Genomic DNA, 57501 nt, shown 5'->3' on the forward strand with positions numbered 1-57501 from the left:
GTCTATTAATACTGTGAGTATGGATCCGGACACCTTCCGTGGTGAGGTAGTCGAGGGCCCGGACGTCTACTGGCGGCGCCGAGTGCTGGTGCTGACCGGCGTGCTCGTCGTGGGGGCCGTCATCGCCTGGGCCTTTACGAACGGCCCCGACACGCCGCTGGCCGGCACCGCCCCCGCCAAGGGCGCGTCCGACGCGTTGATCGTCTCGCTGCCCTCACCATCCGCCCCGAGCCCTTCTTCCTCCGGTACGCCCACACCTTCGGCCACCCCGTCACCGACACGCGCACCGGCCAAACGCGACAGCGACACCTGCGACCCGAAGGACCTGGTCGTCAACCTGACCGCCGGCCGCGAGGTCTACACGGGCGCCGACCGCCCCGGCTTCATGCTGACCGTCGTCAACACGGCCAAGAACCCGTGCAAGGTGGATGTCGGCCCCCGGGCCCTGGAGATGCGCATCACCTCGGGCCCGGCCCGCATCTGGTCGACCGCCGACTGCGTCAGCGGCTCAGGCGTCGACCGCCAGATCTTGAAACGCGGCATCCCCTACGTCCGCTCGATCGAATGGGACCGCAACCGCTCAGGCGACTCCTGCACAGCAAGGTCAAGCGTCGCAGGCAAAGGCACCTACGTGGCAACAGCCAGGTCAGGCAGCCTGCGCAGCAAAAGGAACGTCTTCCACCTGAGATAGGTCGTATGGCCCCGCGAGGGCGCGCCCCCGTCTGGACTGAGGAGCGCAGGAGAGCGAAGCGAACCGGAGCGACGAGGGAAGACGGGGGCTGAAAGCGCCCGAGCCGCCGCGCCGAAGGCGCGGCAATTTCACACGTAACGTTCCAAGATCGAAGACTCCGCCAGCCGGGACAGACCCTCCCGCACGCTGCGTGCCCTCGTCTCGCCGACCCCGCCGACCATCTGCAGGTCGACGATGCTGGCGGCGAGGAGTTTCTGCAGGCCGCCGAAGTGGTCGACCAGCCGGTTGACGATCGACGCCGGCAGGCGGGGCACCCGGGCCAGCAGCCGGAACCCCCGGGGGCTCACCGGCGAGTCGAGGGCCTCGGGGCCGGTGCTGCCGAGGATGCCGGCCACCCTTGACAGGTCGAGCAGGTCGGTCGAGCTGAGGTCGTCGAGCTCCCGCAGGGCGTCGCTGAAGCCGCGCTGCTTGGGGCCGAGGGCGTCGGGCAGGTAGTCGCGGACGATGAACGCGCGGTCGTCTTCGACCCCGGCCACCAGTTCGTCGAGCTGCAGGGAGATCAGGCGGCCGTCGGTGCCGAGTTCGACGACGTAGCCCTCGATCTCGCGGGCGATGCGCCGGACCATCTCCATGCGCTGCACGGCCGCGACCATGTCGCGCACGGTCACCAGGTCTTCGATCTCCAGTGCCGAGAGGGTGCCGGAGACCTCGTCGAGGCGCTGCTTGTAGCGCTCGAGGGTGGCCAGCGCCTGGTTGGCCTTCGACAGGATCGCGGCCGACTCTTCGAGCACGTGTCTGACACCGTCGAGGTAGACGGCGATGATGCGCATGGATTTGCTGATCGCGACGACCGGGTAGCCGGTCTGGCGGGCGACCCGCTGGGCGGTGCGGTGGCGGGTGCCCGACTCGTCGGTGGGCACGCCGGGATCGGGAACCAGGTGGACGGCGGCCCGCAGGATGCGGTGATCGCCCTCGCCGAGCACGATCGCCCCGTCCATCTTGGCGAGTTCGCGCAGGCCCGTCGCGGTGAACTCGACGTCGAGCTGGAAACCTCCGGTGCACAGCTCTTCGACGGTCGGGTCGTATCCCAGCACGATCAGACCGCCGGTATGGCCCCGGAGGATGCGTTCGAGCCCGTCGCGCAACATGGTTCCCGGGGCGAGCGTCGCCAGGACGGCGCGCCTGCGCTCGTCGGCTTGTTTGTCGTTTTGCACGTAAGTGACCCCCGCTGGTTCACACGGCTACTACGCAGTTTACCGACGTAACGGCCTCCTCACCGGATGTGTGTCAGAGCGTCCCAGACGTTCTCGGCCTCGGTGACGGTGAATCCGGGGGCGAAGGTCGAGGTTCGCAGCGGTTCGCGGACGGCGACGACCTCGCCCCGGCGGCTTCTCGTCGGCGGATCGATGCGGGGCGGGGTGACGGTCTCCATCGAGCCGGCCGGGACCAGCGCGCGGGTGAAGCCCAGGCGGGCGGCCTCGGCGAGGCGGCGACGGACCTCCCGGACCGGCCGCAGCTCTCCGGCCAGGCCGACCTCGCCCATCGCGATCAGGCCCTGGGGGAGCGGGTTGTCTCCGGCGGCGCTGACGACCGAGAGCATGAGGGCCAGGTCGACGGCCGGGTCGGTGAGGCGGATGCCGCCGACGGTGGCGGTGAAGACGTCACACCGGCCGATCTTGGCGTTGAGGCGGCGCTCCATGACGGCCAGGACCATCGCGACGCGGTAGGAGTCGAGGCCCGATGACGTGCGCCGGGGCTGGGGAGCCTCGGTGGGGCCGACGAGCGCCTGGAGCTCTGCGGGGATGGGTCGGGTGCCCTCGATCGTCACGGTCACGCAGGTGCCCGGCACGGGCTCGGGGTGGCGGGAGACGAACAGGCCGCTCGGGTCGGTGATGCCGGTGATGCCCTTCTCGTGCAGGTCGAAGCAGCCGACCTCCTCGATCGGGCCGAACCTGTTCTTGATCGCGCGGACCATGCGCAACCGCGAGTTGCGGTCGCCCTCGAAGTGGAGGACGACGTCGACGAGGTGTTCCAGCACCCGCGGCCCGGCGATCGAGCCGTCTTTGGTGACGTGGCCGACCAGGACGGTCGCCATGCCGCGCTCCTTGGCCAGCCGGACCAGGTTCCCGGCGACCTCGCGGACCTGGGTGACCCCGCCCGGCACCCCGGTCGCGTCGGCGGAGCCGATCGTCTGGACGGAGTCGACGATCAGGAGCCGAGGGTTGACCTTCTCGACGTGGGTGACCAGAGCGCCCAGATCGGTCTCGGCGGCCAGGTAGAGGTTGTCGACCACGGCGCCGATGCGGTCGGCCCGCATGCGCACCTGCGACGCGGACTCCTCACCGGTCACGTAGAGCACGGTCTCGCGCCGTCCCGCGTGGGCGGCCGCCTCCAGCAGCAGCGTCGACTTCCCGATGCCCGGCTCCCCGGCCAGCAGCACCACGGCCCCCGGCACCAGCCCGCCCCCGAGCACCCGGTCGAGCTCGCTCACCCCGGTTGGCCTGGCGTGTGCCACCTCGGCCTTGACCTGCCCGATCGGGATGGCCGGCGAGGTGATCGCCCCCGCCTTGACCTCGGTCACCCCGGCCCGGACCCCGGCCTCCTCGACCGTGCCCCACGCCTGGCACTCCCCGCACCGGCCGACCCACTTGACGGTCACCCAGCCGCACTCGCCACACCGATAGGACACCTTGGTCGCTTTAGCCACGAGCCGCAGGCTACCGGCGCCCCCCGACAGATTCCGCCTAGAAGAGCCGCCATCTCAGGATGTTCGGGTAGGCGAGCTCCAGGCCTTCCGTCTCGCGGATGGCCGCTTTGGCGACCGTGTGGGTGAACTCGATCTTCAGGACCGCTTCCAGATCGGCTCGCCGTTCGAAGAGCATCCGCAGGTCGAGTTCCTGCCGGGACCACCCCTGGCGGGCCCAGAAGGCCTCCACGGCCTCCGGGGAGTAGGTGGGCACCGTCGCCTGGAACCAGCGGCCGAAGGACCCCCGGGTCGCGTCGAGGTCGACGACGAAGGCCGCGCCGCCCTTGCGCACCACCCGTGACAACTCGGCCAGGCCGGGTTCGCAGCCGGGGCCGAAGAAGTAGGCCCAGCGGGCCATCGCGACGTCCACGGAGTGGTCGGGGAGGGGGATCTCCTGGGCGGTCGCCGTGTGAACCGTCACATTCGGCACCCGAGCGCAGCGCCGGCGGGCCAGGGCGGCCAGGTCGCCGTGGGGTTCGACGCCGATCACCGACGACGCCTCCAGGGCCAGGGCGGGCAGGTGGTAGCCCGTGCCGCAGCCGATGTCCAGGACCGTCGCGCCGGTCCAGGGGCGGAGGGCGCGCATCGCCGATTCGACCCGCCGGTCGGGGTCGACCGCGTGGTTCTCCAGTTCGTAGACGGCGGGGGCGTTCCAGATGTTGGGGCTGGGCACGGCGCCCTTGACGATGCTGGCCATGACGCAACCCTAGGTTCGCCTCGACCGGACACACGCCCGCTTAGGCTGGCAGGGTGAGCAAGAGTCGTGGCGAGCGTACATATATCGGAAGGAGCGAGGTCGTCCGGGTGCCCAATGCGAAGATCGCGTTGTCGACCGCATCGGTCTATCCCGAGCGAACCCCCGACGCCTTCGAGCTCGCGGCACGCCTGGGTTACGACGGCGTCGAGATCATGGTCGGGCAGGATCCGGTCAGTCAGGACGTCGACGTGCTCCAGCGTCTCCGCGACCACTACGAGCTGCCCATCGTGGCGATCCACGCGCCCTGTCTGCTGGTCACCCAGCGCGTGTGGGGCAAGGACCCGTGGCTCAAGCTGCGCAAGGCCCAGGCCGCCGCCGAGCGGCTGGGCGCCGGCACCGTCGTGGTGCATCCCCCTTTCCGCTGGCAGCGTGACTACGCCCGGGACTTCGAGATCGGGCTGGCCCGCATGCGCGACGAGACCGACGTGGTCTTCGCGGTCGAGAACATGTTCCCCCTCCGGGCCCGGGGCAACGAGGTCGTGCCCTACTCGCCCGACTGGAACCCCCTCGACTACGACTTCCCCCACGTCACCCTCGACCTGTCCCACACGGCGGTGTCCGGGTCGGACGCCATGGAGATGGCCACCAAGCTGGGCGACCGGCTGGCCCACCTCCACCTGGCCGACGGCATCGGCACCACGAACAAGGACGAACATCTCGTACCGGGACGAGGCAACCAGCCCTGCGCTCCCATGCTGGAGCGCCTCGCCAACGCGGGCTATGGTGGGCTGATCGTGCTGGAGATCAACACGCGGAGGGCGGCGACCCGCACCGAGCGGATCGACGACCTGGCCGAGGCGCTGGCCTTCGCCCGGCTCAACTTCGCCGCCTCGTCCGCGAGGAAATGAGCGCTACAACCCCATGAGTCACCTGGTCTTCGACGCGCCCAGGGTGGCCGAGGCGTACGACGCGGCCCGACCGGAATATCCCGCCGCGCTCTACGACGCCCTGTCCGAACTGTCCGGCACGACGCTCGACGGCGCCACCGTGGTCGACGTCGGCGCCGGGACCGGCATCTCCTCCCGTGGCATGCAGCGGCGGGGCGCCCGGGTGGTGGCCGCCGATCTGGCCGGGCACATGCTGGCCTATCACGACGGCGCCTCCGTCCTGGCCGACGGCAACGTGCTGCCCTTCCGCGACGGCTCGGCCGACCTGGTGACCTACGCCCAGGCGTGGCACTGGCTCGACCCGGTGCGGTCGATCAAGGAGGCGAGGAGGGTCAGCCGGAGGGCGGTCGCCGGATGGTGGAACTCCGTCGACACCGGCAAGGCCGCCTGGCTGGCCGAATGCCAGATCAGGCTGTCCGACGTGCCGGGTTACACCGGGCCCGAGGGCCGGGACCTGCCGGCCATCGCGCGGGCGATGACCGAGGGCGGGCTCGACGTCCGCGACCGGTGGGTCCACTGGACCCGCCACGTGGGGCTCGACGTGTTCCTGACCAACCTGCGCTCCCACTCCTACATGGCCCGGCTCGACCCGGCCAGGGCCGACGAGCTGATCGAGCGCGAGCGGGCGGAACTCCTGCGGGTCTGCCCTGGTGGTGATCTTGTCGTGCCGATGCGCGTTTACCTCGCGGTCGGCCGGAAAGAGCCCGCCGGATGACGGAACAGCGGCGGCGCAGGCCCGGCAGGAGGCCCGGATCCCTCGACACCCGGGGTGAGATCATCACCGCGGCCCGGGGGGTCTTCGCGGAGAAGGGGTTCGACAAGGCGACGGTCCGGGGCATCGCCCGTGAGGCGAACGTCGACCCGGCCCTGGTCCACCACTACTTCGACACGAAGGAGGGCCTGTTCGTCGCGGCCATGCGGTTCCCGGTCGAGCCGAGCGTGGCGGTGCCGATGATCCTGGCCGGGCCCCGCGAGGAGCTGGGGGAGCGGCTGATCCGGTTCATCCTGACGGTCGCCTCCGACGAGGACCGGCGGGCGCCGATCATCGCGATGATCCGGTCGGCGATGTCGAACGAGCAGGCGGCCACGATGGTGCGCGAGTTCCTCGGGGAGGCGGTGCTTCAGCGGCTCGCCCAGGGGCTGGGCGTCGATCCGATCAGGATCGAGGCGGCGTTCGGGCAGATGATCGGCGTGGTGATGCTGCGGTATATCGTCAAGATCGAGCCGATCGCGTCGGCGACGCCCGATGAGCTGGTCGCCCTGCTCGCGCCCACGTTGCAGCGATATGTCGACCCCTGACGGAGCGCCTTCTAGAGGTTTGTTCTAGGGTCTGATTATGGTGACCACGATGGCGATGAGGAGGCCCCAGTGTTGCTGGTCTGCATAATCGGGCTGCTGATGACGGCGCTGACGATCGCGGTGGTGGCCAGGCGGGTGGGCTTCCTCTATCGGCTCGCCACCGTCGGCGAACCGGCGCCCGAACGTATCGAATACGCCCGCGCGAACATCGGGGCCGAGCTGAAGGCCCAGCTCGTCGAGGTGTTCGGGCAGAAGAAGCTGCTCAAGTGGACGCCCTCGGGCATTGCCCACTTCTTTGTCATGTGGGCGTTTTTCATTCTTTTGACCGTTTATGTGGAAGCCTATGGCGCGATGATCCAGGGCGCCATCACCGGGCGGCCCGACTTCCACATCCCGCTGATCGGCCGCTGGCCGGTGCTGGGCTTCCTGCAGGACTTCATCGCCCTGGCGGCGCTGCTCGGCCTGGTCGCCTTCGCCGTGATCCGGATCAGGAACGCCCCCTCGAAGCTCGGCCGCGACTCCCGCTTCTCCGGGTCTCACCTGGGCGGCGCGTGGCTGATCCTCTTCATGATCTTCAACATCATCTGGTCGTTGTTCCTGTTCCGGGCCGCCGCGATCAACACCGGCAACTTCCCCTACGAGTCAGGGGCCTTCGTCTCCGAACTCGTGGCGCGGATCCTGCCGACCTCGTCACTGCTGGAAGAGATCGCGCTGCTGCTGCACATCGGCCTGATGCTGGTCTTCGCGGTGATCGTGGTCAACTCCAAGCACCTGCACATCTTCACCGCCCCGCTGAACGTGTTGTTCTCGCGGCGTCCCGACGGGCTGGGCGCGGCCCAGGAGATGCGCAGCGGCGGCAAGGTGCTCGACTTCGAGGAGGCCGACCCCGAGACCGACGTCTTCGGCCGCGGCAAGATCGAGGAGACCAGCTGGAAGGGCTTCCTCGACTTCTACACGTGCACCGAGTGCGGCCGCTGCCAGTCGCAGTGCCCGGCGTGGAACACCGACAAGCCGCTGTCGCCCAAGATGCTCATCCTCGACCAGCGTGACCACGCCTTCGCGGTCGCGCCCTACCTGCTGATGAGCGAGGAGCAGCGCGCCCACGCCGGTCAGGACGTGCTGGCCCTGCTGGAGAAGCCGCTCGTCGGCGAGCAGGGCGTCATCCACCCCGACGTGCTCTGGTCGTGCACCAACTGCGGCGCCTGCGTCGAGCAGTGCCCGGTCGACATCGAGCACATCGACCACATCCTCGACATGCGCCGTTACCAGGTCATGATCGAGTCGGCCTTCCCGTCGGAGGCCGGCGTGATGCTGAAGAACCTCGAGAACAAGGGCAACCCGTGGGGCATGCCCGAGATGAAGCGGGCCGAGTGGATCGAGGAGCTCGACTTCGAGGTCGAGATCGTCGACGAGAAGATGCCCGAAGACACCGAATACCTGTTCTGGGTCGGCTGCGCGGGCGCTCTTGAGGACCGGGCGAAGAAGACCACCAAGGCGGTCGCCGAACTGCTGCACATCGCGGGCGTCAAGTTCGCGGTGCTCGGCCCGATGGAGGCCTGCACCGGCGACCCGGCCCGCCGCCTGGGCATGGAGTTCCTGTTCAACATGCTGGCCCAGCAGAACATCGAGACGCTCAACGAGGCCGGGGTCAAGAAGATCGTGGCCACCTGCCCTCACTGCTTCAACACCCTGGCCAACGAGTATCCGCAGCTCGGCGGGCACTTCGAGGTCGTACACCACACGCAGTTGCTCTCTCATCTGGTCGACACCGGGAAGCTGACCCCGATCACGCCGATCGAGGAGAAGATCACCTACCACGACCCGTGCTTCCTCGGGCGGCACAACAAGGTCTACTCGCAGCCGCGCGACATCATGGCCAAGGTGCCCGGCGTCACGACGCAGGAGATGCACCGCCACAAGGACCGCGGCTTCTGCTGCGGCGCCGGCGGCGCGCGGATGTGGATGGAGGAGCGCATCGGCAAGCGCATCAACACCGAGCGGGTCGACGAGGCGCTCACCACCGATCCCGACACGGTTTCCACCGCCTGCCCGTTCTGTCTGGTGATGCTCGGCGACGCGATCAACGAGAAGAAGACCACCGGCAAGGCGAAGGAGACTTTGGAGGTCGTCGACGTGGCCCAGCTCTTGATCAAATCCATCAAGGGCTGACTCTTCTGTTGATCGGTTGTCGAATCCGCTGGTCAGGGCCACATGCGCGCCATGCTCTTCTCCACATAACGGGAGAATCACGGTAACCTCAACGTTGGCTCAATCAACGGGGAGGGGGCTGAACGGTGGGTGTGGTCGTCACAGACGCGGAAGTAACTCTTGCCGACGTGCTCTCCCTGCGGATGGCGATCGATCATCCGCTGGAGGCGGGCACGCATCTGGTGCTCCGGCACCGCGGCACCGGCTCGGAACGGAAGGTGCGGCTCGGGACCCCGGGCCGCCCCGCCAACGACGCCACCGTCGCCGTCTCGCTGGCCGGGTTGAAGCTCACCCCCGGCCGCTGGGACGCCTACCTCCAGCAGAGCGGCCCGCGCACCCGCATGCAGAGCGTCGACCCGGGCTTCTCGCTCGACCGCCTCGACGCCTACGCGCTCGGCCGTCGGACCATGTCCTACCGCGCCTACCGCACCCGCAACGGCTTCCTGGCCATCAAGATCGCCGATGCCGAGCCGGTCGCCGACGTGCGGGCGGTCTGGTTCCGCGAGGGCCGGTTCGAGGTGACGGGGCTGCTGGCGTACACGGGGCTGGGAGACGACGACCAGCACCACCGCGCCCGGCTCTCCCTGAAGCACAGTGACGCCACCGTGACCGCGACGGCCACAGTCCAGGGTGTACGGTTCCACGCCGCGCTCTCCCTGTGCGACGTCCTGGCCGCCACCCCCGACTCAGAGGGGGTGTGGGAGCCCTCCCTCGAAGTAGACGGGGTCGACGGCCCGATGGCTTTGGGAGCGCTCCTCGACGACGTGGAGGGCAAACGCCGCCGCGTCCACTACCCGGCGACGAAGATCGACGGTGTCCCGATCAAGCCGAGCTTCTCGCCCGCCGACCATCTCCGGCTCGAGGTGGGCGCGGCGTGAAGATCACCTTCCTGGTGCCGTCCGCGTACGGTATGCGCGGTGACATACGGGCGATGCTGAACCTCGCGGCCGCCCTGACGAGCGGGCACCAGGTCGAGGTGGTCAGCGTCAAGCGCACCAGGGACGCCCCGTTCTTCCCCGTCGACCCCGCGATCAGGCTGCGCTGGCTGGTCGACGCCCGGCCCGGCCGCCACCTGCTGCCGCGCGGCCAGGTGCGCACCGAGGTGGCCCTCTGGCGGGCGCTGCGCGCGATCCGCTCCGACGTGCTGGTCACCGCCCGGCCCAGCCTGAGCGTGCAGTCGGCCCGTTACGCCCCCCGCGAGGTGGTCAGGATCGCCCGCGAGTGGACGCGGCCGGCCGTGCCGACCCCCGTCCAGCGTTTCTACCCGCGCCTCGACGCCGTGGTGACCAGCACCGACGCCGGCCGAGGCGAGTGGACCCGGCTGCTCGACGACGAGCTCAGCGTGCACACCATCCCCGACCCGCTGCCCAAGGGCCCGTGGCCGAGATCGCGCATGGACAACCGGATCATCAGCGCCGGGGGCCGGTGGGTGTCCGACAAGGCGTTCGACCGGCTGATCAGGGCGTTCGCGATGGTCGCCGACAAGCGGCCCGACTGGCGGTTGCGTCTCTACGGCGCCGGCTCGGAGGAGAAGCGGCTGCGCGCCCTCGTCGCCGAGCTCAGCCTGCACAACCACGTCTACTTCATGGGCACCACCCCTGACCTGCCCGGCGAGTTCGCCAAGGCGTCGATCGTGGCGGTTCCGTCGCGCCACGAGGTGCTCGGCATGACCGTGAACGAGGCGCTCAGCACGGGGGTGCCCATCGTGGGCTTCGACGGGCCGAAAGGGCTGGCCCAGTTCGTGCGGCCCGGGGTCGACAGCGTGCTGGTCAGCGAGGGGGCCGGGGAGGTCGAGGCCTACGCGGGGGCGCTGCTCTCGCTGGTCGACGACGAGCGCAAACGGATGACGCTGGCCGCCGGGGCGCTCGAATCGGCCACGCAGCGCGCCGCCACCGCCATCGCCGCCCGCTGGCAGGATCTGATGTATGGTTTGCGCTCCAGGGCCTGACCCCCGGGGAATAACAGATCCCGAGCCCCCAAATCCGGAAGCCCGGGATCGTGATCTTCAGCTTCAGCGACTCGCCGAAGTCCGCAACCCGAGCGCGTTGTCGAGCTCCTCCAAGGTCAGTCGGTCATCCGTGAAGTTGACGGCCTCCAGAACCTCGGCGTAAAGCGCGATTTCGTCCAACGCGACACGGTCATGGACCCGGGAGTCCAAGTCGTCGTGCCCCACCGCGTCGTCCTTCCTTCCGCAGCCCACACCCTCTTCGAGGTTACGTCCGCGTCGGTTTCGGCGACATGGCCCATCGGGACCATTCCCGCCGCCGGACCCCCCTCGACTAACCATTTCCCGCTAAGCGCGATCACAATTCGGTCAATTTCCCAAGGTGGGTGGGACCTGATTGCTAAAGGATGATTTGTCGGTCTTTCCGGGGTAAGGGGGATCTGGCGGTCAGGAGTGGTACAACCACTCCGAGGTGATCTCCGAGACGGGCCTTCCGGGCATCCGCAACGGTGAAGGAACCGTGTCGTCGCGCTCGTGAATCAACTTCCCAGAGACGGCCGAAGCAGACGGGAATCCTCTTTCCGGCACCGCCCTGCCGATCATGGCAGACCATGCCAGACCTGTGGCGTAGGCCGCGCCGAGCAGTGTCGAGGCGGCCTCGCGGCCCGGCGGGGCGAGGACGTCGGGCAGCGCGCCCTCCACGGGCCACAGGGCCCTCAGCGGATGGGCCGAATCGTCAAGGGCCTCTCGCACGGCCCGGCGCACCTCGTCGTCGAGCAGGGGGAAGACATCTGTCACCTGAGCGTCAGCCACCGTTGACAGGTCACAGGCGAGGAGGCTCCCGGCGGCCAGGCGCGGGTCGACGCCCCGCCCGGCCAGGTAGCCCAGTGCCTCGGTCAGGTCGTAGAAGGTGTGCTGGAAGTGGTCCTTCGGGGCGGTCTCGTGGATGGTCGTACTGGTCAGATGGGGTGGCAACCGGTGCAGCCAGTGTCTGGCCAGGTCTGACCCCCGGTCGGCGTGGCCGTGGTCGAGCCAGGGCTGGCGCAGCAGGGGCTCGATCATGACCGTGAGGGCCTGGGCCCGCGGCCGGAAGCGCGGGTCGTCGCTCAGCACGGTCGCCACCTCCGCCGCCAGCCCGGCCAGGCGCAGCGCCGTCTCGTGGGCTCCGGCGGCCAGCCTCTCTCTGTACGGCTCCAGCACCGCCTCCAGCCGCACCCCCGGCAACCACCTGACCCAGTCGTCGCCCGGCAGCGGCCTGCCCAGGAACTCGCCGAACATGGTCAGCAGCTGCTCGTTGCCGTCGAAGGCCGGCGCGTAGGCGCACCACATGACGACGCCCCACACCACCGCGACGGGCGAGGTCACCTCGGGGGCGAACAGGTCTTTGAGGGGGCCGGGGACGAGCGGGAAGTCCTCCTGGCTCAGCCCCCGGTGGGCCGCCAGGATCGCCCTGATCCGCTCGGCGACCTCCGGCAGCACGTCGGGCCCCACGAACCCCTGCGTCGACCCCCGGTCGGCCGCGAAGTCGGGCCCCTGCGGCACCAGCCACCACGGGATGGCGGGATTGACGCGTACACACGTGTTGCGCACCCCGTGCTCGGCCGGGGGCGGCGCGAGCATCCACTGGCCGTCGGCGTCGCGCCGGTACCAGCGTGCGCCCAGCCCGAAGATCCAGCAGGAGCCGTCGTGGGCCGACAGCCCACGGCGGGCGAGCGCCTCGGCGCGTGCCTCCATCGGGCGAAGCGACCACCGCGGGTCGGCCACCATCGCCCGGACGTCCTGCTCCACGGCCGCGAAACCGTCAAACTGCACGAGCCACATGCTAGAACATGTGAAACTTTCACCCACCTGAGCTGGATAAATGGCTCTGAGCTGGGGGACTCGCGGCACAACCTCTTGGCATGTCCGCTGTTGTTCCACTTCGATGGTCTTCGTGACGGAGACCCAGCAGGCCAAAACCGACGCGGACCAGCCGGAGAACGCTCCCACCGCGAGGCGGAGATGGCTCGGGCAACCGGGCGACCTGACCGCCCTGGGCATCTGGTTCTTCTGGCACGTCGCGACGTACATCTACATGGTCCTGGCCGCCCCCGGCCGGACCGAGGCGCCTCTTCTCGACCGGCTGACGCCCTGGGACGCCGAGAACTTCATCACGATCGCCCAATACGGCTACGACGGCGCGCCCGGGATGACCGACGCGCCCAAACTGGTGGCGTTCTTCCCCGGGTTGCCGCTGCTGCTGCGCGACCTGAACTGGCTGGTGCCCAACTACGACCTGCTGATCGTGCTCGTGTCGGTCGTGGGGAGCGCGGTGGTCGCCGTGTTCCTGTCGCGGCTGAGCGAGTCGTACAAGGAGGGGACCGGCACCTGGACGGTGCTGGCGTTCTTCCTGTCGCCGTTCGCGGTGTTCATGTGGGCGGGCTACTCCGAGGCCCCGTTCCTGGCGCTGGCGATCCCGGCCTGGCTGCTGGCGCGGCAGGGCCGCTGGGAGTGGGCGGCCGTCTGCGCGGCGTTCGCCTCGTCGATCCGGATCACCGGGTTGTTCCTCGCGCTCGGCCTGGCGGTCATGTTCCTGGTCTCCGAGAACGGGCTGCGCGCCGACTGGCGGAAGATCTTCTGGCTCGTGGTGCCGGGGTTGCCGGTGCTGGCGTACATGATCTTCCTGAAGATGCGGGTCGGCGACTGGATGGCCTGGAACGCCGCCCAGGCCCAGTACTGGGGGCGCTACCCCGTGAGCCCCCAGGAGGTGCTGGTCAACACCTGGAACCGGTCGCTGGAGGAGCCGGTGCTCGCGACGTCGTATCGTGAGGAGATAATCGCGGCGTTCGTGCTGGTCATCCTGATCGTCTGGCAGCTGGTGCGGCGGAAATGGGCGGAGTTGGCCTACCTGGCGCCCCAGGCCGTCGCGTTGCTGGCGATGTCCTCGTTCTACATGTCGGTCGGGCGGGCATCGTTGTTGTGGTGGCCGCTCTACATCGGGGTCGGCATCGCCGCGGCGCGCAACAAATGGGCGTTCATGGCGTATGTCGCGGTGGCGGCGCCGGTCATGGCGATCAATATAGGAAACTTCACCACGGGGGCCTGGGTTGGCTGAGGTGTTCGCTCTGGACGACGACCTGCCGTCGATCGATCCGACGGCCTGGATCGCGCCGGGCGCGGTCGTGGCCGGCCGCGTCCGCGTCGGCACGCACGCGAACGTCTGGTACGGCAGCGTGCTACGGGGAGACGACGAGTCCATCGAGGTCGGCGCGCAGTGCAACGTCCAGGACCTGTGCTGCATCCACGCCGACCCCGGCTTCCCGGCGGTCCTCGAACCGAGGGTCAGCGTGGGCCACAAGGCGGTCGTCCACGGCGCATACGTGGAGACCGGCGCCCTGATCGGCATCGGCGCCATCCTCCTGAACGGCGCCTACATCGGCGCCGGCACGCTGGTGGCCGCGGGAGCGCTCGTGACGCCGGGCAAGAAGTTCCCCGGAGGAGTGCTGCTGGCGGGATCCCCAGCGAAGATCATCCGGGATCTCGACGAAGACGACGTCGCGACCTTCGCCGAGACCCCCGACCGCTACATGGACAAGGCCCGCCGCCACGCACGTGCCCGGCGCTGGTGAGCTGACTACCTGGTGGCGCGGTCGGCCGCGGTGACGAGGTCGGCGGCGGCGTCCGCGTGCGAGACCAGGACCAGGTGCGAGGCGCCCTTGATCTCGCTGGTGTGCGCTCCGGCGCGCTTGGCCATGAACTTCTGGGCCGCGGTCGGGATGGCCTGGTCGGCGCCCGCCACGAGGTACCACGAGGGGATCTTCTTCCACGCCGACACCGTGGCCTTGGCGTCGAGCGCGGCGTAGGAGACCGGACGCTGGGTCGCGGCGATCAGTGCGGTGTCACGGGCGGGCAGGTCGGCGGCCACGGCGGCGCGGAACTTGGCCGGGTCGACGTAGACGTCGGTGCCGCCCGGGTAGTCGCGGGTGAGGAGGCTGGTGGGCAGCTGGCTGCCCGGGAACCTGCCGGTCAGGTCGAGCGCCGACTCGCCCACCTCGGGGACGTACCCGGCGACGTACACCAGCGCCTTGACGTTGGCGTGGCCGTCGGCCGCGCTGCTGATGACCGAGCCGCCATAGGAGTGGCCGACCAGGATCACCGGCCCCGGGACGGTGGAGATGACGCTCGACACGTAGTCGGAGTCCCCCTGGAGGTCGCGGAGGGGGTTGGCGGGCGCGATCACCGGATAGCCGGCCGCCTGAAGCCGGGCGACGACCTTGGTCCAGCTCGACGCGTCGGCGAACGCGCCGTGGACCAGGATGACGGTGGGTTTGGCGGCATGGTGGCCGGTCGTGGCCGAGGCGGGCGTGGTCATGGCGGGGACCATCGCGGCGAGCGCGACGGCGGCCAGCAGGAGCCTTTTTGGCATGACGTTCTCCAAGCGGAAGACGGGTAACTGCGGCCTAAGCTAGGAACGGGCCCGTTTGGGCGGCATGCGTCACCTGACTGCGTCACCGACTGTGGTCGGTTGGACAGGGCCCTCTATTCGAAGCGAAAATGTTCACATATGCCACCAGAGCTGTCGCAAGAGGTACTTTTCGGGCGTGAGTTCGAGCAGGGACGTCTCGCCAATCTTGTGGACGGTGTCCGCGAAAGCGGTGCGGCGCTCCTGGTCCGAGGCGACGCCGGGATCGGCAAGTCGGCCCTCCTGCTCGACATGGCCGGGACAGCCGCCGCGCGGGGCCTGCGGATCCTGCGCACGTCCGGGGCGCAGGCCGAGACGCACATGCCGTTCGCCGGTCTGCACCAGCTCCTGCTGCCGCTCCGGGCCGGGATCGCGGCGCTGCCCGCTCCGCAGCGCGACGCCCTGGGAGCGGCGTTCGGGCTGGTCGACGCCCCGACGCCCGACGTCTTCCCCGTCGCCCTGGGCACGCTGAACCTCCTGATTGAGGCGCCCGTGCTCGTGCTGGTCGAGGACGCGCACTGGCTCGACCGGCCGAGCGCCGAAGTGCTCGCGTTCGTCGCCCGCCGGCTGGAATCCGAGCCGATCGTGCTGGTGGCCGCGCTCCGCGACGGGTCGCAGAGCCCGCTGGAGGCCGCCGGGCTGCCGGAGCTGGTCCTCGACCGGCTCGACGACGACGCCGCCACCGCCTTGCTGGAGGCCCGCAGCCCCACCCTGACGCCGGAGACACGCGCGCGGGTGCTCCGGGAGGCGGCGGGCAACCCGCTGGCCCTCGTCGAGCTGCCGATCGCCATGGAGACGCTGCGGCCGCAGCCGGGACGGCTTCCGCTGACGGCCCGGCTGGAACAGACCTTCACCGCCCGGATGTCGGGGCTGCCGCCCGCCACCCGGACCCTGCTGCTGGTCGCCGCGGTCAACGACGGGACCGCGTTGTGCGAGGCGCTGGACGCCACCACGCTGATCCTGGGCACGGAGGTGACGGCCGACGACCTCGCGCCCGCGGTGGCCGCCCGGCTGGTCGACGTCCACGAGACCGTGGTCTGGTTCCGCCACCCGCTCATGCGCTCGGCTATCCAGCAGGAGGCCAGCCGGTCCCGGCGGCACGCGGCGCACGCCGCCCTGGCCGACGTCCTGGCCGATCAGCCCGACCGCAACCGCTGGCACCGGGCGGCCTCGACCAACCGTCCCGACGAGGAGATGGCGGCCGAGCTGGAGACGGCGGCCCGCCGGGCGCGGCGGCGGGGAGACCTGCTGTCGGGCGTCGAGGGCCTCGAACGCGCCGCCCGCCTCAGCGAGGATCCCGGGCAACGGCGGGAACGCCTGGTCCGGGCGGCCGAATGGGGCGCGGAGGCGGGCCGCCGCGACCTGGCCACCCGGCTGGTCACCGAGGCCGAGCCCTGGACGTTGTCGCTGCGGCAGCGCGCCCGGGTCGTGTGGATACGGGAGAGCTTCGAAGAGGACGTCCGCGACGACGACGCGGCGGTGCGGTCCCTGGTCGAGCTCGCCCAGGCCGTGGCGAAGGAGGGCGAGCTCGACCTGGCGCTGAAGCTGCTGTCGAGCGCGTCCCTGCGGTGTTTCTGGGCCCACACCGACGCGGAGTCGCGGGACCTCGTCGTCGCCGCGGCCGAGAGCCTGCCCGTCGACGAGCACGACGGGTGGTTGTTGTCGATCCTGGCGTTCGCGGCCCCGATCGAGCGCGGCCGGGTGGTGATCGAGCGGCTCGGCCGGTTGGCGGCCGACCGGCCCGGCGGCTGGCGGGCGGCCCGGCTGCTCGGCAGTTCGGCGCTGATGGTGGGGGCCTTCGACCTGTCGGAGGAGTTCTGCGCCCTGTCACTGCCGCGGCTGCGCGTGCAGGGTCGGCTCAGCCATCTGTGCCGCGACCTCGGGGCGCAGGCCTGGAGCGCCTCCCGGCTGGCCGATCTCGGCGTGGCGATGTCCGCCGCCGAGGAGGCCGCCCGGCTCGCCCAGGAGGCGTCCCTGCCGCTGATGTACGCCATGGCGCACGCCTCCGGTGCCGTTGTCGCCGCGTTGCGCGGAAACCAGGACCGGATGGAGGGCCTCGCCGCGGTGGCCGAGCAGGCGGCCCTGCCCATCGGGGCGCGTCCGGTGCTGGCCACCGTGCAGCACGCGCGCGGGCTCGCCGCCCTCGGCGAGGGGCGCTACGCCGACGCGTACGACCAGCTGCGCCGGATCCACGACCCCGCCGATCCCGCCTTCCACCCGGCCCTGCGCTGCTTCAGCGTGGCCGAGCTCGCGGACGCCGCGACCCACTGCGGCCAGGGCCACACGATCGCCGGAATCGTGGCGGAAATGGAGGAGGTGGCCCGCGTCACCCCGTCGCCCGCCCTGCACGCCGACCTGCGCTACACCCGGGCCGTGCTGGCGGACGAGGCCGTCGCCGAGTCCTTGTTCGCCGCAGCGCTCGATGCGGACCTGCGCCGGCTGCCCTTCGTCCGGGCGCGGGTGCAGCTGGCCTACGGCGAATGGTTGCGCCGGAGGCGGCGGATGGCCGAGTCGCGGGCGCCGCTGCGCACGGCCAGGGAGACCTTCGACGCGCTCGGTGTCATTCCGTGGAGCGAGCGGGCCTGGCAGGAGCTGCGCGCCTCCGGCGAGAGCGGACGCCGCCGCACCGGCGACGCCCGCGACGTCCTCACCGCCCAGGAGCTCCAGATCGCCCGGATGGCGGCCGACGGCCTGACCAACCGGGAGATCGGCGAGAAGCTCTTCATGTCCCACCGGACCGTCGGCTCACACCTCTACCGGATCTTCCCCAAGCTGGAGATCACCTCGCGATCGGCGCTGGCCGCGGCCCTGCGCGAACGTGGGGAGGACTGACGAAACCGTCTGTTCAATGGCGACACATATGTCGCCTTGGTCATGGCGCGGGCGCGCCCGCGTCTGGACTGAGGAGCGCAGGAGAGCGAAGCGAACCGTAGTGACGAGGGAAGACGCGGGCTGAAGGCGCCCGCGCCCGCCGAGCCGGAGGCTCGGCCGAATAACAGGGTTCGGGTTGCGCCCCGCCGCCGATAGCAGGAAAGTCGTGTCTTGATACGTCTTCCCGCCATCTCCCCCAAGGCTCTTCATGACGAACCAGACTGACAGTTTCCCCGACCTCATGAGCGACGACTCGTTCGAAGTCGTCATGCGTGGATACAGCCGCCGCCAGGTGCACGACTACATGATCCGCACCCGGAACCAGATTCGTGATCTTGAGGAGCGTCTGGCACGTACCATCGACCAAGCCGAGCAGAGCCGGCTGGAGCTCGCCGAGGCTCGCCGGAAGCTGACCGAGGCTCCGCAGAGCCCCGACGAGCTGGGTGAGCGGCTGAGCCAGATCCTCAAGCTGGCCCACGAAGAGGCCCGTGCCAACAAGGAGGCCTCGGAGAGCGCGGCCTCGCAGATGCGCGACCAGGCGGCGACCGAGGCCGAGCGCGTGGTGTCGACGGCGCGGGAGCAGGCCGACTCCATAAGGGCGGCGGCGCAGGAGGAGGCCGAGCGGCGCATCCACGACGCGACGGCGTCGGCCGAGCGGCTGCTGGCGCAGGCCGGGGCCGAGGCGGAGGAGAAGGTGGCGACGGCCAACGCCGAGGCCGAGGAGACGTTGCGGGACGCGCGGGCCGAGGCAGACCGGCGGGTGACCGCCGCGACGCTGGAGGCCGAGAAGCTGGTGGCCGACGCCAACGCGGTGGCGGAGCGGACCTTGACTTCGGCCAAGCAGCGTGCGGGTCACCTTGACGAGCACACCGGCCGGCGTGTGGTCTATCTGACCGACACCCACACCGAGGTGATGCGCCGCCTGAACGAGATCGGCGCCGTGCTGGGCGACCTGCTGCACCGTGAGCAGGCCGCCGGTCCGCTGATCGATGAGGCGTCGGTGTTGCCGCCGGCTCCGTCGATCGACGAGGAGCTCCCGGTCGAGCGGGCCGAGGAGGAGGAAGAGGACGAGGTTCCGGCGTCGGCCGCGCAGCCGGCAGCCGCGCCTTCCCCGGCCGCCGCCGGTCCCGCTGTGCTGGTCGATCAGGCCGCCGAGGAGGATGACTCCGAAGACGAGCACGTGATCGTCGATCACGACCCGGCCGTCGCGGCCGCGCCGGTGGACCTGCGACGCGGGCTGCCTCCGATGGATGCCCGCGGCGCGTGAATGTGGAGATGGGCCCGCCAATGGGGTGGCGGCGGGCCCACCGCCGATCGAGAGCGGGGACGGCTGCCGGCCGTTCCCGCTGTTCAGCTCCGGCCGGCGTCGTCGGCGGCCGGTGTGGTGCCCCGTGAGAGCGCCTCGTCGTTGGCTGGCACCAGTGGAAAGCGCCCCCACGGGGGTCTGTGGTTATCGGTGTATGAGAAAGCGGAAGCCTCCGCCCCCGATAGGGTCGGAGGCTTCCGCGCTTCGGTGGGCATCAAGGATCCGCCGTGTTGGCACGTTCCTCCTGGTCGCGTAACAACTGGCGTAATCCTTCCGGCTCGTCCGCGTCGATGGTCATCGCGCAGCCGGCCTCCCGCTGAGCGGAACTCAGGGGATGGTGGCGGGTTGCCCACCACCGTCCCGCATCGCTCCGCCAGATAGTCCATTCCGGATACTCGCGGGCAATTTCGGCAAGATGCCGGTCAAAGGACATCTGCCCACCTTTCCCTCGCCGAGCCGCCCCGGGTGTACCCCGATCTCCTTGACGTCTCCCTATCAAGGTGCGGGACATCTCTAGAGAAGACAAGATCCTGGGAGGACAGGTCCACCTATCGTCCGATTTTTCAAGTTGAACTACGCATCGAAGTCGTACTGGAGTACATACGACGCGGCGTCGAGTGTCATCTCGTTCAGCTCAACCGGTATGCCTCCCGAGGTGTACGCCGTGCGCACCACGACGATGATCGGGTTCCCCGGCGGCAGATGGAGGAGTTCGGCCTCCTGGGGCTGCGGCATCCGGGCGCGTAACTCCTCGGTGAAGTGGGCCGGAAGGTAGCCGAGGTCGCCCAGGCGGGCGTAGACGCCGCCGGGGCCGGTGTCGGGCAGGGTGATGGCGGTTCCCTCCACCAGGTCGGCGGGGAAGTGGGAGACGGCCAGCTGGACGGGCCTGCCGTCCACGTTGTAGCGCCTCCGGCGGATCCAGACCTCGTCGACGTCGAGGACGCGCCCGATGTCCTCGCTCGCCGGCAACCGTTCGATGTGGACCTCGTCCACCGTGTAGGCACGCCCCCGGGTGTCGGAATCCCAGATCGCCCGCCCCTGCCCCCACTGTTCACGGGACAGACGTCGTGACCCATGCCGTCTGATGGGCCGAAAGAGTCTCACGTATACCCCCGAACCTCGCCGCGGAACAGCCAGGCCCTCATTGATGAGTACGGCCAGCGCCTGCCGTGCGGTGGCGCGCGCGATGCCGTACTCGGTCATGAGGGCGTTTTCGCCCGGTAGCCGCTCCCCATCGCGGAGTTCGCCGGACAGGATCTGCGTGCGCAGCCGGTCGGCGATACGCCGGTAAATGGGGGGCTCGTGATGCACCGGGGACTCGGTCACGTTTGATCACCCTCTGTCACCAACGGGGGGTTAGCGTCTCCAGAGAACTTGCCCCGTCTTGTCCACGATCGCACAGAGAGAATGGTTGGTCCCGAGCCTAATTTGAGCGGATCGTGCCCCTGTGGCGATCTTCAGCGGTTAGTGCAGCCCGTTACCCTGGAACGGTCCTAGCCGCTATTCACCCGGCCCACCAACGCTGCGTCATGACCGCAGCCAGGACCGCGCCCGTCGTGTTCAGCAGGATGTCATCGACTGACGACACACGGTGGAGCTCCAGGCCGTATTGAAGTAACTCGACGGTAAGAGATCCGGCCGCCGCGACGGCCGCGACGATCTTCAAACGAGCCAACTTTTGAGACCTGAGGGGCAAAAGCGCGCCCAGTGCGGCGAACACCAGCAGATTGCCTCCGACCTGCACGAACGCCGTCCCGGCCGGTCCCGTCACTACCTGTGCAAGATCGTGAAACGGGACCAGACCGACCGCCCGGTCAGGAGCCGAGGGGTCACCGGGAGTGAGGATCATCCAGAGCCAGGGCGCCGTGCCGATGACGATGAAGACGTCCGCGTACGCCGTCCGCGCAGGTTCCGGGTGGTTGGAACGCTCCCGGAACCGAGTGAGCAGGTGAGCGACACCCCATCCGACGGGAATGGTCAAGAGGGTGGCGATGACGACATGTCCCCATAGATCCCACGCCAGCAACATGACTGTGTCCTTTTTGGCATCCATCGGGCCGGTTGTTCCGGACACCCCATGGCACTTGCGGTCAGGGCTAAATGCGACAAAAACCTTAGCCGTAAACGGTCACCAGAAGGTGGCCCCTTGGGAAGCCGACCCTTGGTGACGCATTGGGCTGCCGAGTCAGGATATTTCTGGAGATGATGTCTGGCATGAGCATCACCCGCGCCGGCTGTGCCGCGCTCGACTCCGCCGACCCCCTTCGCGGTTTCCGTGCGGAGTTCGTCCTGCCGGAGAACGTGGTCTACATGCTCGGCAACTCGCTCGGCGCGTTGCCGCGGCGCACGATCGAGGCCGTCTCCCACACGGTCACCGCCGAATGGGGACGTGACCTGGGGCAGAGCTGGAACACCGCCGGATGGTGGGACCTGCCGGAGGTGATCGGCGACCGGATCGGGAACCTGATCGGCGCCGGGCCCGGCACGGTGCTCACGGGCGAGTCGACCTCGATCTCGATCTTCAAAGTGATGTCGGCCGCCGTCCGGCTGCGTCCGGGCCGCCGGACCGTCGTCGTGGAGTCGGAGGGCTTTCCGACCGATCGGTACGCCGTCCAGGGGCTCGTGGCGGGCTTCGACCTGAACGTGCGAGATTTCGGTCCCGACGATTCGCTCGCCGACGTCCTCGACGACGACGTCGCCGTGGTGCTGCTGTCCCACGTCGACTACCGGACCGGCGCGCTGCGCGACCTGGCCGCCGACACCGCGTCGGTGCACGCCTCTGGGGCGCTGGCTATTTGGGACCTCTGCCACAGCGCCGGGGCGCTGCCCGTCGAGGTGGGCGCGGCCGACTTCGCGGTCGGGTGCACGTACAAATATCTGAACGGCGGGCCCGGAGCGCCGGCCTATCTCTACTGCGCGCCCGCGCACCTGGCGGAGGCCGAGCCGGTGCTGCGCGGCTGGCACGGGCACGCCGCGCCCTTCGCCTTCGAGGCCGACTACCGGCCCGCCGACGGTGTCCGCCGCTTCGCCGCCGGAACTCCGCCGATCCTGTCGATGAGCGCGCTCGCCGCGTCGCTGGACCTGTGGGAGAAGGTCGACATCAGGTCGGTGCGGGCCAAGAGCGTCGCGCTGACCGAATTGTTCATCGCGCTGACCGAGCCCCTCGGGCTCGACCTGGCGACCCCGCGCGACCCGGCCGGACGCGGCAGCCAGATCAGCTTCCGGCACGAGCACGGCTATCCGATCATGCGGGCCCTGCTCGACCACGGGGTGCACGGCGACTTCCGCGCCCCCGACATCATGCGGTTCGGGTTCACCCCGCTCTACCTGCGCTACGTCGACGTGTACGACGCCGCCGACACCCTCGCCGAGATCATCGGCAAGGGCATCTGGCGGGACGAGCGTTATCAGCGCCGGGTGACGGTCACCTAACGCGTCTTGGCCTTGTCGGCGACGATCTCGGCGGCCAGGGCGACGCACTCGGCGCAGATCCGGCCGCCTTCGCCGTAGACCATGTGCAGGTGTGGGTTCGGCGGCTTGCGGCAGAACGAGCAGGCCGCCGCGCGCCGCGTCTTGCGGGCCGAGAACGGGTGGGTGAAGTTGCGGGTGAAGCGCTTACGCGCGGCCTGCTTCGACACGCCGAGGCGGTCGCCGATGGCCGTCCAGGAGGTGCCCGCGGCGCGGGCGTCGCGGACCGCCAGATCGATCAGGGCGTCGGCGTCGCGGGTCATCTCCTGGCTCAGCTCGTTGGCTGCGGCCAGGGTGTCCAGCGGGTCAGAGGGGTTGGCCGCGCGTTTGCGTGCGCGGGCGAGTAACTCTGATGGCTCCATATCGACAACATTAGGTTGTCATCTGGGTCAGAGCAACTTGCCGAGCCGTTTCGGCGCGACGAGCCGGTAGCTCTCCTCGACCCAGTCCTGGAGCACGTCGAACTCGGGCAGATCGCTCGCGTAGGGGACGGTCACCCAGCCGGCCCGGCCCAGGCCGTAACGGCTCGGGATGGCGCCCGGCACGCTCAGCGCGTGTCCGTGGGCGACGACCAGCTTCACGCCGAAGCCGGTCCCATGCTCCGGAGAGCCGAGGAACAGGAAGATCTTCTTGTTCACCTTGACGACGGCGTCGTCCTCCCAGGGGAAGTCCTCGAACGCCTCGGGCAGGGTGAGGGCGTACGCGCGGAGTTCGGCTCGGATACTCATGGGCTACTCACCGGTAACTTGGGATGTGGGGCTCAGGCCCGGCCCCGGGCTGGGCCTCCAGCATTGCCCCATGAGCAAATCCGTGCCAAGTAAGACCACATCCGCGTATTTCGCGCAGTCCGTCATCTCGTTCGGGCTGGCGCTCGGCGCCCTCACGCTGGGGGTCGCCTACCTGCCCGTCGACCCCTGGATCAGGTCGTTCTTCGCCGTCGGCGTCTTCTATCTGGTGACCGCGTCGTTCACGCTGGCCAAGGTGATCCGCGACCGGCAGGAGGAGTCGGCCGTGGTGGCCCGGGTCGACCAGGCGAGACTCGACCGGCTCCTCGCTGAGCACGATCCTTATCAGAGCTGACGGGCTCAGGTGTACTTGCTCTGCGCGCCACGGACGTAGACCGGCTCGCCCGACTGGACCATGGCGTAGATGATCTTCGAGGTGTGGATCGGAATCCGGATGCATCCATGTGAGGCCGGATATTTGGGAACCTCCGAGGATCCGTGCATGGCGATGCCGCCGTTGAAGTAGATCGAGTTGAACATCGTGCCGAGCGGGCTCGTCGTCCAGCCCGGCGCCCGCGTCCCCGCCCGGAAGTCGCCGACGGGAGTGCGGGCGAAGCCGCAGTGACCGTTGTCGCAGTACGACCGGTTCGCGCCCGTCGAGATGTGGGTGGTCAGATCGGGCTTGCCGTCCCGCCAGACGGTGAGCAGCTGCCGCCGGACGTCGATCTCGACCCGGTCGGTGGCCCTGGGGCGGACCAGCGGCTTGACGCGCCGCGGGTGGCGCAGCGCCCACATGGTGTCCCGGTCGATGCGGTTGGTCATGCGCAGGCCGTTGACCTTCTGGAAGGCCCAGACGGCGTAACGGGTGGTCTCGCCGTAACGGCCGTCGTCGACGCCGGAGTCGAAGCCGAGTTCGCGCAGGCGCTGCTTCATGGCGCGGATCTGGTGACTCTTGTCGCCGAACTTCATGACCTCGATACGACGCGGTCGTTGACGCTCGTGCCGCTGGTGGCCGACCTGGTGGGCGTGGTGCGTGCCGGCGTGGTGCCCGTGGTGGGCGTTCGGGTGCCCGTGGTGGCGGGCGTGGGCGTCGTGGTGGCGGCCATGCGTTTCGTGGCGGCGGCCGTGGGCGTCGTGATGCCTGCCATGCGTGTCGTGGTGGCGGCCGTCGAGCATGTCGTGGCGACCGTGCATGTCGTGGTGGCGGGCCTCCATGTCGTGATGGCGAATGTCCAGGTCGTGATGGCGGGTGTCCACGTCGTGACGTCTGTCGTCCATGTTGTGATGCCTGCCATGCGTGTCGCGGTGGCGGCCGTCATGCATGTCGTGGTGGCGGCCGTGTGCGCGGTCGCCGTGCATGTCGTGATGTCGCGGGTGCCCGTCATGGTGGCGGTCGTGCGCGTCCGGGCGGTCGGTGTAGTGGAAACGCATGTGCCGGCGGCCGTCAGGGTCTCTGCGGGGCGACATCGAGCGCCGGTGATTCGCCTCGGAGTGGTGGTGGCCGAGGACCGTGCGCCCGTTCGTGGTGCCGTGGGCCGCGCGCTGGACGGCCGCGCCGGTGAGCGCGCGCCCGGCCGTCGTGGTCGCGGCCACGCGTCGTTGCGCCACGCCGTTGGCCGCGCGCCGTTGTGCCGCCGTCAGAGCGGCGTGCTGGGCGGCCGTGTGGCGGGTGGCGGTGTACCGGGCCGCGTGCCGCTGGAGTGCGGCGGAGGCCGCGCGCTGCTGGGCCGTGCTCAGGGCCGCGAGCTGCTGGAGTGCGGCGTGGGCCGCGCGTTGCTGGGCCGTGCCCAGGGCCGCGCGCCGCGGCACGACGGCGGAGGCCGCGCGCTGGTTGTGCGTGCTCTGGGCCGCGTGGCGGTGGGCCGCCGCCCAGGCGGCGTGCTGGTTGGTCGTGCCGGTGACCGTGTGCCGGGCGGCTGTGCCGAGGGCCGGCTGCCGGTTGGCCGTGCCGTGCGCGCGGGTCGCAACAGGGCGCCGGTCCCGTGTGTGGTCACGGTGCACGGTCGGGCGCCCGTGCTGCTTGTTCTCCTGTACGTGCTTGTGCTGCCTGTCTTTCACGGCTTGGTTGCCGTGCTTTCTATCCGCCGAGTCGGCGAAGGCCGCCGACCCGGTGATCAGCGCCAGCCCGAATCCGAGGCCGACGACCATATATGTCCGCATGGGGGCGAAATTCCCACGGAGATCCCCGGACAGACCGGACTTAGGCGATCTTGATGGAAAGATGATCTTTTAATAGGCGAGTGCCTTTGTCTTGGCGCTCGGCGCCAGCATCGTCTCCTGGAACTTCGGGAACGCCACTGTGCGCGGGTCGCCGTCACTGGTGTAGCGCTCGCCCGGGTTCTCCTTCAGCCAGTCGAGCCACCCCGTCGAGCAGAACTTCGCGCAGTCGCCCTTCTTGTCCATCGACCGGATCCGCGGGATGCCCAGCGGGTCGAACGCTCCGCTGAACGGTGACTGGGCCGGCATGTAGCCCGCCAGGAACACGCCGGAGTAGTTGTACTTCACCCCCTTGTCGGAGCCCTTGAGCGCCCACTCCTTGGTCTTCGGCTGGTTGCCGTAGGGGAGGGCGAAGGTGACGACCTCGCCGCCGTTGAGGTCGGTGATCAGCTTGTGCCCGGCGGTGACCTCGTCGAGCACGACCTGCTTGGGCTTGCCCATCAGGTTGGTGTGGTCTTTCGTGTGGTTGCCCAGTTCCATGCCGTGCTGCTTCAGCCAGGAGACGATCTGCGCCTGCTCGGCCGGGCTGCTCTTGCCGAACATGTCGCGCGTCACATAGAACGTCGCCACCGGGCGGAAGCCCGGGTACTTCGCGCCCGCCTCCAGCAGGATCGCCACCGCGGTGTCCTTGGCCGGGGTGCCGGTCCCGTCCAGGGTGACCTGCGACGGCGACGAGTCGTCGAAGGTCAGCACGACCGGGTGCTTCCCGGCCGGAATGTCGATCTTCCCGGTCACGTACTCGGCGGCGGTGATCGGCACGTAGCCTTCCTTGGCCAGCCGTTCGAGTTCGGTGCGGAACTGCTTCGGCGTGCGGTCGTCCTGCGTGGTCGGGTTCTCGATGATGCGGTGGTACATCAGGACCGGGATCTGACCCAGTTCGTTGGCCTTGACCGCCTTCGCGTTGGCCGCGCTCACCGGCTTGATGGCCGCCGGTTTGACCTCAACCGCCGTAGCGGGCTTCTGGCCTTGGTTGGCGCCACATGCCACACACCCGGCCAGCACGATCAATCCGACAGTCGCCGCGGCTCTCATCTCTGGTGCCCCTCCGATAAGTCATGTCATTGACACGGAGAGTGATCCCCTTTGGTGAGGGCGAAGACGGCTAAGAGATTTTAAAGTTCACGTACAGGGCGAAATGTGGCATTCGGGATGCCGGTGGCGAGGGGGGCGAAGTGTCACCGCCGGCATCCCGTCCGCCATCGTGAAGACGCCACCGGCCATGCCCCTGACCTCGGGCGGCGAATCACGATGACGCGCTGATCCGCTCCTCTCCGGAGTAGACGTTCATGGAGCGGCCACGCACGAACCCGAGCAGGGTCAACCCGGACTCGGCGGCCAGTTCCACCGCCAAGCTTGACGGCGCCGACACCGCGGCCAGCACCGGAACGCCCGCCATGACGGCCTTCTGGACGAGTTCGAACGAGGCCCTGCCCGACACCATGAGCGCCGTTTGCCGAAGGGGCAGCCGGTCGTCTCGCAGCGCCCATCCGACCAGCTTGTCGACCGCGTTGTGGCGGCCGACGTCCTCCCTGACAGCCAGCGCCCGGCCGGTCGGCGTGAACAACCCGGCGGCGTGCAGGCCGCCGGTCCGGTCGAACACCTTCTGGGCGGTACGCAGCCTCTCGGGCAACTCGGCGATGACCTCTTCGGAGAACGTGACGTCGTCGGGGGCGACGTCCCAGCGGGCGACCGTCCGGACCGCGTCGAGCGAGGCCTTGCCGCAGACCCCGCACGACGAGGTCGTGTAGAAGTTGCGCTCCAGGGAGGTGGCCGGCGGCCTCACGCCGGTCGTGAGCCGCACGTCGAGCACGTTGTAGGTGTTCTGGCCGTTCTCCAGGGCCCCCGCGCAGTAGCGGATGGCCTCGATGTCGCTCGCCTTGCCGATGACGCCCTCGCTGACGAGGAACCCGGCGGCGAGGTCGAAGTCGTCGCCGGGGGTGCGCATCGTGATGGTGAGCGGCTTGCCGTTGAGCCGGATCTCCAGCGGCTCCTCGGCGGCCAGGACGTCGACCCGGTGGGCGTGCCCGGTCTCCCGCAGTCGCAGGATGCGCCGCTGGACGGTGACCCTACCCATCGGAGGCCACGTTCTGGACGTGCTGGAAGCCGAACCGCCCCTTGATGCACAGGTTGCCGTGGGTCACCGGGTTGTCGTGGGGAGAGGTGACCTTCACGATCGTGTTGTCCTGCACGTGGAGGGTCAGGTTGCAGCCCACACCGCAGTAGCTGCAGATCGTGGTGGTCTGGGTCTGGCGCTCCTCGTCCCAGGTGCCGGCCTCGCGCATGTCGAACTCGTTCTTGAACGACAACGCGCCCGTCGGGCAGACCTCGACGCAGTTGCCGCAGAACACGCAGGCCGAGTCGGTCAGCGGGGCGTCGAACTCGGTGGAGATCGTGGCGTCGAAGCCGCGCCCGGCCACCGAGATGGCGAAGGAGTTCTGCCACTGCTCGCCGCACGCGTCGACGCACTTGTAGCACAGGATGCACTTGGCGTAGTCGCGCACGTAGAGGTCGTTGTCGACCTTCGGGGGCTCGGCCACCGTCGCGGCGTCTTCGCCGAAGCGGGCCGGGTCGGCGCCGTATTCGGCCATCCACTCCTTGGCGTTCGGGGTGGTCGACAGGTCGACGGAGGAGCCGAGCAGCTCCAGCACCACCTTGCGGCTGTGGCGGGCGCGGTCGGAGTCGGTCTTCACGACCATGCCGGGCTCGGCCTTGCGTGAGCACGCCGGGGCGAGGGTGCGGGCGCCCTCGACCTCGACGACGCAGACCCGGCAGGCGTTCTTCGGGTTGAGGGTGTCGCCGTAACAGAGGGTCGGGATGTCCTTTCCGGCCGACTGGCAGGCGTCGAGCAGGGTGTCGCCTTCGGGGACGCGCATCGCCTCGCCGTCGACGGTGATCTCGATGAGCCGCCGTGGCGGACGCAGGGGGACGCTCATGAGCTCTCCTTAGCCGTGAACACTCCAAGCCGGTCGATGGCTGATTCGACGGCGTTCCAGGCGGTCTGGCCCAGGCCGCAGATCGAGGCGTCGCGCATGGCCTGGCCCACCTCCCGCAATAGCAGCAGGTCGCCCTCGCTGCGCCGCTTGGAGAGCCGGTGGAGGGCCTCCTCCTGGCGGACGGTGCCGACCCGGCAGGGCACGCACTGACCGCACGACTCGTCGCGGAAGAACTCGGCGATGCGCAGCAGCACGCCGGGCAGCTCGACCGTGTCGTTCAGCACCAGCACGACCCCGGAGCCGAGCGTGGCCCCGGCCGCGCGGGTGCCCTCGAAGGTCAGCGGGATGTCGAGCTCGTCGGCCCGCACGAACGCCCCGGCCGCGCCGCCGAGCAGCACCGCCCGCAGCTCACCGGTCGCACCCCCGGCGAGGTCGAGCAGGTCGCGCAGGCTGGCGCCGAACGGGACCTCGTAGATGCCCGGCCGCTCGACCGTGCCCGAGACGCAGAACAACTTGGTGCCGGTGGACGACGAGGTGCCGACGGCCGCGTAGGCGGCGGCGCCCATCTCCAGGATGTGCGGCACGTTGACCAGGGTCTCGACGTTGTTGACCACCGTGGGCTTGCCGAACAGGCCCTTCTCCACCGGGAACGGGGGCTTGGTGCGGGGCTCCCCCCGGAAGCCCTCGATCGAGTTGAAGATCGCGGTTTCCTCGCCGCAGATGTAGGCCCCCGCGCCGCGCCGGATCTCGATGTCGAACGAGAACCCCTGGCCGAGGATGTCGTCGCCCAGCAACCCCCGCGACCGCGCGACCGTGATCGCGTTCTCCAGCCGCTTGAGCGCGCGCGGGTATTCGCCCCGGATGTAGAGGTAGCCGAGGGTGCAGCCGTTGGCGTAACCCGCGATCGTCATGGCCTCGATCAGGGCGAACGGGTCGCCCTCCATCAGCACCCGGTCTTTGAAGGTGCCCGGCTCGCTCTCGTCGGCGTTGCAGACGAGGTAGTGGGGACGGTCGAGCTGCCGCGCGGTCGCCTCCCACTTGCGGCCCGTCGGGAAGGCCGCGCCGCCCCGCCCGACGAGCCCCGACTCCAGCACCTCGCGGATGACCCCGGTGGGGCCGAGCTCGAAGGCCCGGCGCAGGCCGGTGTAGCCGCCGGTCGCCCGGTAGTCGTCGAGGCTCAGGGGGTCGACGACACCGATGCGCCTGAGCAGGACCAGCTCGCCGGACCCAGGCGACCGGCCGCCGTCACCCGGAAGGACATCCGGGCCCGTCTGCGAAATCGTCCCGGAACCCAAACTCGAACCCTCAGCGGGACCCAAATCCGAACCCAGAGTCGAGCCTGGAGCCGGAGCCGAACCTGAACCCGGAGCGGGAGACGAAACCGCAGCCGGGACCGGCCGTGGGGTCGCCGGTCCGTGCGGCTGGGCTTGTGGCACTGCGGCTTCGACCGGAGGTTCCTCTGTCGTGGCCGGCCATTCCTGCCCGACGGCGCACGGCCCGTAGACCGCGTTCGTCGGGGGATCGCCCGCCTCGATCGCCAACGCGGCGGGAGCACGTTCGCACAGACCCAGGCACGGGCTCGGCTGCCAGGACACTCCGGGCGGGCCGAAGCGCTCCTCGACGTCGCGGCGGACCGCCTCGGCGCCCTTGGCGGCGCACGCGAGGTCGGTGCAGACGTGGAGCACCCGCGCCTGGCGGGGCTTGACGGAGAACAGCGAGTAGAAGGTCGCCACCGAATAGGCCTCGGCGGGCGGGATCGTCAGACGGCGGCAGATGTAGTCGAGCGCGCCCTCGCTGATCCAGCCCACCCGGTCGTTGACCGCGTGGAGGGCGGGCAGCAGCAGGTCGCGGCGGTCGCGTGCCACCCGGGGGGCCTGCGTGGCGAAGCGCAGGTCGAACTCGGTGCGGTCGCCGCCGTCCCAGGCGGACGAGGGCGCTCCGAGGAGCGCGTCGACGGCGGCGCGCTCCTCGGCGGTCGGTTCGGCGTCGCGGAACCGAAGATCCATGCGTCGGTCACCCGGCCTTCGCGGGAACGAGGCGGTCGATGCGCACCGCCGCGGCCTTGAACTCCGCCGTCCCGGCGATCGGGCAGGTCGCCTCGATCGTCAGGGCGTTGGTGTCGACCTCGTCGGGGAAGTGCATCGTCATGAACACCAGGCCCGGACGCAGCGCCGGGTCGATGTAGACCGGGGCCACGACGGTGCCCCGCCGCGAGGAGATGCGGACCTCCTCGCCCGCGGTGACGCCCAGCGTGGCGGCGTCTTCGGGGGACAGTTCGATGTTCTCGCCGCGCCGCAGCGGCGAGGCGAAGCCGGAGCTCTGCACCCCCGTGTTGTAGGAGTCGAGGCGGCGGCCGGTGGTCAGCCGGAACGGGTATTCGTCGTCGAGCAGGTCGACCGGTGGCGAGTGGCGCAGGATCGCGAACGGCGCCGGTCTCCCGCGTCTGTCGGGGTCGGTCTCCCACAGGCGGCCGTGGAGGAACGGGGGTTCGAGCTCCTCGGTCGAGGGGCACGGCCACTGGATGCCCTGGTGTTCGGCCAGCCGCTCGTAGGTCATGCCGTAGTGGGCGGGCGAGACCGAACGCAGTTCGTCCCAGACCTCTTCGGCGCCGGAGTAGTTCCAGTCGTGGCCGAGCCGGCGGGCCAGCTCGCACAGGATCCAGATGTCGTCGCGGGCCTCGCCCGGCGGCACCAGCGCGGCACGCACCCGCTGGACGCGGCGCTCGCTGTTGGTGAAGGTGCCGTCGGACTCGCACCAGGCCGCCCCGGCGGGCAGCACCACGTCGGCCATCTGGGCCGTCTTGGTCAGGAAGATGTCCTGGACGACGAGGTGGTCAAGCATGCTGAGCCGCTTGACGCAGCTCAGCGAGTCGGCCTCGGACTGGACCGGGTTCTCGCCGATGAGGTAGCAGGTGGTGACCTCGCCCTCGGCCATGGCCTCGAGCATCTCGGTCAGGTTGAGGCCGTAGCGGGGCTGGATGGGCGCCTGCCAGGCCGCTTCGAAGCGGGCCCGGATCGCGGGGTCGAGGATGTCCTGGAAGCCGGGGAGACGGTTGGGGATGGCGCCCATGTCCCCGCCGCCCTGCACGTTGTTCTGGCCGCGCAGCGGCGACAGCCCCGAGCCGTAGCGGCCGACGTGGCCGGTCAGCAGGGACAGGTTGATGAGGGCGCGCACGTTGTCGGTGGCGTTGTGGTGTTCGGTGATGCCGAGGGTCCACACCAGCTGCGCGCGGTCGGCGCGGGCGTAGGCGTGGGCCATCTCGCGGATCGCCTCGGCGGGCACGCCGGTGACCTGCTCGGCCGCCGACAACGTCCACGGTTCGACGCTGGCGGCGTATTCGGCGAAGCCCTCGGTGGCGCGCTCGATGAACGTCGTGTTGTGGAGACCGGCGTGGATGATCTCGCGGGCGACGGCGTGGGCGAGCGGGATGTCGGTGCCGACGTTGAGGCCCAGCCAGCGGTCGGCCCACTGGGCGGTGCCGGTCCGGCGGGGGTCGACGGCGAACATCCTGGCGCCCTTGCGGATGCCCTTGAGGACGTGCTGGAAGAAGATGGGGTGGGCGTTGCGGGCCGCCGAACCCCACATGAGGATCACGTCGGCGTCTTCGACCTCCTGGTAGGAGGAGGTGCCGCCGCCGCTGCCGAAGACGGCCGACAGGCCCGCCACGCTCGGGGCGTGGCAGGTGCGGTTGCACGAGTCGACGTTGTTGGTGCCGATGACCACGCGGGTGAACTTCTGGCCGATGTAGTTCATCTCGTTGGTCGACCGGGCGCACGACAACATGGCGAAGGCGTTGGGCCCGTGGGCCGCCACGTTGCGCCGGAAGCCCTCGGCCGCACGATCGAGCGCCTCTTCCCACGTGGCCCGCCGCAGCACACCGTTCTCGCGCACCAGGGGATGGGTCAGCCGGTCGTAGTGCTCGGTCTTCTTCCGCTTCATCGACCTCATCCTTTCGTATTCTGTATGCAGACTACGGTATGTTGGCTCATGCTGCGCCGACAAGCCGGGTCTGGGTGTCGAGCAGATCGGTGACGGCGTGGATGGCCCGCAGCGTGGGCACCGGCGTCTCGGTCAGGTCGGCCAGCTCGACCACGGCCGAGAGCAGCACGTCGAGTTCGAGGGGCTTGCCCTTCTCCAGGTCCTGGAGCGTGGAGGTCTTGTGCTCGCCGGCCTTCTCGGCCCCGGCGAGCCGCCGCTCGATCGAGATGTGGGGGTTGCAGCCGACCGCCTGGGCGACCGCGACCGTCTCTTCCATCATGGTTCTGACCAGCTCGCGGGCGCCCGTGTGGCGGCAGATGCCCGCCATCGTCGCGCGGGCGAGCGCGCTGATCGGGTTGAACGCGACGTTGCCCATCAGCTTGACCCAGATGTCTTTGCGCAGATCGGCTTCTACCGGGCATTTGAGGTCGCCGGCGACCATGGCGTTGCTGAACTCGACGCACCGGGGGGACAACTCCCCGCTGGGCTCGCCGATGGAGAAGCGGGTTCCTTCGAGGTGGCGGATCACGCCGGGGGCCTCGATCTCGGTGGCGGCGTAGACGACGCAGCCGATGGCGCGCTCCAGCGGGAGCGCCTCGGTCACTGAGCCGCCGGGGTCGACGCTCTCGATGCGGTAGCCGTCGTAGGGGCCGCCGAGCCGGTGGAAGTACCACCACGGGATGCCGTTCTGGGCGGCGATGAGGCTGGTGGACTCGTGGAGCATGGGCGCGATCATCTGACCGGCCGCGGCGTAGGAGTTGGCCTTCAGGCCGAGGAAGACGTGGTCGACGGGGCCGACCTCGTGGGGATCGTCGGTGGTGTGCGGGTGGGCGGTGAAGTCGCCGCGCGGGCTGAGCACGCGCACGCCTGACTTCCGCATGGCCGCGAGATGCTCCCCGCGGGCTATCAGATGCACCTCGACGCCGGCGCGATGCAGGGCGGCCCCCACATACGCGCCGATGGCGCCGGCGCCAAGAACAGCGACCTTCACACTAGCTCCGTTCTCGCGTCGACAGTGCATTCGGTATACGGTATGGCAACGGCGTCGTCAAGGAGGTCGACCGATGACCGTGCTGTCGCATACCCGGCCCGAATCCGCCGCCGGGCACGCCGATCTGCCGTGGGATCGAGCCCGCCGGCTCGCCGCCGCGGCGACGTTGCCGCTGGTCGCGGCCGAGGTCCCGCTGTCCTCCGCCCACGGCCGCCGGTTGGCCGCCGCGCTGCGCGCGCTCGTGGCCCTGCCGGGCGCCGACGTGTCGGCGATGGACGGCTACGCGGTCGGCGGCCCCGGCCCGTGGCACGTCGTCGGCGGCGTGCTGGCCGGGGGCTCGCCCTTCCCTCGGGAGCTCGGTCCCGGCGAGGCCGTGGAGATCGCCACGGGGGCGGCCGTGCCCGCCGGGGCCGTGTGCGTGGTGCCGTACGAAAAGACGGAACAGGCCGGGCTGCTGGTCAGCGGGCACTGTGAGCCGGGCAGGCACATCAGGCGGCGGGGGGAGAACGTCTCCGAGGGAGAGGTCGTGCTGACCTCGGGGGCGCTCGTCACGCCCGCCGTGCTCGGGCTGGCCGCCGGGCTCGGCCACGACACCCTGTGGGTGCGGCCACGGCCGATCGTGTCGGTGCTGGTCACCGGCGACGAGGTGGTGGGCTCGGGGGTGCCGGGAGCGGGGTTCGTGCGCGACGCCGTGGGGCCGATGTTGTCGCCGTTGATCGCCGCGGCCGACGGCGAGGCGCTGCCGCCGCGTCGCCTGCCCGACGGGGCCGAGGTGTTGGAGGCCGCTCTGGGGGAACCGGGGGCCGACGTCGTTGTGGTCTGCGGCGCGTCGTCGAAGGGGCCGGCCGATCACCTGCGCGGAGTGCTCGGCCGGCTCGGCGCGGCGGTCCTGGTCGACGGCGTCGCGGTGCGGCCCGGCCATCCGCAGGCCCTCGCCCGGTTGCCGGGAGGGCGGCTGGTGGTCGGGCTGCCCGGCAATCCGTTCGCGGCTCTGGCGGCAGCGCTGACGCTGCTGCTGCCGGTGCTGCGCGCGCTCGACGGGCGGCCCGAGCCCGAAGGCGAGCTCAGCACCCTCGCCGGGCCGGTGCGCGCCCATCCGCGCGACACCCGCCTGGTGCCGGTCTGGAGATCGGCGCGCGGCGCGATCCCAGTGGGCCACGACCAGCCCGGGTCGCTGCGAGGGGCGGCGATGGCCGACGCCCTGGCCGTGGTCCCGCCCGGCTGGGAGGGCGGCCCGGTGGAGCTCCTCGCGCTGCCCGCCCGGTAACCGGTTCGAAATCTTGTAACCCGCCGGAAAGGTATGGACATCCTCGGAAGCCGGGGGTAACCATGTTCCTCATACGGTATGCAGTATGGCGTAGACGCAAAGCAGAAACGTCTTTGAGAGGACGGCCCTGATGACGGAACCAGCCCCGGACCAGATCTCCGGTGGTCACCTGGTCGCTAAGGCGCTCAAGGCGGAGGGGATCGACGTGATCTTCACCCTCTGCGGCGGCCACATCATCGACATCTACGACGGCTGTGTCGACGAGGGCATCGACGTGATCGACGTGCGCCACGAGCAGGTCGCCGCCCACGCGGCCGACGGCTACGCGCGCATCACCGGCAAACCCGGTTGCGCCGTGGTCACCGCGGGTCCCGGCACCACCGACGCGGTGACGGGGGTGGCCAACGCCTTCCGCGCCGAGAGCCCGATGTTGCTCATCGGCGGCCAGGGCGCCCTGAGCCAGCACAAGATGGGCTCGCTGCAGGACCTGCCCCACGTCGACATGATGACCCCGATCACCAAGTTCGCCGCGACGGTGCCCTCGACCGAGCGGGTGGCCGACATCGTGTCGATGGCGTTCCGCGAGTGCTACAACGGCGCGCCGGGCCCGTCGTTCCTCGAGATCCCGCGCGACGTGCTCGACGCCAGCGTCCCGGTGGCCAAGGCCCGCATCCCCCAGGCCGGCCGTTACCGCGCCTCCACCCGCCAGGCCGGCGACCCCGAGGCGATCGAGCGCCTGGCCGACCTGCTCGTCCACTCAGAGAAGCCCTGCGTGCTGCTCGGCAGCCAGGTCTGGACGACGCGCGGCACCGACGCCGCGATCGACTTCGTCCGCGCCCTCAACGTGCCCGCCTACATGAACGGCAGCGGCCGGGGCACCCTCCCGCCCGGCGACCCCCACCACTTCCAGCTCTCGCGGCGCTACGCCTTCAACGAGGCCGACCTCATCATCATCGTCGGCACCCCGTTCGACTTCCGCATGGGCTACGGCAAGCGGCTGTCCAGCACGGCCAACGTCGTGCAGATCGACCTCGACTACCGCACCGTCGGCAAGAACCGCGACATCGACCTCGGCATCGTCGGCGACGCGGGGCTCATCCTGGCCGCCGCCGCGCAGGCCGCCTCCGGCCGGGTCGACAACGGCGCCGCCAAGCGCAAGGAGTGGATCGAGGAGCTGCGCGCGGTCGAGACCCAGGCCTTCGAGAAGCGGCTCCCGCGCCAGCTCTCGGCGGCCGCGCCGATCGACCCCTACCGGCTGGTCCACGAGATCAACGAGTTCATCACCGAAGACACCATCTACATCGGCGACGGCGGCGACATCGTCACCTTCTCCGGCCAGGTCGTGCAGCCCAAGTCGCCCGGCCACTGGATGGACCCGGGCCCCCTCGGCACCCTCGGCGTCGGCGTCGCCTTCGCGATGGCCGCCAAGTACGCCGAGCCCGACAAGGAGGTGCTGTGCCTGTTCGGCGACGGCGCCTTCTCCCTCACCGGGTGGGACTTCGAGACGATGGTCCGCTTCGACCTGCCGTTCATCGGCGTCATCGGCAACAACTCGTCGATGAACCAGATCCGCTACGGCCAGGCCGCCAAATACGGGCAGGACCGCGGCCGCGTCGGCAACACCCTCGGCGACGTCCGCTACGACGAGTTCGCCCGCATGCTCGGCGGCTACGGCGAAGAGGTCCGCGACCCCGCCGACATCCGCCCGGCGCTGGAGCGCGCCCGCGAGTCGGGCAAGCCCGCGCTGATCAACGTGTGGGTCGACCCCGACGTCTACGCCCCCGGGACCATGAACCAGACGATGTACAAGTAGGGAGCGGCATGCCCAAGGCCTTGGAGGGCGTGCGCGTCCTCGACATGACCCATGTGCAGTCGGGCCCGTCCGCGACGCAGCTGCTCGCGTGGCTCGGCGCCGACGTCGTCAAGCTGGAGGCCCCCACCGGCGACATCACCCGGAGCCAGCTGCGTGACCTGCCCGGAGTCGACAGCCTCTACTTCACGATGCTCAACTGCAACAAGCGCTCCATCACGCTGAACATGAAGAGCGAGCGCGGCAAGGAGCTGTTCGTCAAGCTCGTGCAGGAGTCCGACGTCCTGGTCGAGAACTTCGGCCCCGGCGCGGTCGACCGCATGGGCTTCCCCTGGGAGCGGCTCCAGGAGCTCAACCCCCGCCTCATCTACGCCTCCATCAAGGGCTTCGGCGGCGGGAAGTACGCCAAGTTCAAGGCCTACGAGGTGATCGCCCAGGCGATGGGCGGCTCGATGGCCACCACCGGGTTCGAAGAGGGCCCGCCGCTGGCCACCGGCGCGCAGATCGGCGACTCCGGCACCGGCGTCCACGCCGTCGCCGGCATCCTGGCCGCGCTCTACCAGCGCGAGTCCACCGGCCAGGGGCAGCGGGTGCAGGTCGCCATGCAGCACGCCGTGCTCAACCTGTGCCGGGTCAAGCTGCGCGACCAGCAGCGGCTGGCCCACGGCCCCCTCAAGGAGTATCCGAACCGGACCTTCAGCACCGAGGTGCCCCGGTCAGGCAACGCCTCCGGCGGCGGTCAGCCGGGCTGGGCGGTCAGGTGCGCGCCCGGCGGGCCCAACGACTACATCTACGTCATCGTCCAGCCGGTCGGCTGGAAGCCCGTCTCCGAGATCATCGGCCGCCCCGAGCTGGCCGACGACCCCGAGTGGGCCACCCCAGAGGCGCGGCTCAACAAGCTCGACAAGATGTTCCAGCTGATCGAAGAGTGGTCGAGCCAGCACGACAAATGGACCGTCCTCGACCGGCTCAACGCGGCCAACGTGCCGTGCGGGCCCATCCTGTCCACCGCCGAGCTCATCGACGACGAGTCGCTGCGCGCCGAGGGCGCGGTCGTCACCGTCCCCCATCCCACCCGGGGCGACTTCACGACGGTCGGCAGCCCCCTTCAGCTCTCCGACTCCCCGGTCGACATCACGACGCCGCCGCTGCTCGGAGAGCACAACGACGAGATCTACACGCGGCTCGGAGTAACGGCCGAGGAGCTGGCCGAGCTGAAGACGAACGGAGTGATCTGAGATGTCGGCAGAAGTCCGGGAGATCCTGGACAAGGCACGGGCCGAAGGGCGCACCGCGCTCACCGCCCCCGAGGGCAAGCTCGTCTGCAACGCCTACGGGATCGCCACCCCGGGTGAGGGCCTGGCGACGTCGGCCGACCACGCCGTCGAGCTGGCCACCTCGATCGGGTTCCCGGTCGTGCTGAAGATCGTCTCCCCGGACATCCTGCACAAGACCGAGGCCGGCGGCGTCCTGGTGGGCGTGGGCTCGGCCGAGGCCGTGCGCGCCGGCTACGACCAGATCATCGCCAACGCCCAGGCCTACGACGCCGGGGCCGTCATCGACGGCGTCCAGGTGCAGCAGATGGTCGGCGGCGGACACGAGGTGATCATCGGCGCGGTGACCGATCCGACCTTCGGCAAGGTGGTCGCGTTCGGCCTCGGCGGAACGTTGGTCGAAGTGTTAAAGGACGTGACCTTCCGGCTCGCCCCCCTAACAGTGCATGATTCCCTGGCGATGCTGGACGACATCAAGGCGGCCGAGGTGCTGCGTGGGGCCCGCGGAGCCGCACCGGCCGACCGGGCGGCTCTGTCGACCATGATCGAACGCGTCGGCGCGCTGGTCGCCGACTTCCCCGAGATCGCCGAGGTCGACCTCAACCCCGTCTTCGCGTCCGCGAACGGCGCCGTGGCCGCCGACGTGCGCATCATCCTGTCGGCCGAACCGCCGGTGGAGACCCCGCGCATCCCGCGCGAGGAGATCCTCGCCAAGATGAACCGCATCTTCCACCCCCGCGCCGTCGCCGTCATCGGCGCCTCCGGCGAGACCGGGAAGATCGGCAACTCGGTCATGCGCAATCTGATCAACGGCGGCTTCCGGGGCAACATCTACCCGATCAACCCGAAGTCCTCCGAGATCCTCGGGTTACCCGCCTACCCGAGCATCGCCGACGTGCCCGGCGAGATCGACGTCGCGGTCTTCGCCATCCCGGCCGCGTTCGTGCCGGCCGCCCTGGAGGCCGCGGGGGAGAAGGGCGTCGCCGGCGCCATCATGATCCCTTCCGGCTTCGCCGAGACCGGCAACGTCGAGGGCCAGCAGGAGGTCGTCGAGATCGCCCGCAAGCACGGCGTACGCATGCTGGGCCCCAACATCTACGGCTACTACTACACCCCCGAGAACCTCTGCGCGACCTTCTGCACCCCCTACGACGTGCAAGGACACGTCGCGCTGACCTCCCAGAGCGGCGGCATCGGGATGGCGATCCTGGGCTTCAGCCGCACCACCCGGATGGGCGTCTCCGCGATCGTCGGAGTCGGCAACAAGGCCGACGTCGACGAAGACGACCTCCTCACCTTCTTCGAGCAGGACGACAACACCAAGTGCGTCGCCATGCACCTCGAAGACCTCAAAGACGGCCGCGGCTTCGTCGAGGCGGTCCAGCGGGTCGTCAGGGAGAAGCCGGTGATCGTGCTGAAGGCGGGCCGGACCGCCATGGGCGCGAAGGCCGCCGGATCCCACACCGGCGCGCTCGCCGGTGACGACAAGGTCTACGACGACATCCTCCGGCACGCCGGTGTGGTCCGTGCCCCCGGGCTCAACGACATGCTGGAATACGCGCGATCCCTGCCGATCATGCCGACCCCGCAGGGAGAGAACGTCGTGATCATCACCGGGGCGGGCGGCTCCGGTGTCCTCCTCTCCGACGCCTGCGTCGACAACGGGCTGACCCTCATGGAGATCCCGCCCGACCTCGACGAGGCGTTCCGCGCCTACATCCCGCCGTTCGGAGCGGCGGGCAACCCGATCGACATCACGGGCGGCGAGCCGCCCTCGACCTACGAGAACACCCTCAGGCTGGGCCTCACCGACCCCCGGATCCACGCGCTCGTGCTCGGTTACTGGCACACCATCGTCACCCCCCCGATGGTCTTCGCCGAACTGGTCGCGCGCGTCGTGGCCGAGGAAAGGGCCAAGGGCAACCACAAGCCGGTCGTCGCGTCACTGGCCGGTGACACCGAGGTCGAAGAGGCCTGCGAATACCTCTTCGACCACGGCGTGGTCGCCTACCCCTACACCACGGAGAAGCCCGTGGCCGTGCTCGGCGCGAAATACCGCTGGGCCAGGGCGGCAGGGCTCATGCCCGGCTGACGCACCACCCGCACCACCACCGCGGCGGCCCGCCGCACCTGAGCACGGCGGGCCGGCGCACGACGCTCCGGTCACCAGGGCCGGAGACCCAAGAGGGGGGCGAATCGGGGACAGGCGGGACCAATCAACTCCCGAGGAGGTCCATACGTGGACACGTCAAGTACACCGGCGACCGAACCCACGGCTGCCACCGCAGGACAAGAAGAGAAAGTGTGGCGGGCGGGCAAGCTTGAGCCGATGCCCATCCGCACCCTGCCCGACGCGCCCCCGTCGGTGCACATCCTCGGGCCCACCGTGTTCCTCGTCGCTCTCGGCGTGGGCATGGGCGAGTCGTACATGTGGCCCCGGCTGGTGCTGCTGTTCGGGCCGGAGATCCGCTGGCTGTTCCTCGTCGGCGTGACCCTGCAGGCCGTCGTCATGCTGGAGATGGCCCGCTACGCCATGGCGACCGGCGAGAGCATCTTCTTCGGCGCGGCGCGCGTCTTCAAGCCGCTGATGTGGTTCTTCTTCGTCGTCGCGATAGCCGTCTACATCTGGCCGGGCCACCTGTCGGCGGGCGCGGCGGCGTTCGAGGAGATAACCGGCATCCCATGGACAGTGACCGCGGTATGCGGCCTGCTCCTGGTCGGGGTGGTGTTCAGCCTCGCCAAGGTCATCTACAGCCTGCTCGAAAGCCTGCTGTCGATCCTGATCGGGGCGCTGGTCATCGGCACCGCGATCGTCGCGGCCATGGTCGGCACCTGGGGCGACGTCACCAGCACCGTCGCCGGCATGTTCGCCATCGGCTACATCCCCGACGGGGCGCTGTCGGCGGCGTGGTTCCCGGTGATCGTGGGATCGATCGCCTTCGCCGGTCCGTCCGGAATGCAGCAGATGTGGTACACCCTGCACCTGCGTGACTCCGGCGCCGGCATGGGCGCGCACATCCCGCAGATCCGCGGCCTGCGCCACGCGGGCGAGGAAGAGCAGATGCCCTCACGGGGCTTCATGTTCGACACGAGCAACCCCGAGGAGATGAAGAAGTGGCGCGGCTGGCGCCGCTGGGTCACCTTCGACGCGTTACTGCTCTTCTGGGGCGTCACCATGCTGGTCACCATCTCCTTCACGGTGATCGCGCAGGCGGCGACGCGGCAGACGCCGGGCGTCAAGGAGATCATCGAGAACGGCGAGCGCGAGGCCGCCCTGTCGGCCATGGCCGACTCGTTCGCCTCGGCGGGCAGCTCGGTCCTCGGCGTCATCTTCCTCGGCTTCATCTCGCTCATCGGTCTGAACGCGACCCTCGGCCTGTTCGACTCGTTCTCGCGCGGCCAGGCCGACATGACCTACCACTTCGTCAAGGGCGCCAAGAAGATGCGCATGTCGCACCTCTACGCGGCCTTCCTGTGGGGCGTCATCGCGTTCGGCATCCTGATCCTGCTGTTCGGCCCGGCCGACGGACCGAGCGGCATCCTCGACACGCTGGCGTTCCTGTCGACGTTCGCCATGGGCGCCTACTGCGTGACACTGCTCCTGGTCAACAACCGCATGCTGCCGAAACCGATCCGGCCCAAGTGGTGGTCGAACCTGATCATCGGCTTCGGCGCCGTGTTCTACCTCGGCATGCTGCTCTACAGCCTCTTCGCCTACGGCGTCGTGGTCGGCTGACATGGCGCCCGACCGACCCTCCATCCGGCACGCCGTGGAGCTCGCCCTCCCCGGCTTCGCGATCGGAGCCGTCGGCGGCGCCATGGCCGGCGGGCTGACCCTCATCGCAGGGCAGCCCGCCGGTTGGGCCGCCGTCTCGGCGCTCACGCTCGCCCTTCCGCTGGGCCTGTTCGGCGGCCTCTTCAGCACCCTGTGCGGGCTCGGCGGCCCGTTCCGGCCGGGCCTGTTCGCCCCGGCCGGGCTGTTCTGGCTGCTGGCCTTCCCGCTCTCCCGGCTGACCCAGGAGGTCGGCACCGGACTCGTCATCGACGGCCAGGTCGTCCTCGCGGGCGGCGTGGCGGGCTTCCTCGCCTATCAGGCGCTGGTCAGCCTGGGTTTCGCGATCGGTTTCGTCTGGCTCCACGAACGGCTCATGCCCCATTGGCTGATCCGGTTGGCAGGACGCAACCCCGTGGCGCGTACCCTGCTTCAGCGCTATATCGAGCACGCCGAGGCCCTCGACCACCAACGCCGTAACCGGAAGGCACGTGGAAAGGGCCAGACGAAAGGAGTCCGATGAACCTTCCCGCCTGGGTCTGGGTGGCCACGGTCGCGGGATTCGCCCTCGTGCTCGCGTTCGACTTCTGGCTGGTCGCACGCAACCCGCATGAACCGTCTTTCCGCGAGTGCGTCAGCTGGGTCCTGTTCTACGTGGGCCTGGCCGTCGTGTTCGGCATCGGCCTCTGGGTCCTGTGGGGCGGCGACCACGGCGGAGAGTTCTTCGCCGGATGGATCACCGAATACTCACTGAGCGTCGACAACCTGTTCGTCTTCCTCATAATCATGAGCCGGTTCCAGGTGCCGCGGAAGTATCGCCAGAAGGTGCTGCTGATCGGCATCATCATCGCCCTGTTCATGCGGGGCGGCTTCATCGCCGCCGGCGCCGGGGCGATCTCCCGGTTCGACTGGCTGTTCTACATCTTCGGCGCCTTCCTGATCTACACGGCGTGGAAGCTGATCGGCCACGAGGAGGAGGAGGCCGAGTTCTCCGAGAACATCGCCCTGCGCACCGTCCGCCGGGTGCTGCCCTCGACCGACAAGTACCACGGCGCCGCGATGACCGCCCGCGTCAACGGGCGCCGCGTGGTGACCCCGATGCTCATCGTCATGGTGGCCATCGGCACCACCGACCTGTTGTTCGCCCTCGACTCGATCCCGGCCATCTTCGGCCTCACCCGCGAGCCCTACATCGTGTTCACCGCCAACGCGTTCGCGCTGATGGGCCTGCGCCAGCTCTTCTTCCTGATCGGCGGCCTGCTCGACCGGCTCGTCTACCTGAGCAAGGGCCTGTCGGTCGTGCTCGCCTTCATCGGCGTGAAGCTGATCCTGGAGGCCCTGCACCACGACGGCGTCTCGTGGGCGCCCGAGGTGCCGATCGCGGTCAGTCTCGGCGTGATCATCGGGACCCTGGTCGTGACCACCATCGCCAGCCTGATCAAGACCCGCATGGACGACCGCCGCGCCGCGGCCGAACCCCCTGCCCCGAAGGACGACGCGGGCGAGGAGGACCGCCAGAAGGCCGACATCGACAGCTGACACCGCTTCACCCGGCCTCCGTGGTTCTCTCCACGGGGGCCGTCTCACCTCTGTGCATCACTGTTGGGTTTCGCCCCCGGATGACGTCGGACTTCGGCGTGGATCACACGCGTCAGCCCGACGCCGGAGGCATGGGGGCGGGTCAGCGCTGCTCGGCCTTGACGGGCTCGGTGGCCCACTGGCGAACGTGGCTCTCGACGCCATCGGCGGAACGCGCCTTGCGCAGCGCGCTGGCCAGGCCCAGCCCGATCGGGCGGCCGTCGGCCGAGGCGCCCAGCGGGCCCTCGAAGGCGCGCAGCTTCTCGAAGAACGACTTCATGCGAATACACCTCCTTCGGGGTCTGTCTCCACTACCCCGGAAGGTCCCGGGGAATCTGAGGGCGCCGGCTGCCCGGTGTGGGCGACCGGCGGGGTCATGGGGTGGTGGCCCGTTCGGTCTCCGGAATCGATGGTCGGGGACATCGTGACCGGTGACGTCGTGCCGTGGTGCGGAACAGCTTGGCGGCTTTCCATATCCGGAAGCCCTGCCAAGTTTTCCGGTGTGGTATTAGCGCCGGGTTTCACGCGTGGAAACACTGCGGTGATTCTGGGAATTCCCGGTTCTTTGTTCTGCCAGAAACGCATTACGGCAGGAAGCAGTCACAAAGTATCGCTCCGTGCCCATGGCTGAACGAAAGTCCAGTCGTTCACTGGGCCGGCTGGATGCCGTCAGGCGTCGGCCGGATCACGCCTGGAGCACGCTGCACAGGCCCTGCGGTTCGGTGCCCGGACGGTTCGCTGCCCGTCGATGAGCGACTGTCGCCGTAGGTCGATGTCCGACCGGCATCGGTCTCGCGATCGGCCCCGCATTTCGCCGAGGCGGTCTGCGGAAGAAAACATCTCTTTCGCCGCTCGGGCAGCGCGTAGCGAACGGTCGTGCTTTACGCCGGCGTGTGAATGTCGCCGTTCAGAAGTGAGCGGCTGCGTTAGAGGCCGGCCATTCTTTCCTTCCCCGGACTGGCTCGCCCGGCGCCGGTTCAGCCGGATACCGCGCGCGGCCGCCGGCGGCGGATGGGAGCCGGGGGCTCCTCCACCGGGTTCTGGGCGCGGGACTCCAGGTAGGACTGACGCGTGTGTTCGGTGTGGCGGCGCATGATGTCGGCGGCGACGTCCTCGTCGCCGGCCTCGATCGCGTCGATCAGCGCCGCGTGCTCCTCCCACGAGGCCCGGCCGCGGTGGCGGGCCACGGGGGTGTGATACCAGCGCACCCGGCGGGCGACCTGTGAGGTCAGGTCGGCCAGGACGCGGTTGCCCGACATGTTCACCACGGCGGTGTGGAGCTCGCTGTTCGCGGCGACGGCGGCGTCGACGTCGTCGGCCACGCAGGCGGCCAGACCCCGGTTGCAGATGTCGCGCAGGTCGGAGATGTCGGTTTTGTCTGGGTTGCGGGCGGCCAGGCGGGCCGACTCGGCTTCCAGAAGCGTGCGGACGGCGAGGAGCTGGTCGGCTTCCTCGACCGTGGGGGAGTGGACATAGGCGCCGTGACCGGGCCGCAGATCGACCCAGCCCTCGCCGCTCAGCAACTGAAGGGCCTCTCTGACCGGCTGGCGGGAGACGCCGAGGTTGTCGGCAAGTTCGTTCTCGACCAGGTGCTGACCCGGCTTCAAGCTGCCGATGATGATGAGCTCGAGGATCCTCTCCAAAACGCTCTCCCGCAGGGTTGTGGGACGAACGATCTTCGCGGTGGAGCCCTGGTTGGCCAGCATCGGGTTTCTCAACTCCTGGAAACGACCACTCAAAATGTTTGTCGTCGACTGCCTACAGCATACATTCTTGACATTATCGCTGGCCGTGACATCGCTCACATCGGCCCGCCGGAACTCGTAATGGTCTTTACAGCGACGGCGCGGGAAGAGTGGCGGGCACTCCCGGCCGTCGCAGGGTGGTGCAGAGCAGCGCGGTCGTGGCCGCGATGAGGGTCGCCGCCACGAATACGGGCGCCCCGGTGCTGGTCGCCAGGCCGGGCAGCGCCGTGATCGCCAGGCCCACCCCGGCCGGGCCCGCGACCGCCTTGGCCGTGTAGACCAGGCCGTGGATCCCGTGGACGCGGTCTTCGCCGAAGTACTCCCGCACGAGCGCCGCGATGAGTGGATAGATCGCGCCGCCGCCCAGGCCCGCCGGGATCGCGGCCACCACCGCGACCATGTGGGCTGCGGCCACTGCGGCGGCGACGGCCAGCATGCCCTGGGCCAGCGCCAGCAACACCAGGGCCGAGGCCAGCACCTTCACGCGGCCGAAGCGCTCGGCCAGGGGCACCGCCGCCGCCCGGCCGGCGCCGGTGAGGGCCAGCAGGACGGCCAGGGCGAGCCATGGGGGCGTGGGGCCGAGGAAGGCCAGGGCGATCACGTCGAAGATCGCGACGGCCCCCGCGCCGACGAGGATCACGGTCAGCACGACCAGCGTGGGGGTGCGGACCGCCTCGCCCAGTGAGAACTGACGAGCCGCGCGAGGTTGCCGGTGCAGCACCCGCCGGTCGAGGGCCCACGCGCGCGGGTCGATCTCCGGGGGCCACCAGTTGGCGGGCGGGGTGTGAAGGACCGCCGCGGCCCAGGCGATCGCGGCCAGGCCGAAACCGGCCATGACGGGCCATAAGCGTAAGTCGAGGGTGAGCGGAAGCGCGCTGCACGAATAGGCGCCGGTCACGAAGGCGACCCGCACCCCCGGTCGTTCGGGATACCAGCGGGCGATGGTCTCGGTGCAGGCGGCGTAGACGAGCCCGGCCCCGGTGCCGCCCAGCAGGCCGTAACCCACCAGCAGCAGGACGCCCGGAGCGGTCAGCGACGGGACGGCCAGGGCGCAGAGGAGGGCGCCGAGCCAGAGGGCGACGCGGACGCCGACGACCCCGCGCGCGAGCAGGCGGGTCGCGGGCAGCGCGACGGCGGCCTGGCAGGTGAGCCAGACCGCCAACGGAAGCAGGACCTCGGCGGCTGAGACGCCGTGGGCGCGGGCGATCGACGGCGCGAGGGCGGCGTAGCCGTATTGCATCGGGCCGACCGCCGCCATGGCCGCCATGGCCGGCCACAGCATCGCCGACCTTGGGCGCCCGGTGATCTGGGGGGCCGTCGGGCCCACCTGGTAGAGCCGTCCGCGCCAGTCTCTGACTTCCAATGTATCCTGCATACCGTATGGAATATCCCAAGCAACGCCTCTTGTCGAGAGGGGTTTACGACCTCACTTCCATACGGTATACCGTCTACAAGATGCGTTGAGGGAGGCCCGATGGACCTGTTCGAGCACCAGGCGAAGGAGCTGTTCGCGCGCTACGGCGTTCCCGTCCCCGAAGGGGCGGTGGCGGCGACGCCTGAGGAGGCGCGCGCCATCGCCGCCGAGCTGGCCGGGCCGGTCGTGGTCAAGGCCCAGGTGAAGACGGGCGGTCGCGGCAAAGCCGGCGGCATCAAGCCCGCTCCCGGCCCGGCCGCGGCGGAAGACGCCGCACGCGCGATCCTCGGGATGGACATCAAGGGTCACCTGACCCGGCGTGTCCTCGTCGAGGTGGCCAACGTGCCGGTCGAGGAGTATTACGCGGCCTTCCTGGTCGATCGCGCGGCCGGGTCGTTCCTGGCGATGTGCTCGGCCTCGGGCGGCATGGAGATCGAAGAGCTGGCGGCCACCGATCCAACCGCGCTGGTCAAGGTGCCGATCGACCCGCTGCGCGGGCTCGACCACGAGACGGCGACCTTCATCGTCACCGAGGCGGGGCTGCCCGCCGACGTCGCCGGAGAGGCGGCCGACATCCTCGTCGGCTTATGGAAGGTGATGGCCGGTGAAGACGCCGTGCTCGTCGAGGTCAACCCGCTGGCCCGCACCGCCGACGGCCGCGTGCTCGCGCTCGACGGCAAGGTAACGCTCGACGAGAACGCCGACTACCGGCACGAACGCCCCGCCGACGAGACCGTGGGCGGCGACGATCTCGAGAGCCGGGCCAAGGCCAAGGGCCTCAACTACGTCAAGCTCGACGGGTCCGTCGGCGTGATCGGCAACGGCGCGGGGCTCGTCATGAGCACCCTCGACGTCGTCGCGCAGGCCGGCGCCAAGCCCGCCAACTTCCTCGACATCGGCGGTGGCGCCTCCGCCCAGGTCATGGCCGACGGCCTCGGCGTCATCCTGTCCGACCCCGACGTGAAATCGGTGCTGGTCAACGTCTTCGGCGGGATCACCGCCTGCGACGCGGTGGCCGACGGCATCGTGGCCGCCCTCGCCACGCTCGGCGAGCAGGGTGCGACCCACCCGATCGTGGTGCGGCTCGACGGCAACAACGCCGAGGCGGGCCGCCGGATCCTCGATCAGGCCGCACACCCCGCCGTCCGGCAGGTCCCGACCATGGACGGCGCCGCCGAAGAGGCGGCCAGGCTGGCCAACGCGGCCGCGTGAGGAGACACCCAGAATGTCGATCTTCCTGAGCAAGGACAGCCGCGTCGTCGTGCAGGGCATGACCGGCGCCGAAGGCGGCAGGCACACCGCCCGCATGGTCACGGCGGGCACCAACGTCGTGGCCGGGGTGACGCCGGGCAAGGGTGGGCAGGTCCACCAGGGCATCCCGGTGTTCTCGTCGGTCGCCGAGGCGATGGATTCGACCGGTGCCGACGTGTCGGTGGTGTTCGTGCCGCCGCGGTTCACCAAGGGCGCGGTCCTCGAGGCGGTCGACGCCGGGATCGGGTTGTGCGTGGTGATCACCGAAGGTGTTCCGGTACACGACAGTCTTGAGTTCCTGACCCTGGCCAGGCAGAGCACGACCCGGATCATCGGGCCCAACTGCCCCGGCCTGATCTCGCCCGGCGCCTCCAACGCCGGGATCATCCCGGCCGACATCACCGCGCCCGGGCGCATCGGCCTGGTCTCCAAGTCGGGCACCCTCACCTACCAGCTCATGTACGAGCTCCGCGACATCGGCTTCTCCACAGCTGTGGGCATCGGCGGCGACCCGGTCATCGGCACCACCCACATCGACTGTCTCCGCGCCTTCCAAGACGACCCCGACACCGACGCGATCGTCATGATCGGCGAGATCGGCGGCGACGCCGAAGAACGGGCCGCCGCCTACATCGAGAAACACGTCACCAAGCCGGTCGTCGCCTACGTCGCCGGGTTCACCGCGCCCGAGGGCAAGACGATGGGCCACGCGGGCGCGATCATCTCCGGCTCGGCGGGCACCGCCCAGGCCAAGAAAGAGGCCCTGGAGAAGGTCGGCGTCAGCGTCGGCCGCACCCCCAGCGAGACCGCCCGGCTCATGCGCGCGCTGCTGGAGGCCGCATGAGCACGCTCCGCTACAGCGTCAACCTGTCGATCCTGTTCACCGAGCTGCCGCTGCTCGAACGCTTCGAGGCCGCGGCCAAGGCCGGGTTCGACGCCGTCGAGTTGTGGTGGCCGTTCGACGGTCCGCAACCGTCCGAGCTGGAGCTCGACCGGTTGCGGACGGCCATCACCGACGCCGGGGTGCGGCTCGTCGGGCTCAACTTCGACGCGGGCGACATGGCCGGGGGCGACCGCGGGCTGGTCTCCTCCCCGAGCGGGTCGGCGCGGTTCCGGGCCAACGTCGAGGTCGCCGTGGGGCTGGCCGAGTCGCTCGGGTGCCGGCGGCTCAACGCGCTCTACGGCAACGCCGAACCCGACATGTCCGTCGAGGTCCACCGGGCCATCGCGGTGGAGAACCTGCTCTACGCCGCCGAGGTGGCCGACCAGGCCGGGGCGATGGTGCTGGTCGAGGCGCTCAACTCCTACGAGAGCCCGGCCTACCCGATCGTCTCGTCCGAGGAGGCGTTCCGGCTGCTCGACCAGGTGGGCGTGGCCAACGTCGGGTTCCTGGCCGATCTCTACCACCTCCACCGCATGGGTGAAGACGTGCTCGACCTGATCGGCCGCCAGTGGGAGCGGTTCGGTCACGTGCAGATCGCCGACGATCCGGGGCGGGGGCAGCCGGGCACCGGTGCCATGCCCTACGACCGGATCCTCGCGCGGCTGGCGGCCACCGGCTACGACGGCCACGTGGGCCTGGAATACCGTCCGGTCGGCCCGAGTGCCGACAGTTTCGGCTGGAGGAACGGATGAACATCGGCTTCATCGGCCTCGGCATCATGGGCACGCCCATGGCCGCCAACCTGGTCCGGGCCGGGCACACCGTGGTCGGCTACGACGTCAGCACCACCCGGCTCGACGAACTGGCCGAGCTCGGCGCAAAGGCCGCGGCGAGCATCGGCGAGGCGGTCTCGCAGGCCCATGTGGTGATCACCATGCTGCCCGACTCCCCGCAGGTCGAGGAGGTCGTCTTCGGCGAGGGCGGCGTGCTCGAATACGCCCCCGCCGGGCTGCTCCTGATCGACATGAGCACCATCCGTCCTGAGACCTCGCGCCGGGTCGCGCAGGCGGCGGCGGTGAAGGGCGTGCACGCCATCGACGCGCCGGTGAGCGGCGGGGAGAAGGGCGCGGTCGACGGCACCCTGTCGATCATGATCGGGGGCCGGACCGAAGACGTCGAGTCGGCCCGGGAGATCCTGCGGGTGCTCGGCACCACGATCGTCCACGTCGGGCCCGCCGGGGCGGGGCAGACCGTCAAGGCCGCCAACCAGCTCGTCGTCGGCGGCGTCTACGCCCTGGTCGCCGAGGCGATCGTGCTGCTGGAGGCCTCGGGCGTCGACCCGAAGGCGGGCCTCGACGTGCTCGCGGGCGGTCTGGCCGGGTCGCGGATCCTGGAGCTCAAGCGCCACTCCATGATCGAGCGCAGCTTCCAGCCGGGGTTCCGCATCGACCTTCACCACAAGGACATGGGCATCGCCACCGCCGCGGCCCGCGAGGCCGGTGTCGCGCTGCCCATGACCGCGCTGGTCGCCCAGCTCATCGCGGCGGCCAGGGCCCAGGGCCACGGCGCGCTCGACCACTCCGCCCTGCTGAAAGTGATCGAAAGGATCAATTCGTGAAGCGGATCCCCTGCATGGAGGCGGCCGTCGCGGTGATGGAGAGCGAAGGCGTCGACACCGTCTTCGGCATCCCGGGCGCGGCGATCCTGCCGCTCTACGCGGCCCTGCAGCACAGCTCGATCAAGCACATCACGGTCCGCCACGAAGAGGGCGGCACCCACGCCGCCGACGGCTGGGCGCGCGTCACGGGGAACGTCGGCGTCTGCATCGGCACCTCCGGTCCGGCCGGCACCAACATGATCACCGGGCTCTACACGGCGATGGCCGACTCGATCCCGATGATCTGCATCACCGGTCAGGCGCAGAAGAGCAAGCTCCACCAGGAGTCGTTCCAGGCGGTCGACATCGTCGAGATCGCCAGGCCGGTCACCAAGTGGGCGGTCCAGCTCAAGGAGCCCGCGCAGGCCGCGTGGGTGTTCCGCGAGGCGTTCCGCATCGCCCGGTCGGGGCGGCCGGGGCCGGTCCTGATCGACCTGCCGATCGACGTCCAGCGCGGCACCTGCCTCTACGACCCCGAGCTCGACGCGCCGCTGCCCGTCGACGTGCCGCAGCCCTTACCGAAGGCCGTCGCGGCGGCGGTCGACATGCTGTCGGTCGCCGAGCGCCCGCTGATCCTCGCGGGTGGCGGCGTCGTCATCGCCGACGCCTCGACCGAGCTGCGCGCACTGGCCGAACACCTCCAGGTGCCGGTGCAGGTCACCCTGATGGGCAAGGGCGCGTTCCCCGAAGATCATCCGCTGTTCGCCGGCATGGCGGGCATCCAGACCCAGACCCGGTGGGGCAACGCGGCGTTCCTCGAGAGCGACCTGGTGCTGGCGGTCGGCGCCCGCTTCGGCGACCGGCACACCGGCGACCTCGACGTCTACCGCAAGGGCCGCCAGTTCATCCACGTCGACATCGAGCCGACCCAGATCGGCCGGGTCTTCGAGCCCGACCTCGGGGTTGTCGGGCACGCCCGGCCGACGCTGGCGGCGATGGCCTGCGAGGCGCAGAGCCGCGGCAAGGCCCGGCGTCCGTCGGCGTGGGCCCACCGGGTCGGCGAACTGCGGCGCACCCTGCCGCGCCGCGACGACTTCGACGAGGTGCCGATCAAGCCGCCGCGGGTGTTCCGCGAGCTCAACGAGTTCTACGGCCCCGACACGACCTTCGTGACCGCCATCGGGCTCTACCAGATCTGGTCGGGCCAGTTCCAGAAGACCTACCTGCCGCGCCGCTACCTCGTCTGCGGCCAGGCCGGGCCGCTGGGCTGGGAGGTGCCGGCGGCGATGGGCGTGAAGTGCGCCCACCCCGACCGCGAGGTCGTCGTGGTCGTCGGCGACTACTCCTTCCAGTTCCTGATGGAAGAGGTCGCGGTCGCCGCGCAATACCAGATCCCGTTCGTCATCGTCATGATCAACAACGAATATCTGGGGCTCATCCGGCAGGCCGAGATCCCCTACGACATGAACTTCGCCGTCGACCTCCACTACGGCGAGGGCGGCATCGACCACGTCAAGGCCATGGAGGCCTTCGGCTGCCCGGCCCGCCGCGTCGAGGAGCCCGGCGACATCCGGCCCGCCCTCGAATGGGCCACCGCCGAAGCCCACCGGTCACGGCTTCCGGTGCTGGTCGAGGTCATGGTCGAACGCGAGGCCAACGCCGCGATGGGCCCCTCGCTCGACGCCATCAAGGAGTTCGAGCCGCTGCCCGTGCTGGCCGAAGACATCGACTGGTCCGACTGAGAGGGACGACAGCCATGCCGCTCATGCTCAAGCCGGGCACGGCCTGGTCCGACGCCTACGGCCGCTGTGCCGACCTGGCCCCCGAGGCGTTCAACGACGACCGGGTGCTCAACCACTGGGGAGGCATCTGGCACCGCGACGGCCGCACCACCCCCGCCGTCACCCCGGTCGACGGCACGACCATCGCCGGCCCGCCCCGCCTCGACCGCTCGGCCGCCGCGCGGGCCGTCCACGCGGCCGTCGACGAACACCGCCGCTGGCGGCACACCCCCGTGGCCGAACGCGCCGCGCGGGTGTCGGCCGCGCTCGACGCGATGGAGGCCCATCGCGACCTGCTGTCGCTGCTGCTGGTCTGGGAGATCGGCAAACCGTGGAAACTCGCGACCGCCGACGTCGACCGGTGCATCGAGGGCGTCCGCTGGTATGTCGACGAGATCGCCCGCATGACCGACGGCCGCGTGCCGCTGGCCGGTCCGGTCTCCAACATCGCGAGCTGGAACTACCCGATGAGCGTGCTCATGCACGCCATGCTGGTGCAGGTCCTGGCCGGCAACGGCGCGATCGCCAAGACCCCCACCGACGGCGGCCTGTCGTGCCTGACGCTGGCCACCGCGCTGGCCGTGCGCGAAGGACTTCCGCTGACCCTCGTGTCGGGGAGCGGGTCGGAGCTGTCACGGGTGCTGGTGCGCGGCCAGGAGATCGGCTGCGTGTCCTTCGTCGGCGGCCGCGACACCGGCGGCCAGGTCGCCACGTCGCTCGCCGACCTCGGGCGGCGGCACATCCTCGAACAGGAGGGCCTCAACTGCTGGGGGGTCTGGGAATACAGCGACTGGGCCACCCTGACCGGCCAGATCCGCAAGACCTACGACTACGCCAAGCAGCGGTGCACGGCCTACCCGCGCTTCGTCGTGCAGCGGTCGGCGTTCGACCACTTCCTGGCCGCCTACCTGCCCGCCGTGCAGGGCGTGCGCTTCGGCCACCCCCTCGCCGTCGAGTCGGCCGACGACCCGCTGCCGGAGCTCGACTTCGGGCCGCTTATCAACAACGCCAAGGTGAAAGACCTGGCCGACCAGGTCGACGAGGCGATCTCCAAGGGCGGCGTGCCACTGTTCCGGGGAGCGCTGGATGACGGGCGGTTCCTGCCCGGGCAGGACATCTCGGCCTACATGGCCCCGGTGGCGATCCTCACGCCGCCCCGCTCCTCGCCCCTGTTCCACGCGGAGCCCTTCGGCCCGGTCGACACGGTGGTGCTCGTCGACACCGAGGCCGAACTGCTGGCGGCGATGAACGCCAGCAACGGGGCGCTGGTGGCGACCATCTCGTGCGACGACACCCGAACCGCCACGCGGCTCGCCTCCGAGGTGCGGGCCTTCAAGGTCGGCCACAACACGCCCCGTTCGCGGGGCGACCGGGAGGAGCTGTTCGGCGGGTTCGGCGGGTCGTGGCGGGGGGCGTTCGTGGGGGGTGAGCTGCTGGTCCGCGCGGTGACGCAGGGGCCTGCCGATGAACGGTTACCGGGCAACTTCGGGAACCAGACGCTGCTGCCGGCGTAGGAGGCGTGGCCTGGCGGCGGGGTGCAACGGCTCGGGGCCGACACCGCCGCCAGGCCACTCGACGCGGTTGTCGATGGGGTTTCGCCCAGCCCCGGCCGCCTTGGCGGCCCGCCCAGGCCGCCTTCGCCGTCGGCAGCGCCGCCAGGCCGACCCCGCCGCGGCGTCGGGTGTTGGTTCGCGCTGCTCTTCGCCGGAGCTCAGGGGCGCGACCGCTTTCCGTTACGGCTTCGCCTGGTCGGCGCCCCCCGCCGTTCGGGGGGCGGTTGGTGGCGGGCGGCAACCGGCCGTTTCGATTCGCGCCGTTTCGGGTCACTTCACGTTGCCAGAGGGTTCTCGCATCACCTGGCCGGGGCTGCGGCCTGACTACCACGCCAGGTAGGCCGGGGGTTCTCGGCCCTCCCAGACGAGACGTTGCGGAAGATCGAGGTCGCCGGTCGCCTCCGGGTTCTCGATCAGGGGCCGTAGGTCCACGCGCACGATCTGGTAGGTGCTGTCGCCAGTGAGGTCGTCCACCTGCTGGAAGTTCTCCGTTCCGACCAACAGGGCCGTGCTGGTCGCGTCCACGGCCGTCGACAGGATGCGGCCTCGGACCGTGAAGGCGGTGGCCAGCTTTCCGGTACCCCGGTGCACGCTGATCGTGTGTTGCTCCAAGGTGGACTCGTTCGTGAGGTGGCGGCCGTCGGGCAGCAGTGTCGTCACCGTGCCTGGCGAGTCGGGGTCGACGTTGAATCGTCCAGGTGCGCCGGTGTTCGTGTTCAGGGTGTCTCCCCCGCGGAGGAGGAGCTCAGTGGAGGAGCTCCACATGAGGCCGTTCGGGGACTGGCTCGGCCATTCGCGGTCGGGGGCGACCACGCCTGTGAAGTAGTGATTCGTGTCGACCGCCCGGCCGTAGGCGACCCGGCCCTCGGGCGAGACGGCCACTGCGGTGACGACGCCTTTGAGGGGTGGAGTGATGCTCTCGCGCAGCATGGCCTTCCCGTCGGCGTTCACGGTGAGGCGGTAGAGGCGGGAGTTCCGGCCGCGGGGGCCGAGGGCGGACACGACGTAGTGGCCGGGTTCGCGGTCGCGGGTGGCGGCGGTGTACGTCGCGAACTCCAGCGACCTCGGGTGCCACACCACGTCGGTGACCTTGCCGGTCGTCAGGTCGACGACGTAGAGCTCGCTGGTGCCGTCGTTCCAGGTCTTCCACTGGCCGTAGGAGCCGAGGAGGGCGTACCGATGAGTTCCGTCGGCCGCGAGGGCGGGACCTCGATAGATCTTGGCGACGCGGTCGCCGACGATCGGCTGTGCGGCGATGACCAGCACGGCGGCCAGCGGCAGGGCGACGATCGACCAGCTGGGCCGGACCCTCCCGGCGACCGCGCCGGCCACCAAGATCGGCATGATGGGGCTCGTCGCCCAGGTGAGGAGGACTCCCAGGCTCATCGACCGGGGGGTGATGCCGAACTGGCGCATGAGGCACTCGTCCGGCGGGACCGGGTTGAGGTCCAGGGACATCAGGACGGTGGTGGTGAGTGCCACGACGAAGGCCCAGCGGGCTGCCCTCAGATGGGTTTCGTCGGTGCCGTTCTTCCTCAGGGCCAGGGCGGGGAGCAGGAAGAGGAGCGGCAACGTCCAGGAAAAGGTGTCGCCCAGATCGTGGATGAAGTATTCGACGCGGTCGATCGTCGTCGGTTCGTCGAAGAACCCTGTGGGGCAGGCGATGGGGGCGACGACGTATCCGGGCGCCCAGCGCACCAACGCGAACAGCGCGGAGTACAGGACGGGAAGGGCCGCGGCGACGACGGCGATCCACCACCAGAACGTCGGATTGCGCCAGGGGGAGGACGTGAGGTCCCGTAAGCCGATGGGCACTCCCGTACCTTAGCGATCACCTGCCATCACATTGATCGCGTCGCCTCTTCGGTAGCGGAGAAGGCGGGCCGACATGGACCTCTGGCCGTTCGCCGTCGTGACAAGATCCGGCCTCTTCGCAGGTACGAGGTGTCTCGCCGGGCCTGGTGAGTGGTCGGCATCGTGCATGTCGTTGCTCCGATGCCTCCACCGCACGTGAGAACCCGGCGAAGCCGCCCCGCTGGAACTCGTCCCCCGCGTAGCTCGTCGCCACGTTCAGAATCCCATCGGGTTCTCCGGGATGTCGGCCTTCGCGTAGATCTGGTGCGTCACGCCGTTCTTGAAGACCTTCAGGTCGACCAGTTCCAGCCCCAGCCGCTCCCCGTCGTCGAACAGCCGCTTCTTGCCCTCGCCCACGATGATGGGGTGGACCAGCAGCCGCAGCTCGTCGAGCAGCCCCTGCCGCAGCAGCCACATCACCAGCGTCCCGCTCCCGGTGATCGAGATGTCCTTCCCCTCGGACGCCTTCAGCTCGCGGATCTGCGCCGCCACGTCACCGGAGATGATCGACGAGTCGGCCCAGGTCGTCTCGGTCAGGGTCGTCGACACGACGTACTTGCGGACGTTGTTGATGAAGCTGGAGAACGGCACCTCCGGGCCCTGCTCGGGCCAGTAGCTCTGGAAGTCGGTGAAGGTGCGGCGGCCGAACAGGACCGTGTCGGCGTTGGCGACGGTGCTCTCGACCGCTTCGCCCATCTCGTCGTTGAAGTAGGGGAAGTGCCACTGGTCGGGGGCCTCCACGACGCCGTCGAGGGAGATGAAGAGGCCCGAGATGATCTTCCGCATGTCTGCTCCTTGAGAGGTGGTCCCCTTTCCGGGGGCCGGTGCCCTTAGCCTTTCACCGACAACTTTTATTGTCAAGAAAAACTGAGTGTTCGGCTGTGCTCCCGTGTTAGGTTCCGGCGCGGACCACCCCCACGACAGGTCACCGTCATGCGCCTCTACCTGCTCATCCGCGCCGTCGCCGGGTTCGCCATGGCCTGCGCGTTCACCCTCCAGCTCGTCTACCAGGCCCAGGTCGCGGGCCTGGGGCCGCTCGAACTCGTACTGGCCGGGACGGTTTTCGAAGTGGTGATCTTCGCGGCGCAGGTGCCGACCGGGGTGCTGGCCGACCTGCACAGCCGCAAGTGGTCGGTGATCATCGGGTACGCCCTCATCGGGGCCGGCACCCTCGTCGAGGGGCTCGTGCCGGCGTTTCCGGCCATCTTGGCCGGGTCCGCCCTCATGGGGGTCGGCTACACGTGCGTCGAAGGGGCCGAGGAGGCCTGGGTGGCGGGCGAGCTCGGCGACGGCGCCTCACGGGCGTTCACCCGGGGAGCCCAGGTGAGCCAGGCAGCGACGATCGCGGGCATCGTCGCGTCGGTCGGCCTGGCGTCCATGGAATTGCGGATTCCGCTGCTCGTCGGGGGAGGGCTGCTGGTCCTGCTGGCGGCGGTGCTGGTCGTCGTCATGCGGGAGTCGCCGTTCGAGAAGGTCAGCGCGCCGCGCGAGCACCTGTCGGCGTCGATCAGGGAAGTGCGACGGCGGCCCGCCCTCTGGTTCCTGATGGCCGCCGTGGCGAGCACCGCCTTCGCCGCCGAGGGCATCGACCGGCTCACCCAGCTGCACTTCACCGAGGCGTTCGGTACGCCCCTGGTCTGGTTCGGCGTCATCTCCATCGGGGCCATGTTCGCGGCCATCGTCCTCACGCAGCTGGCCGACGGCAGCGGGATGCGGGGACTCGTCATCCTGCAGGCGGGGGCGGCCGTCTGTGCGCTCGCGCTGGCCGCCTCGGAGTGGTTCTGGCTCGCGGCGGCGGCGTCCGTGCTGCTGAGCGCTGCGCGGGAGGCCGCGCGGCCCACGATGATCACGTGGGTGACCGAGCACACCGAGCCGGGGAGCCGGGCGACCGTGCTCTCGTTCCTCGGCCAGACCGACGCCGCCGGTGAACTCGCCGGTGGGCCGCCGCTCGGGCTGATGGCGGAGCGGTTCGGGATCAGGGTGGCGCTCCTCGGCGCGGCCGGGGCGCTGGCGGTCGCGGTGCCCTTTCTGAGACTGGCTCTGGCGCGGCGGGGTGTGACCAAGTAGAACTTCTTCTGAGGCTTGAGAAAAGTGTCCCAGGTCCAGGGAGCGCTCTCTGGACGTCAGGTTATTTGCCCCTCGATAGGCAGGTTGATGAGCTCGTCTCGGGGTCCGATCGCGAGAGAGGCTTCTCGCGAGAGGGAGCCGGATCCGTTGATCGGGGTCGGTGGGTCGCTCGCCGGTTACGGGAGGTCGCAT

Annotated in this window: 50 protein-coding genes; 27 read left to right on the forward strand and 23 right to left on the reverse strand. The window is 69.8% G+C overall.

Annotation, left to right across the window (positions count from 1 at the left end):
* Positions 1–19 precede the first annotated feature (19 nt).
* A complete protein-coding gene (locus tag GT755_RS18715) occupies positions 20–691 on the forward strand; it encodes a hypothetical protein (RefSeq protein WP_161480965.1) in 672 nt (223 codons plus the stop codon).
* A gap of 128 nt (positions 692–819) precedes the next feature.
* Here GT755_RS18715 and disA read toward each other — a convergent pair whose 3' ends face one another.
* From disA to GT755_RS18730, 3 genes are read right to left on the reverse strand one after another with little or no spacing between them, the layout of a single operon-like run.
* Positions 820–1905 carry a DNA integrity scanning diadenylate cyclase DisA gene (disA, locus tag GT755_RS18720; protein WP_030454849.1) on the reverse strand — a complete coding sequence of 362 codons (1086 nt, stop codon included), beginning with the start codon at positions 1903–1905 and terminating at the stop codon, positions 820–822.
* Between the two features lie 59 nt (positions 1906–1964).
* Positions 1965–3398: a DNA repair protein RadA gene (radA, locus tag GT755_RS18725; protein ID WP_161480966.1), complete on the reverse strand. Its 1434-nt coding sequence runs from the start codon at positions 3396–3398 to the stop codon at positions 1965–1967.
* Positions 3399–3435: 37 nt separating this feature from the next.
* Entirely contained in the window at positions 3436–4134 is a 699-nt protein-coding gene (locus GT755_RS18730) for a class I SAM-dependent methyltransferase (RefSeq protein WP_161480967.1), read from the reverse strand.
* Positions 4135–4187: 53 nt separating this feature from the next.
* Here GT755_RS18730 and GT755_RS18735 point away from each other — a divergent pair, with 53 nt between their 5' ends.
* The 6 genes from GT755_RS18735 (at position 4188) to GT755_RS18760 (ending at position 10536) form a co-directional block, all read left to right on the forward strand.
* Positions 4188–5042 carry a sugar phosphate isomerase/epimerase family protein gene (locus tag GT755_RS18735; RefSeq protein WP_328794406.1) on the forward strand — a complete coding sequence of 285 codons (855 nt, stop codon included), beginning with the start codon at positions 4188–4190 and terminating at the stop codon, positions 5040–5042.
* A 13-nt stretch (positions 5043–5055) separates the two neighbouring features.
* Complete coding sequence (locus GT755_RS18740) at positions 5056–5796, forward strand: class I SAM-dependent methyltransferase (RefSeq protein WP_161480968.1); 741 nt, start codon at positions 5056–5058, stop codon at positions 5794–5796.
* A complete protein-coding gene (locus GT755_RS18745) occupies positions 5793–6380 on the forward strand; it encodes a TetR/AcrR family transcriptional regulator (protein WP_030454854.1) in 588 nt (195 codons plus the stop codon). Before GT755_RS18740 ends, GT755_RS18745 begins: the two co-directional genes overlap by 4 nt.
* A 69-nt stretch (positions 6381–6449) precedes the next feature.
* Positions 6450–8549: a (Fe-S)-binding protein gene (locus GT755_RS18750; protein ID WP_328794407.1), complete on the forward strand. Its 2100-nt coding sequence runs from the start codon at positions 6450–6452 to the stop codon at positions 8547–8549.
* 131 nt (positions 8550–8680) lie between these two features.
* Entirely contained in the window at positions 8681–9466 is a 786-nt protein-coding gene (locus tag GT755_RS18755) for a hypothetical protein (RefSeq protein WP_328794408.1), read from the forward strand.
* The gene (locus tag GT755_RS18760) at positions 9463–10536 is read left to right on the forward strand and encodes a glycosyltransferase (RefSeq protein ID WP_161480970.1); all 1074 of its coding nucleotides are present in this window, start codon (positions 9463–9465) and stop codon (positions 10534–10536) included. The genes GT755_RS18755 and GT755_RS18760 overlap by 4 nt, the downstream gene beginning before the upstream one ends.
* A 63-nt stretch (positions 10537–10599) precedes the next feature.
* On the opposite strand, the gene GT755_RS38620 is transcribed toward GT755_RS18760, so the two are convergent.
* Together GT755_RS38620 and GT755_RS18765 are read right to left on the reverse strand one after the other, a co-directional pair.
* Entirely contained in the window at positions 10600–10761 is a 162-nt protein-coding gene (locus GT755_RS38620; RefSeq protein WP_169806330.1) for a hypothetical protein, read from the reverse strand.
* A 219-nt stretch (positions 10762–10980) separates the two neighbouring features.
* Positions 10981–12345 (reverse strand): hypothetical protein, encoded by a 1365-nt coding sequence (locus tag GT755_RS18765; RefSeq protein ID WP_202610195.1) that lies wholly within the window; start codon positions 12343–12345, stop codon positions 10981–10983.
* 121 nt (positions 12346–12466) lie between these two features.
* Here GT755_RS18765 and GT755_RS18770 point away from each other — a divergent pair, with 121 nt between their 5' ends.
* Positions 12467–13627 carry a mannosyltransferase family protein gene (locus GT755_RS18770; RefSeq protein WP_161480971.1) on the forward strand — a complete coding sequence of 387 codons (1161 nt, stop codon included), beginning with the start codon at positions 12467–12469 and terminating at the stop codon, positions 13625–13627.
* 1 nt (position 13628) lies between these two features.
* Positions 13629–14141 carry a gamma carbonic anhydrase family protein gene (locus GT755_RS18775; protein ID WP_328794409.1) on the forward strand — a complete coding sequence of 171 codons (513 nt, stop codon included), beginning with the start codon at positions 13629–13631 and terminating at the stop codon, positions 14139–14141.
* Positions 14142–14146: 5 nt separating this feature from the next.
* Here GT755_RS18775 and GT755_RS18780 read toward each other — a convergent pair whose 3' ends face one another.
* A complete protein-coding gene (locus GT755_RS18780) occupies positions 14147–14938 on the reverse strand; it encodes an alpha/beta fold hydrolase (protein ID WP_161480972.1) in 792 nt (263 codons plus the stop codon).
* A gap of 138 nt (positions 14939–15076) precedes the next feature.
* On the opposite strand from GT755_RS18780, the gene GT755_RS18785 reads away from it, so the two are divergent.
* Positions 15077–17806: a helix-turn-helix transcriptional regulator gene (locus GT755_RS18785; RefSeq protein WP_161480973.1), complete on the forward strand. Its 2730-nt coding sequence runs from the start codon at positions 15077–15079 to the stop codon at positions 17804–17806.
* A gap of 247 nt (positions 17807–18053) precedes the next feature.
* A complete protein-coding gene (locus GT755_RS40630) occupies positions 18054–19112 on the forward strand; it encodes a coiled-coil domain-containing protein (protein ID WP_202610196.1) in 1059 nt (352 codons plus the stop codon).
* A 253-nt stretch (positions 19113–19365) separates the two neighbouring features.
* Here GT755_RS40630 and GT755_RS18795 read toward each other — a convergent pair whose 3' ends face one another.
* The 3 genes from GT755_RS18795 to GT755_RS18805 form a co-directional block, all read right to left on the reverse strand.
* Positions 19366–19584 (reverse strand): hypothetical protein, encoded by a 219-nt coding sequence (locus GT755_RS18795; protein WP_083949814.1) that lies wholly within the window; start codon positions 19582–19584, stop codon positions 19366–19368.
* A 140-nt stretch (positions 19585–19724) separates the two neighbouring features.
* Positions 19725–20477 (reverse strand): GntR family transcriptional regulator, encoded by a 753-nt coding sequence (locus GT755_RS18800; RefSeq protein WP_030454864.1) that lies wholly within the window; start codon positions 20475–20477, stop codon positions 19725–19727.
* 178 nt (positions 20478–20655) lie between these two features.
* The gene (locus tag GT755_RS18805) at positions 20656–21180 is read right to left on the reverse strand and encodes a VanZ family protein (protein ID WP_161480974.1); all 525 of its coding nucleotides are present in this window, start codon (positions 21178–21180) and stop codon (positions 20656–20658) included.
* 185 nt (positions 21181–21365) lie between these two features.
* Here GT755_RS18805 and kynU point away from each other — a divergent pair, with 185 nt between their 5' ends.
* Positions 21366–22583 carry a kynureninase gene (gene kynU / locus GT755_RS18810; RefSeq protein WP_161480975.1) on the forward strand — a complete coding sequence of 406 codons (1218 nt, stop codon included), beginning with the start codon at positions 21366–21368 and terminating at the stop codon, positions 22581–22583.
* Here kynU and GT755_RS18815 read toward each other — a convergent pair.
* Together GT755_RS18815 and GT755_RS18820 are read right to left on the reverse strand one after the other, a co-directional pair.
* Complete coding sequence (locus GT755_RS18815) at positions 22580–22981, reverse strand: ClpX C4-type zinc finger protein (protein WP_030454867.1); 402 nt, start codon at positions 22979–22981, stop codon at positions 22580–22582. The genes kynU and GT755_RS18815 overlap by 4 nt on opposite strands.
* A gap of 27 nt (positions 22982–23008) precedes the next feature.
* Complete coding sequence (locus GT755_RS18820) at positions 23009–23347, reverse strand: MmcQ/YjbR family DNA-binding protein (RefSeq protein ID WP_161480976.1); 339 nt, start codon at positions 23345–23347, stop codon at positions 23009–23011.
* Between the two features lie 70 nt (positions 23348–23417).
* Here GT755_RS18820 and GT755_RS18825 point away from each other — a divergent pair, with 70 nt between their 5' ends.
* A complete protein-coding gene (locus GT755_RS18825) occupies positions 23418–23699 on the forward strand; it encodes a YiaA/YiaB family inner membrane protein (RefSeq protein WP_161480977.1) in 282 nt (93 codons plus the stop codon).
* 5 nt (positions 23700–23704) lie between these two features.
* Here GT755_RS18825 and GT755_RS18830 read toward each other — a convergent pair whose 3' ends face one another.
* From GT755_RS18830 to GT755_RS18860, 7 genes are all read right to left on the reverse strand, one after another.
* The gene (locus GT755_RS18830) at positions 23705–25504 is read right to left on the reverse strand and encodes a L,D-transpeptidase family protein (RefSeq protein WP_161480978.1); all 1800 of its coding nucleotides are present in this window, start codon (positions 25502–25504) and stop codon (positions 23705–23707) included.
* A gap of 69 nt (positions 25505–25573) precedes the next feature.
* Positions 25574–26593 carry a polysaccharide deacetylase family protein gene (locus GT755_RS18835; RefSeq protein WP_161480979.1) on the reverse strand — a complete coding sequence of 340 codons (1020 nt, stop codon included), beginning with the start codon at positions 26591–26593 and terminating at the stop codon, positions 25574–25576.
* 211 nt (positions 26594–26804) lie between these two features.
* Complete coding sequence (gene fdhD, locus GT755_RS18840) at positions 26805–27635, reverse strand: formate dehydrogenase accessory sulfurtransferase FdhD (RefSeq protein WP_161480980.1); 831 nt, start codon at positions 27633–27635, stop codon at positions 26805–26807.
* Positions 27628–28494, reverse strand: coding sequence for a 2Fe-2S iron-sulfur cluster-binding protein (locus tag GT755_RS18845; RefSeq protein WP_030454873.1), 867 nt, complete (start codon positions 28492–28494; stop codon positions 27628–27630). Before GT755_RS18845 ends, fdhD begins: the two co-directional genes overlap by 8 nt.
* Positions 28491–30500: an NAD(P)H-dependent oxidoreductase subunit E gene (locus tag GT755_RS18850; protein WP_161480981.1), complete on the reverse strand. Its 2010-nt coding sequence runs from the start codon at positions 30498–30500 to the stop codon at positions 28491–28493. The genes GT755_RS18845 and GT755_RS18850 overlap by 4 nt, the downstream gene beginning before the upstream one ends.
* 7 nt (positions 30501–30507) lie before the next feature.
* Complete coding sequence (locus GT755_RS18855) at positions 30508–32442, reverse strand: molybdopterin oxidoreductase family protein (RefSeq protein ID WP_202610197.1); 1935 nt, start codon at positions 32440–32442, stop codon at positions 30508–30510.
* A gap of 37 nt (positions 32443–32479) precedes the next feature.
* Positions 32480–33463: a 2-dehydropantoate 2-reductase gene (locus GT755_RS18860; RefSeq protein ID WP_161480983.1), complete on the reverse strand. Its 984-nt coding sequence runs from the start codon at positions 33461–33463 to the stop codon at positions 32480–32482.
* 73 nt (positions 33464–33536) lie between these two features.
* Between GT755_RS18860 and GT755_RS18865 the strand changes: the two genes are divergently transcribed.
* From GT755_RS18865 to GT755_RS18895, 7 genes are all read left to right on the forward strand, one after another.
* Complete coding sequence (locus tag GT755_RS18865) at positions 33537–34730, forward strand: molybdopterin molybdotransferase MoeA (RefSeq protein ID WP_161480984.1); 1194 nt, start codon at positions 33537–33539, stop codon at positions 34728–34730.
* 130 nt (positions 34731–34860) lie between these two features.
* The gene (locus GT755_RS18870; protein WP_161480985.1) at positions 34861–36543 is read left to right on the forward strand and encodes a thiamine pyrophosphate-binding protein; all 1683 of its coding nucleotides are present in this window, start codon (positions 34861–34863) and stop codon (positions 36541–36543) included.
* 8 nt (positions 36544–36551) lie between these two features.
* Positions 36552–37778 carry a formyl-CoA transferase gene (gene frc, locus GT755_RS18875; protein ID WP_161480986.1) on the forward strand — a complete coding sequence of 409 codons (1227 nt, stop codon included), beginning with the start codon at positions 36552–36554 and terminating at the stop codon, positions 37776–37778.
* A gap of 1 nt (position 37779) precedes the next feature.
* Entirely contained in the window at positions 37780–39906 is a 2127-nt protein-coding gene (locus tag GT755_RS18880) for an acetate--CoA ligase family protein (RefSeq protein WP_161480987.1), read from the forward strand.
* A 237-nt stretch (positions 39907–40143) separates the two neighbouring features.
* Positions 40144–41550 (forward strand): Nramp family divalent metal transporter, encoded by a 1407-nt coding sequence (locus GT755_RS18885; RefSeq protein WP_161480988.1) that lies wholly within the window; start codon positions 40144–40146, stop codon positions 41548–41550.
* 1 nt (position 41551) lies between these two features.
* Complete coding sequence (locus GT755_RS18890; RefSeq protein WP_161480989.1) at positions 41552–42109, forward strand: hypothetical protein; 558 nt, start codon at positions 41552–41554, stop codon at positions 42107–42109.
* A complete protein-coding gene (locus GT755_RS18895) occupies positions 42106–43125 on the forward strand; it encodes a TerC family protein (protein ID WP_161480990.1) in 1020 nt (339 codons plus the stop codon). Before GT755_RS18890 ends, GT755_RS18895 begins: the two co-directional genes overlap by 4 nt.
* 142 nt (positions 43126–43267) lie before the next feature.
* Here the strand turns inward: GT755_RS18895 and GT755_RS18900 are convergent, their stop codons facing one another.
* From GT755_RS18900 to GT755_RS18910, 3 genes are all read right to left on the reverse strand, one after another.
* A complete protein-coding gene (locus tag GT755_RS18900) occupies positions 43268–43444 on the reverse strand; it encodes a hypothetical protein (RefSeq protein ID WP_161480991.1) in 177 nt (58 codons plus the stop codon).
* Between the two features lie 697 nt (positions 43445–44141).
* Positions 44142–44870, reverse strand: coding sequence for a GntR family transcriptional regulator (locus tag GT755_RS18905; RefSeq protein ID WP_030454884.1), 729 nt, complete (start codon positions 44868–44870; stop codon positions 44142–44144).
* 127 nt (positions 44871–44997) lie between these two features.
* Complete coding sequence (locus GT755_RS18910) at positions 44998–46272, reverse strand: MFS transporter (RefSeq protein ID WP_161480992.1); 1275 nt, start codon at positions 46270–46272, stop codon at positions 44998–45000.
* Positions 46273–46383: 111 nt separating this feature from the next.
* Here GT755_RS18910 and sucC point away from each other — a divergent pair, with 111 nt between their 5' ends.
* The 6 genes from sucC to GT755_RS18940 are packed head-to-tail and all read left to right on the forward strand — an operon-like array spanning position 46384 to position 53349.
* Complete coding sequence (gene sucC / locus GT755_RS18915) at positions 46384–47535, forward strand: ADP-forming succinate--CoA ligase subunit beta (RefSeq protein ID WP_161480993.1); 1152 nt, start codon at positions 46384–46386, stop codon at positions 47533–47535.
* Positions 47536–47548: 13 nt separating this feature from the next.
* Positions 47549–48418: a succinate--CoA ligase subunit alpha gene (gene sucD, locus GT755_RS18920; protein WP_161480994.1), complete on the forward strand. Its 870-nt coding sequence runs from the start codon at positions 47549–47551 to the stop codon at positions 48416–48418.
* Complete coding sequence (locus tag GT755_RS18925; protein WP_161480995.1) at positions 48415–49209, forward strand: hydroxypyruvate isomerase family protein; 795 nt, start codon at positions 48415–48417, stop codon at positions 49207–49209. Before sucD ends, GT755_RS18925 begins: the two co-directional genes overlap by 4 nt.
* Positions 49206–50075 carry a 2-hydroxy-3-oxopropionate reductase gene (locus GT755_RS18930; protein ID WP_161480996.1) on the forward strand — a complete coding sequence of 290 codons (870 nt, stop codon included), beginning with the start codon at positions 49206–49208 and terminating at the stop codon, positions 50073–50075. The genes GT755_RS18925 and GT755_RS18930 overlap by 4 nt, the downstream gene beginning before the upstream one ends.
* Before the next feature lie 14 nt (positions 50076–50089).
* Positions 50090–51796, forward strand: coding sequence for a glyoxylate carboligase (gene gcl / locus GT755_RS18935; RefSeq protein WP_161481208.1), 1707 nt, complete (start codon positions 50090–50092; stop codon positions 51794–51796).
* 14 nt (positions 51797–51810) lie between these two features.
* Positions 51811–53349 carry an aldehyde dehydrogenase family protein gene (locus tag GT755_RS18940; protein ID WP_161480997.1) on the forward strand — a complete coding sequence of 513 codons (1539 nt, stop codon included), beginning with the start codon at positions 51811–51813 and terminating at the stop codon, positions 53347–53349.
* A 363-nt stretch (positions 53350–53712) separates the two neighbouring features.
* On the opposite strand, the gene GT755_RS18945 is transcribed toward GT755_RS18940, so the two are convergent.
* Together GT755_RS18945 and GT755_RS18950 are read right to left on the reverse strand one after the other, a co-directional pair.
* Positions 53713–55203, reverse strand: a complete 1491-nt coding sequence (locus GT755_RS18945; protein ID WP_161480998.1) for a hypothetical protein — start codon at positions 55201–55203, stop codon at positions 53713–53715.
* Between the two features lie 255 nt (positions 55204–55458).
* The gene (locus tag GT755_RS18950; RefSeq protein WP_161480999.1) at positions 55459–56028 is read right to left on the reverse strand and encodes a dihydrofolate reductase family protein; all 570 of its coding nucleotides are present in this window, start codon (positions 56026–56028) and stop codon (positions 55459–55461) included.
* Positions 56029–56175: 147 nt separating this feature from the next.
* Between GT755_RS18950 and GT755_RS18955 the strand changes: the two genes are divergently transcribed.
* The gene (locus GT755_RS18955) at positions 56176–57309 is read left to right on the forward strand and encodes an MFS transporter (protein ID WP_161481000.1); all 1134 of its coding nucleotides are present in this window, start codon (positions 56176–56178) and stop codon (positions 57307–57309) included.
* The last annotated feature ends 192 nt before the right edge of the window (positions 57310–57501 follow it).

The organism is Herbidospora solisilvae, assembly GCF_009901565.1.
GTDB classification, from domain to species: Bacteria; Actinomycetota; Actinomycetes; order Streptosporangiales; family Streptosporangiaceae; genus Herbidospora; species Herbidospora solisilvae.

Bases quoted from the DNA above. Each gene is read 5' to 3' on its own strand.
- GT755_RS18715 (WP_161480965.1), top strand. From the start codon at position 20: ATGGATCCGGACACCTTCCGTGGTGAGGTAGTCGAGGGCCCGGACGTC.
- GT755_RS18730 (WP_161480967.1), bottom strand. From the start codon at position 4,134: ATGGCCAGCATCGTCAAGGGCGCCGTGCCCAGCCCCAACATCTGGAAC.
- GT755_RS18740 (WP_161480968.1), top strand. From the start codon at position 5,056: ATGAGTCACCTGGTCTTCGACGCGCCCAGGGTGGCCGAGGCGTACGAC.
- GT755_RS18745 (WP_030454854.1), top strand. From the start codon at position 5,793: ATGACGGAACAGCGGCGGCGCAGGCCCGGCAGGAGGCCCGGATCCCTC.
- GT755_RS18780 (WP_161480972.1), bottom strand. From the start codon at position 14,938: ATGCCAAAAAGGCTCCTGCTGGCCGCCGTCGCGCTCGCCGCGATGGTC.
- GT755_RS18785 (WP_161480973.1), top strand. From the start codon at position 15,077: ATGCCACCAGAGCTGTCGCAAGAGGTACTTTTCGGGCGTGAGTTCGAG.
- GT755_RS40630 (WP_202610196.1), top strand. From the start codon at position 18,054: ATGACGAACCAGACTGACAGTTTCCCCGACCTCATGAGCGACGACTCG.
- GT755_RS18795 (WP_083949814.1), bottom strand. From the start codon at position 19,584: ATGTCCTTTGACCGGCATCTTGCCGAAATTGCCCGCGAGTATCCGGAA.
- GT755_RS18805 (WP_161480974.1), bottom strand. From the start codon at position 21,180: ATGTTGCTGGCGTGGGATCTATGGGGACATGTCGTCATCGCCACCCTC.
- kynU (WP_161480975.1), top strand. From the start codon at position 21,366: ATGAGCATCACCCGCGCCGGCTGTGCCGCGCTCGACTCCGCCGACCCC.
- GT755_RS18815 (WP_030454867.1), bottom strand. From the start codon at position 22,981: ATGGAGCCATCAGAGTTACTCGCCCGCGCACGCAAACGCGCGGCCAAC.
- GT755_RS18820 (WP_161480976.1), bottom strand. From the start codon at position 23,347: ATGAGTATCCGAGCCGAACTCCGCGCGTACGCCCTCACCCTGCCCGAG.
- GT755_RS18825 (WP_161480977.1), top strand. From the start codon at position 23,418: ATGAGCAAATCCGTGCCAAGTAAGACCACATCCGCGTATTTCGCGCAG.
- GT755_RS18830 (WP_161480978.1), bottom strand. From the start codon at position 25,504: ATGCGGACATATATGGTCGTCGGCCTCGGATTCGGGCTGGCGCTGATC.
- GT755_RS18835 (WP_161480979.1), bottom strand. From the start codon at position 26,593: ATGAGAGCCGCGGCGACTGTCGGATTGATCGTGCTGGCCGGGTGTGTG.
- fdhD (WP_161480980.1), bottom strand. From the start codon at position 27,635: ATGGGTAGGGTCACCGTCCAGCGGCGCATCCTGCGACTGCGGGAGACC.
- GT755_RS18845 (WP_030454873.1), bottom strand. From the start codon at position 28,494: ATGAGCGTCCCCCTGCGTCCGCCACGGCGGCTCATCGAGATCACCGTC.
- GT755_RS18850 (WP_161480981.1), bottom strand. From the start codon at position 30,500: ATGGATCTTCGGTTCCGCGACGCCGAACCGACCGCCGAGGAGCGCGCC.
- GT755_RS18855 (WP_202610197.1), bottom strand. From the start codon at position 32,442: ATGAGGTCGATGAAGCGGAAGAAGACCGAGCACTACGACCGGCTGACC.
- GT755_RS18865 (WP_161480984.1), top strand. From the start codon at position 33,537: ATGACCGTGCTGTCGCATACCCGGCCCGAATCCGCCGCCGGGCACGCC.
- GT755_RS18870 (WP_161480985.1), top strand. From the start codon at position 34,861: ATGACGGAACCAGCCCCGGACCAGATCTCCGGTGGTCACCTGGTCGCT.
- frc (WP_161480986.1), top strand. From the start codon at position 36,552: ATGCCCAAGGCCTTGGAGGGCGTGCGCGTCCTCGACATGACCCATGTG.
- GT755_RS18880 (WP_161480987.1), top strand. From the start codon at position 37,780: ATGTCGGCAGAAGTCCGGGAGATCCTGGACAAGGCACGGGCCGAAGGG.
- GT755_RS18885 (WP_161480988.1), top strand. From the start codon at position 40,144: ATGCCCATCCGCACCCTGCCCGACGCGCCCCCGTCGGTGCACATCCTC.
- GT755_RS18890 (WP_161480989.1), top strand. From the start codon at position 41,552: ATGGCGCCCGACCGACCCTCCATCCGGCACGCCGTGGAGCTCGCCCTC.
- GT755_RS18895 (WP_161480990.1), top strand. From the start codon at position 42,106: ATGAACCTTCCCGCCTGGGTCTGGGTGGCCACGGTCGCGGGATTCGCC.
- GT755_RS18900 (WP_161480991.1), bottom strand. From the start codon at position 43,444: ATGAAGTCGTTCTTCGAGAAGCTGCGCGCCTTCGAGGGCCCGCTGGGC.
- GT755_RS18905 (WP_030454884.1), bottom strand. From the start codon at position 44,870: ATGCTGGCCAACCAGGGCTCCACCGCGAAGATCGTTCGTCCCACAACC.
- sucC (WP_161480993.1), top strand. From the start codon at position 46,384: ATGGACCTGTTCGAGCACCAGGCGAAGGAGCTGTTCGCGCGCTACGGC.
- sucD (WP_161480994.1), top strand. From the start codon at position 47,549: ATGTCGATCTTCCTGAGCAAGGACAGCCGCGTCGTCGTGCAGGGCATG.
- GT755_RS18925 (WP_161480995.1), top strand. From the start codon at position 48,415: ATGAGCACGCTCCGCTACAGCGTCAACCTGTCGATCCTGTTCACCGAG.
- GT755_RS18930 (WP_161480996.1), top strand. From the start codon at position 49,206: ATGAACATCGGCTTCATCGGCCTCGGCATCATGGGCACGCCCATGGCC.
- gcl (WP_161481208.1), top strand. From the start codon at position 50,090: ATGGAGGCGGCCGTCGCGGTGATGGAGAGCGAAGGCGTCGACACCGTC.
- GT755_RS18940 (WP_161480997.1), top strand. From the start codon at position 51,811: ATGCCGCTCATGCTCAAGCCGGGCACGGCCTGGTCCGACGCCTACGGC.
- GT755_RS18950 (WP_161480999.1), bottom strand. From the start codon at position 56,028: ATGCGGAAGATCATCTCGGGCCTCTTCATCTCCCTCGACGGCGTCGTG.
- GT755_RS18955 (WP_161481000.1), top strand. From the start codon at position 56,176: ATGCGCCTCTACCTGCTCATCCGCGCCGTCGCCGGGTTCGCCATGGCC.